This is a genomic window from Flavobacterium quisquiliarum, from assembly GCF_019308285.1.
Taxonomy (GTDB): domain Bacteria; phylum Bacteroidota; class Bacteroidia; order Flavobacteriales; family Flavobacteriaceae; genus Flavobacterium; species Flavobacterium quisquiliarum.
The window spans coordinates 1-57,671 of record NZ_WWEM01000017.1 but is presented as its reverse complement, the minus strand read 5'-3'; the positions used below and the strand labels follow the sequence as shown (position 1 = coordinate 57,671).

At 32.6% G+C, this 57,671-nt stretch carries 51 protein-coding genes (1 of these 51 running past the window's edge); 15 read left to right on the top strand and 36 right to left on the bottom strand.

All coding sequences use genetic code 11. The annotated features are described in order from the left end of the window. Positions 1–1,421, bottom strand: the start of a protein-coding gene (locus tag GSY47_RS06635) for a translocation/assembly module TamB domain-containing protein (protein ID WP_246611276.1). Its footprint begins 3,121 nt before the window's first position; 1,421 of the gene's 4,542 nt are visible here — the first part of the coding sequence; it begins with the start codon at positions 1,419–1,421; its stop codon lies beyond the left edge, outside the window. 194 nt (positions 1,422–1,615) lie between these two features. On the opposite strand from GSY47_RS06635, the gene tsaD reads away from it, so the two are divergent. The 8 genes from tsaD to GSY47_RS06595 all read left to right on the top strand — a co-directional run bounded on the left by tsaD (position 1,616) and on the right by GSY47_RS06595 (position 8,847). Continuing rightward, the gene (gene tsaD / locus GSY47_RS06630; protein ID WP_179004945.1) at positions 1,616–2,638 is read left to right on the top strand and encodes a tRNA (adenosine(37)-N6)-threonylcarbamoyltransferase complex transferase subunit TsaD; all 1,023 of its coding nucleotides are present in this window, start codon (positions 1,616–1,618) and stop codon (positions 2,636–2,638) included. A gap of 2 nt (positions 2,639–2,640) precedes the next feature. Next, positions 2,641–3,354 (top strand): 16S rRNA (uracil(1498)-N(3))-methyltransferase, encoded by a 714-nt coding sequence (locus tag GSY47_RS06625; RefSeq protein ID WP_179004943.1) that lies wholly within the window; start codon positions 2,641–2,643, stop codon positions 3,352–3,354. A 139-nt stretch (positions 3,355–3,493) separates the two neighbouring features. Beyond that, positions 3,494–4,132: a DUF4159 domain-containing protein gene (locus tag GSY47_RS06620; protein WP_179004941.1), complete on the top strand. Its 639-nt coding sequence runs from the start codon at positions 3,494–3,496 to the stop codon at positions 4,130–4,132. Positions 4,133–4,142: 10 nt separating this feature from the next. Continuing rightward, on the top strand, positions 4,143–4,640 hold the full coding sequence (locus GSY47_RS06615) for a TrmH family RNA methyltransferase (protein WP_179004939.1): 498 nt from the start codon (positions 4,143–4,145) through the stop codon (positions 4,638–4,640). Between the two features lie 297 nt (positions 4,641–4,937). Beyond that, a complete protein-coding gene (locus GSY47_RS06610) occupies positions 4,938–5,897 on the top strand; it encodes a zinc metalloprotease (RefSeq protein ID WP_179004938.1) in 960 nt (319 codons plus the stop codon). A gap of 107 nt (positions 5,898–6,004) precedes the next feature. After that, positions 6,005–7,096 carry an AI-2E family transporter gene (locus GSY47_RS06605; RefSeq protein WP_179004937.1) on the top strand — a complete coding sequence of 364 codons (1,092 nt, stop codon included), beginning with the start codon at positions 6,005–6,007 and terminating at the stop codon, positions 7,094–7,096. Between the two features lie 2 nt (positions 7,097–7,098). Continuing rightward, the gene (locus GSY47_RS06600) at positions 7,099–8,277 is read left to right on the top strand and encodes a class I SAM-dependent methyltransferase (RefSeq protein ID WP_179004936.1); all 1,179 of its coding nucleotides are present in this window, start codon (positions 7,099–7,101) and stop codon (positions 8,275–8,277) included. Between the two features lie 3 nt (positions 8,278–8,280). Continuing rightward, positions 8,281–8,847: a hypothetical protein gene (locus tag GSY47_RS06595; protein ID WP_179004935.1), complete on the top strand. Its 567-nt coding sequence runs from the start codon at positions 8,281–8,283 to the stop codon at positions 8,845–8,847. On the opposite strand, the gene GSY47_RS06590 is transcribed toward GSY47_RS06595, so the two are convergent. Then, positions 8,848–9,495: a M15 family metallopeptidase gene (locus tag GSY47_RS06590; RefSeq protein ID WP_179004934.1), complete on the bottom strand. Its 648-nt coding sequence runs from the start codon at positions 9,493–9,495 to the stop codon at positions 8,848–8,850. Positions 9,496–9,700: 205 nt separating this feature from the next. On the opposite strand from GSY47_RS06590, the gene GSY47_RS06585 reads away from it, so the two are divergent. Then, positions 9,701–10,222, top strand: coding sequence for a hypothetical protein (locus GSY47_RS06585; protein ID WP_179004933.1), 522 nt, complete (start codon positions 9,701–9,703; stop codon positions 10,220–10,222). A 155-nt stretch (positions 10,223–10,377) separates the two neighbouring features. On the opposite strand, the gene GSY47_RS06580 is transcribed toward GSY47_RS06585, so the two are convergent. Together GSY47_RS06580 and GSY47_RS06575 are read right to left on the bottom strand one after the other, a co-directional pair. Then, entirely contained in the window at positions 10,378–11,481 is a 1,104-nt protein-coding gene (locus GSY47_RS06580; RefSeq protein WP_219071194.1) for a fatty acid desaturase family protein, read from the bottom strand. A gap of 179 nt (positions 11,482–11,660) precedes the next feature. Then, complete coding sequence (locus GSY47_RS06575) at positions 11,661–11,990, bottom strand: helix-turn-helix domain-containing protein (protein ID WP_179004931.1); 330 nt, start codon at positions 11,988–11,990, stop codon at positions 11,661–11,663. Positions 11,991–12,112: 122 nt separating this feature from the next. Between GSY47_RS06575 and GSY47_RS06570 the strand changes: the two genes are divergently transcribed. Next, a complete protein-coding gene (locus GSY47_RS06570) occupies positions 12,113–12,382 on the top strand; it encodes a hypothetical protein (RefSeq protein ID WP_179004930.1) in 270 nt (89 codons plus the stop codon). 43 nt (positions 12,383–12,425) lie between these two features. Continuing rightward, entirely contained in the window at positions 12,426–12,635 is a 210-nt protein-coding gene (locus GSY47_RS06565) for a hypothetical protein (RefSeq protein WP_179004929.1), read from the top strand. A gap of 100 nt (positions 12,636–12,735) precedes the next feature. Here the strand turns inward: GSY47_RS06565 and GSY47_RS06560 are convergent, their stop codons facing one another. The 27 genes from GSY47_RS06560 to GSY47_RS06430 all read right to left on the bottom strand — a co-directional run bounded on the left by GSY47_RS06560 (position 12,736) and on the right by GSY47_RS06430 (position 40,816). Beyond that, positions 12,736–13,557 (bottom strand): phospholipase A, encoded by an 822-nt coding sequence (locus GSY47_RS06560; protein ID WP_179004927.1) that lies wholly within the window; start codon positions 13,555–13,557, stop codon positions 12,736–12,738. A gap of 89 nt (positions 13,558–13,646) precedes the next feature. Further along, positions 13,647–14,837 (bottom strand): MFS transporter, encoded by a 1,191-nt coding sequence (locus tag GSY47_RS06555; protein ID WP_179004916.1) that lies wholly within the window; start codon positions 14,835–14,837, stop codon positions 13,647–13,649. Positions 14,838–15,073: 236 nt separating this feature from the next. Then, positions 15,074–15,526 carry a hypothetical protein gene (locus GSY47_RS06550; RefSeq protein WP_179004914.1) on the bottom strand — a complete coding sequence of 151 codons (453 nt, stop codon included), beginning with the start codon at positions 15,524–15,526 and terminating at the stop codon, positions 15,074–15,076. Positions 15,527–16,215: 689 nt separating this feature from the next. After that, complete coding sequence (locus GSY47_RS06545; RefSeq protein ID WP_179004912.1) at positions 16,216–16,419, bottom strand: hypothetical protein; 204 nt, start codon at positions 16,417–16,419, stop codon at positions 16,216–16,218. 65 nt (positions 16,420–16,484) lie between these two features. After that, positions 16,485–17,885 (bottom strand): exopolysaccharide biosynthesis polyprenyl glycosylphosphotransferase, encoded by a 1,401-nt coding sequence (locus GSY47_RS06540; RefSeq protein WP_179004910.1) that lies wholly within the window; start codon positions 17,883–17,885, stop codon positions 16,485–16,487. After that, positions 17,869–18,285 (bottom strand): VanZ family protein, encoded by a 417-nt coding sequence (locus GSY47_RS06535; protein ID WP_179004906.1) that lies wholly within the window; start codon positions 18,283–18,285, stop codon positions 17,869–17,871. The genes GSY47_RS06540 and GSY47_RS06535 overlap by 17 nt, the downstream gene beginning before the upstream one ends. Before the next feature lie 39 nt (positions 18,286–18,324). Further along, on the bottom strand, positions 18,325–20,664 hold the full coding sequence (locus GSY47_RS06530) for a GumC family protein (RefSeq protein WP_179004904.1): 2,340 nt from the start codon (positions 20,662–20,664) through the stop codon (positions 18,325–18,327). A 92-nt stretch (positions 20,665–20,756) separates the two neighbouring features. Further along, the gene (locus GSY47_RS06525) at positions 20,757–21,524 is read right to left on the bottom strand and encodes a polysaccharide biosynthesis/export family protein (RefSeq protein ID WP_179004902.1); all 768 of its coding nucleotides are present in this window, start codon (positions 21,522–21,524) and stop codon (positions 20,757–20,759) included. 236 nt (positions 21,525–21,760) lie between these two features. Continuing rightward, positions 21,761–22,507, bottom strand: a complete 747-nt coding sequence (locus GSY47_RS06520) for a glycosyltransferase family 2 protein (RefSeq protein WP_179004900.1) — start codon at positions 22,505–22,507, stop codon at positions 21,761–21,763. 242 nt (positions 22,508–22,749) lie between these two features. Next, on the bottom strand, positions 22,750–23,694 hold the full coding sequence (locus GSY47_RS06515) for a UDP-glucuronic acid decarboxylase family protein (RefSeq protein ID WP_179004898.1): 945 nt from the start codon (positions 23,692–23,694) through the stop codon (positions 22,750–22,752). 47 nt (positions 23,695–23,741) lie between these two features. Beyond that, positions 23,742–24,623, bottom strand: coding sequence for a glycosyltransferase family 8 protein (locus tag GSY47_RS06510; protein ID WP_179004896.1), 882 nt, complete (start codon positions 24,621–24,623; stop codon positions 23,742–23,744). A gap of 50 nt (positions 24,624–24,673) precedes the next feature. Continuing rightward, positions 24,674–25,492 (bottom strand): glycosyltransferase family 2 protein, encoded by an 819-nt coding sequence (locus GSY47_RS06505; RefSeq protein WP_179004894.1) that lies wholly within the window; start codon positions 25,490–25,492, stop codon positions 24,674–24,676. 42 nt (positions 25,493–25,534) lie between these two features. Continuing rightward, positions 25,535–26,074: an LbetaH domain-containing protein gene (locus tag GSY47_RS26345; RefSeq protein WP_317197907.1), complete on the bottom strand. Its 540-nt coding sequence runs from the start codon at positions 26,072–26,074 to the stop codon at positions 25,535–25,537. Between the two features lie 8 nt (positions 26,075–26,082). Then, the gene (locus GSY47_RS06495) at positions 26,083–27,165 is read right to left on the bottom strand and encodes a glycosyltransferase (RefSeq protein WP_179004892.1); all 1,083 of its coding nucleotides are present in this window, start codon (positions 27,163–27,165) and stop codon (positions 26,083–26,085) included. A gap of 28 nt (positions 27,166–27,193) precedes the next feature. Then, positions 27,194–27,859 carry an acyltransferase gene (locus GSY47_RS06490; protein WP_317197906.1) on the bottom strand — a complete coding sequence of 222 codons (666 nt, stop codon included), beginning with the start codon at positions 27,857–27,859 and terminating at the stop codon, positions 27,194–27,196. Then, positions 27,856–29,001 (bottom strand): glycosyltransferase family 4 protein, encoded by a 1,146-nt coding sequence (locus tag GSY47_RS06485; protein WP_179004890.1) that lies wholly within the window; start codon positions 28,999–29,001, stop codon positions 27,856–27,858. The genes GSY47_RS06490 and GSY47_RS06485 overlap by 4 nt, the downstream gene beginning before the upstream one ends. Beyond that, positions 28,998–30,314, bottom strand: coding sequence for a hypothetical protein (locus GSY47_RS06480; protein ID WP_179004888.1), 1,317 nt, complete (start codon positions 30,312–30,314; stop codon positions 28,998–29,000). Before GSY47_RS06480 ends, GSY47_RS06485 begins: the two co-directional genes overlap by 4 nt. A gap of 22 nt (positions 30,315–30,336) precedes the next feature. Further along, positions 30,337–31,587, bottom strand: coding sequence for a glycosyltransferase family 4 protein (locus GSY47_RS06475; protein WP_246611275.1), 1,251 nt, complete (start codon positions 31,585–31,587; stop codon positions 30,337–30,339). Further along, on the bottom strand, positions 31,575–32,165 hold the full coding sequence (locus tag GSY47_RS06470; RefSeq protein WP_179004886.1) for an acyltransferase: 591 nt from the start codon (positions 32,163–32,165) through the stop codon (positions 31,575–31,577). The genes GSY47_RS06475 and GSY47_RS06470 overlap by 13 nt, the downstream gene beginning before the upstream one ends. A gap of 11 nt (positions 32,166–32,176) precedes the next feature. After that, on the bottom strand, positions 32,177–33,289 hold the full coding sequence (locus tag GSY47_RS06465) for a glycosyltransferase family protein (RefSeq protein ID WP_179004884.1): 1,113 nt from the start codon (positions 33,287–33,289) through the stop codon (positions 32,177–32,179). Positions 33,290–33,381: 92 nt separating this feature from the next. After that, positions 33,382–34,293 (bottom strand): glycosyltransferase family 2 protein, encoded by a 912-nt coding sequence (locus GSY47_RS06460; RefSeq protein WP_179004882.1) that lies wholly within the window; start codon positions 34,291–34,293, stop codon positions 33,382–33,384. A 30-nt stretch (positions 34,294–34,323) separates the two neighbouring features. Beyond that, positions 34,324–35,628, bottom strand: a complete 1,305-nt coding sequence (locus tag GSY47_RS06455) for a lipopolysaccharide biosynthesis protein (protein WP_179004880.1) — start codon at positions 35,626–35,628, stop codon at positions 34,324–34,326. Positions 35,629–35,679: 51 nt separating this feature from the next. Beyond that, positions 35,680–37,092, bottom strand: coding sequence for a UDP-glucose 6-dehydrogenase (locus GSY47_RS06450; protein WP_179004878.1), 1,413 nt, complete (start codon positions 37,090–37,092; stop codon positions 35,680–35,682). A 60-nt stretch (positions 37,093–37,152) separates the two neighbouring features. Beyond that, entirely contained in the window at positions 37,153–38,277 is a 1,125-nt protein-coding gene (gene gmd, locus GSY47_RS06445; protein WP_179004876.1) for a GDP-mannose 4,6-dehydratase, read from the bottom strand. 106 nt (positions 38,278–38,383) lie between these two features. Beyond that, positions 38,384–39,334 (bottom strand): GDP-L-fucose synthase family protein, encoded by a 951-nt coding sequence (locus GSY47_RS06440; protein WP_179006288.1) that lies wholly within the window; start codon positions 39,332–39,334, stop codon positions 38,384–38,386. A gap of 56 nt (positions 39,335–39,390) precedes the next feature. Next, on the bottom strand, positions 39,391–40,392 hold the full coding sequence (locus GSY47_RS06435) for a mannose-1-phosphate guanylyltransferase (protein WP_179004874.1): 1,002 nt from the start codon (positions 40,390–40,392) through the stop codon (positions 39,391–39,393). Continuing rightward, entirely contained in the window at positions 40,382–40,816 is a 435-nt protein-coding gene (locus GSY47_RS06430; RefSeq protein WP_091492898.1) for an adenylyltransferase/cytidyltransferase family protein, read from the bottom strand. Before GSY47_RS06430 ends, GSY47_RS06435 begins: the two co-directional genes overlap by 11 nt. Positions 40,817–41,423: 607 nt before the next feature. On the opposite strand from GSY47_RS06430, the gene GSY47_RS06425 reads away from it, so the two are divergent. Further along, complete coding sequence (locus GSY47_RS06425; protein WP_179004872.1) at positions 41,424–41,891, top strand: UpxY family transcription antiterminator; 468 nt, start codon at positions 41,424–41,426, stop codon at positions 41,889–41,891. 93 nt (positions 41,892–41,984) lie between these two features. On the opposite strand, the gene GSY47_RS06420 is transcribed toward GSY47_RS06425, so the two are convergent. The 5 genes from GSY47_RS06420 to GSY47_RS06400 form a co-directional block, all read right to left on the bottom strand. Continuing rightward, positions 41,985–42,188: a helix-turn-helix domain-containing protein gene (locus GSY47_RS06420; protein WP_091492894.1), complete on the bottom strand. Its 204-nt coding sequence runs from the start codon at positions 42,186–42,188 to the stop codon at positions 41,985–41,987. Positions 42,189–42,264: 76 nt separating this feature from the next. Further along, entirely contained in the window at positions 42,265–42,495 is a 231-nt protein-coding gene (locus GSY47_RS06415) for a helix-turn-helix transcriptional regulator (protein ID WP_091492892.1), read from the bottom strand. Positions 42,496–43,005: 510 nt separating this feature from the next. Then, positions 43,006–45,189 (bottom strand): hypothetical protein, encoded by a 2,184-nt coding sequence (locus tag GSY47_RS06410; RefSeq protein ID WP_179004870.1) that lies wholly within the window; start codon positions 45,187–45,189, stop codon positions 43,006–43,008. Further along, positions 45,186–45,914 carry a hypothetical protein gene (locus GSY47_RS06405; RefSeq protein WP_179004868.1) on the bottom strand — a complete coding sequence of 243 codons (729 nt, stop codon included), beginning with the start codon at positions 45,912–45,914 and terminating at the stop codon, positions 45,186–45,188. Before GSY47_RS06405 ends, GSY47_RS06410 begins: the two co-directional genes overlap by 4 nt. Positions 45,915–45,928: 14 nt before the next feature. Next, positions 45,929–46,354, bottom strand: coding sequence for a T9SS type A sorting domain-containing protein (locus tag GSY47_RS06400; RefSeq protein WP_179004866.1), 426 nt, complete (start codon positions 46,352–46,354; stop codon positions 45,929–45,931). 1,016 nt (positions 46,355–47,370) lie between these two features. Here GSY47_RS06400 and GSY47_RS06395 point away from each other — a divergent pair. The 3 genes from GSY47_RS06395 (at position 47,371) to GSY47_RS06385 (ending at position 57,587) form a co-directional block, all read left to right on the top strand. Continuing rightward, entirely contained in the window at positions 47,371–52,716 is a 5,346-nt protein-coding gene (locus GSY47_RS06395; RefSeq protein ID WP_179004864.1) for a polyketide synthase, read from the top strand. An 82-nt stretch (positions 52,717–52,798) separates the two neighbouring features. Then, positions 52,799–56,809 (top strand): non-ribosomal peptide synthetase, encoded by a 4,011-nt coding sequence (locus GSY47_RS06390; RefSeq protein ID WP_179004862.1) that lies wholly within the window; start codon positions 52,799–52,801, stop codon positions 56,807–56,809. Then, a complete protein-coding gene (locus GSY47_RS06385) occupies positions 56,796–57,587 on the top strand; it encodes a 4'-phosphopantetheinyl transferase family protein (protein ID WP_179004860.1) in 792 nt (263 codons plus the stop codon). Before GSY47_RS06390 ends, GSY47_RS06385 begins: the two co-directional genes overlap by 14 nt. Positions 57,588–57,671 lie beyond the last annotated feature (84 nt).

Genomic DNA, 57,671 nt, shown 5'->3' with positions numbered 1-57,671 from the left:
ATTTGTCCTTTATAATATGGCAGTTTAAAATTTCCATTAACTACTATATTATTATAGGTGTATTTGTTATAATCTAATTTTGCAATATCACCTTTAACAATAGTATTCAAATATTTTTCGGTAAAACCAACTCCATCAACATCAAGATTTAAAGTTGTTTTTCCTACATCTTTTCGATTTAAAACAGCTCCGATATCAAAACCATTTAAAATTATATTTCCAGAATAAGAAGCTTTATCAATAAAATCCATATTATTCATATGAAGATCAACCTGACCGTTTCCTATGTCTGTTCCTATTTTAAAATCGGTTTCTAAATCTGTAGTGGAAACTTTTGCTTTTCCGACAATATTAAACTTTCCGATTCTTTTCATTTCCACAGGAAGTTTTTTTCCTAAAACTTCTGGAAGCAGAATTACCAAATCGTCGTAACTAGAAAGCAGTTTATCAAATTTTCCATCCATAGAAAACTTCTGGGTTTTACTGCCTAAAAGATTTCTAAAATTAATTGTTCCGTTAATTTTTGATCCGTTTGTATCACTTAATCTTAATCTAGTAAGTGTCATATCATTCAACGGACCATCTAACTTTGTTTTTAGTTTAAAATGCTGATTTTTCCCTAAACCATCATAAAAATGACGAATATCATTAGTTGCAATAGAAGAAGAATCGATTATTACATTAAACTTCACTTTATCTGTAAAATCAACAAAATCAGAAGGTTTATAATTTAAAATCGCCAAACCGTAAATAGAAGATCTTTTAGTTTTTATGGCCAGATTCTCAACTTTAATCTGTTTTTTGGTATAACTGAATTTTCCAGCAAAATTAGAAACATACAAACCACGGTGATCCATAAAAGAAAAACGATGAATTGTAGTATTTACATCTGGCCCATACAATTTAAAATCACTTATATAGGCGTTAAGTTTAGTAAAATCGAGGAATTTTGGTGTAGTCTTATTTTCATCAACGACAGAAAATCGTCCTTTTTCAATATAACCATTCTTAGCTGTTAACAGAAAATGTTTAGATGATTTTTTCTTTGGCGGTGTATTATCTTCTTCAAAAGCTTGGATAAACTTGTTCATATTGTTTTCGTCCTCACCTTTGTAGGTTTTCAGATTAAAGATCAAACCAGTCAGGCGTAAATCACCAAAAATCAAATCTCCATCCAGTAATCTACTGAAGCTCGCAATATCAGTAGTAATGATATCGGAATAAATTAAAGTGTTTTTGTGATGATCGCGAATCAGCACTTTCTTTAATTTTACTCCTCCAAAAATATTGATAGCTGTTTTTTCAACGTTGATATCAACTTTAAAATCCTCGTTTAAAGTTTTTGTAACATAGTTCGCGATTTGAGTCTGAACTACAGGAAGCGACAATATGATAGCAAGCGCTAACAAAAGTAAAATCAACCCAATTAGGGTTCTGGATATTATTTTCTTTACTTTTTTGATAGCTTCTTTAATTTTAGTTTTCTTTTAAATTTATTAGAACAGACAAAGAGCGGCTGTTTTTGATAAAAATTCTTTAATTTTGGGGCACTGCTTAAATCAAAGAAATTTAATCCTTTGGTTTGTCAAATATAATTCAAAATTTGTGCCTTTATATGCAAAATCCAGAGGTTTTTATTCTAGCCATCGAAAGTTCATGCGATGATACTGCTGCCGCGGTTTTACATAACGACAAAGTATTGTCAAATGTTGTAGCGAATCAATTAATTCACAACCAATACGGAGGTGTTGTTCCTGAATTGGCCTCGCGAGCACATCAGCAGAATATTGTACCTGTAATCGATGCTGCACTTCGTAAAGCAAATGTACAAAAAGAACAGTTAAGCGCAATTGCATTTACACAAGGTCCAGGCTTAATGGGATCATTATTGGTAGGGACTTCTTTCAGTAAATCTTTATCATTAGCGCTAAATATTCCGTTAATAGCTGTAAATCACATGCATGCACATATCTTAGCCCATTTTATTGACGAAGAAGGCTATGATAAACCTGAATTTCCTTTTTTAGCTTTAACCATTAGCGGCGGACATACACAGATTGTGAAAGTGAATAGCTTTTTTGATATGGAAATTATTGGAGAAACTACCGATGATGCTGTAGGTGAAGCTTTTGACAAAAGCGCTAAAATTCTTGGACTTCCTTATCCAGGCGGGCCTTTAATTGATAAATATGCTAAGGAAGGAAATCCAAAAGCCTTTGCTTTTACAAAACCGAAAGTACCAGGATTAGATTTTAGTTTCTCTGGACTTAAAACGGCTATTTTATATTTCATTCAAAAAAATAAGCAGGAAAATCCTAATTTCATCGAAGAAAACCTAAACGATATCTGCGCTTCTATCCAACATACCATTATCGAAATTTTGATGGATAAAATTAAATTGGCCGTAAAAGAAACTGGAATTACACAAATTGCCATTGGAGGTGGTGTTTCTGCCAATTCAGGAATTAGAAATACATTGAAAGAAACAGAAAGCAAATATGGCTGGAAAACTTTTATTCCGAAATTTGAATATACAACCGATAATGCTGCAATGATTGGAATTGTAGGATACCAAAAATACTTATCTAATCGTTTTGAAACTTCTTCTGTGGTTTCTAAAGCAAGAATTGAATTTTAATCATGCAATTATTTTTTAATCCGAATATAGACGAAACCACCGAAAGTTTTTCTTTTGATAAAGAAGAAAGCCGTCATATTATAAAAGTTCTCCGTAAAAAAGATTCTGATATTCTTCATGTTACCAATGGATCTGGATTATTGTTTGAAACCCAGATTACCTTGGCCTCAGATAATAAATGTATTGTTGAAGTGCTTTCTATAACCAATGCTGAAAAACCTAAATTTCATCTTCATCTGGCTGTTGCGCCAACCAAAATGAATGATCGTTTTGAATGGTTTCTAGAAAAAGCAACTGAAATTGGAATTCAAGAAATAACGCCAATTTTTTGTGATCGTTCTGAGCGAAAAGTAATCAACAGAGATCGTTTTGAAAAAATCATTCTTTCAGCGATGAAACAATGTAATGAAACTTTTCTTCCGAAATTAAATGAAGCGATTTCGTTCAAAGAATTTATTAAGCAAAAAAACGAAGGCCTTCAGTTGATTGCGCACTGCGAAGAAACCGATAAAAAATCACTTAAAGAAGTTTTAAAACCGAATGAAAATGTGACAATTTTAATTGGTCCAGAAGGCGATTTTTCTGAAAAAGAAATTGCATTGGCACTAGAAAACAACTATAAACCTGTAATGTTAGGGAATACACGCTTAAGAACCGAAACAGCAGCAGTTGTGGCCTGTCATAGTGTTGTTTTTTTTAATGAGGTTTCTAATTAAAACATTACTAAATCCAATAGCACTAGTTGTCATCTCGAGGAACGAGAGATCACACTAGTAACTCTACAAAGATTGGCGATATACCATAAGAAATCTCTCGTGTGATTTCTCCTTCGTCGAAATGACAAAACATATAATTATGAAAAAAATATTCTTGTTATTTTTATTGATTTCAATCTCTTCTTTTTCACAAGAAATTGCGTTGCTTAAATACAGCGGAGGCGGTGACTGGTATGCCAATCCAACTTCTCTGCCTAATTTAATCAGTTTTTGCAATGCTAATATTTATACCCGCATCAAAAACAAACCTTCGACCGTTGAACCTAGCAATCCCGATTTATTCTCCTATCCTTTCGTACACATGACAGGACACGGAAATGTCGTTTTCAGCGATTCTGATGTCACTAATCTTAGAAATTATCTAACTGCAGGCGGTTTTCTGCATATTGATGATAATTATGGAATGGATCAGTTTATTCGAAAAGAGATCAAGAAAATATTTCCAAATAATAGTTTAGTCGAAATTCCTGCCACCCATCCTATTTTTCAGAAACCATTTACTTTTCCAAACGGATTGCCAAAAATTCATGAACACGATGGAACTCGTCCGCAGGCATTTGGAATTTTCATAGACAATAAACTGGTGCTTCTTTATACCTACGAATGCGATTTGGGCGACGGCTGGGAAGATGCCGAAGTACACAACGATCCTGCAAACGTAAGAGACAAAGCCCTAAAAATGGGTGCCAACATTATCAATTATATTTTTACCAATTAAACTTTAAAAAGTGCAGCTTACTCACGAAGAAAATCAATTTGAAAGAAAAACTTTTCCGATTACTTTAGTTTGTGATCATATTTACTTTCAGCAGAATATTGGTTCTTTGTTCCGAATTTCTGAAGCTTTTGGAGTAGAAAATATTATCTTTTTTGGAAAAGATATTCCGCTGACGCCTCGTAAAATAAACAAAACTTCCCGAAGCACGCATCTTCATGTGCCTCATGTCCTAATTGAAAATTATACTGAACTTCAAACCTATTTAACTGAAAATAGTTTTGAAATAATTGCTTTAGAAATAACTTCAAACAGCAAACCTCTAAAAGAAGTTGTAATTCCTGAAAACAAAAAAATTGCCCTTTTAATTGGAAGCGAAATCAACGGAATTTCCGACGAACTTTTAACTATTTCCAACCAAATTGTTCATATTAATATGTTTGGTAAAAACAGCAGTATGAATGTTGTTCAAGCCGCAAGTATTGCGCTTTACGAACTTACTTCTTTATAAAAAATCAGACTATTAAAGTCTATTTTAAAGCAATATTTTGAATCTTGCTTTAATCTCTTTTGTTTAAATAATCGATTAAATGCAAATAATCACGACAAAATACATTAAAAAAAATAAAAAATAAGTTAAATCTTATTAATATTTTTAGACACATTTTTGTAAGAGTCAGCATTTGTAAGGGGTTGTAAAATTTCTCACAAAATAACTGTTATAAAATTTTTCTGTAATTTAATTTTGTTATAAAATTGCCGTAATGTTTAACTAATCAACATTTTTATAACAAAAACCCAAATTATTATGAAAAAAGTTATTATTACCACATTTGCAGCTTTAATGCTGTTTGCCTGTCAAAATGGAGAATCTGAATCTAGCAATGCAGATGCAACTGTTGCTTCCAGAAGAGGATGTGCAACTCAGGAAGTTTTGGAGGCGCAATTAAAAGAAAATCCTATGTTAGCTATTAGAATGAATGAAATTGAAGCATTTACTGCCAAATACAATCCTTCTAATTTTACCGGCCGTTTAGTAAATGGCAAAATTGAAATTCCTGTTGTCGTTAACGTTCTTTACAGAACTACAGCAGAGAACATTTCAAATGCACAAATTCAATCACAGATTGATGTCTTAAACAAAGATTTTAATGCCTTAAACTCTGACTACAATAATGTTCCTGCATTATTCTCAGGAGTTAAAGCTAACATCGGTATTACATTTGTTTTAGATCAAGTTATCAGAAAATCTACAACCAAAACTTCTTGGGGAACAAATGATGCCATGAAAAAAACTGCTCAAGGCGGACTTGCACCTACTTCTCCAACAACTAAACTAAATATGTGGTCTTGCAACATTGGTGGCGGTATCTTAGGTTATGCGCAATTTCCTGGTGGGGCTTCGTCTACAGACGGAGTTGTAATCGATTCTCGTTATTTTGGTTTATCAGGATCTGCAAACGCTCCTTTTAACCTAGGAAGAACTGCTACACACGAAGTAGGACACTGGATGAATTTACGTCATATCTGGGGAGATGCAACTTGCGGAAGCGATCTTGTTGCTGATACTCCTACTCATAATACTGCAAACTATGGAGTTCCTGCATACCCACACTACAGTACTTGTTCTGGTACACCTGTAGAAATGACAATGAATTACATGGATTATGTGGATGATGCGGCTATGTACATGTTCTCAAATGGACAAAAAAGCAGAATTTCTGCAATCTTCACAACTGGAGGTGCAAGAGCTTCATTTGCTCAATAATTGCTGACAAAATATTAGGGAAAGCGAGATCTAACAGGTCTCGCTTTTTTTATTTAAACTCAAATTTTAAAATGCTTTTTCCTATATTTATAGTCTAAATTTTAAACATGATCACATCCAAAACTATTTCGAACGGAATTTTGAGAGCATTAGCTACCATCTTAATAATTGGTATCGTTTTATATTTTTTATATGAAATTCAAACTGTTATTGTTTATTTATGTATTTCATTAATACTATGTCTCATTGCAAATCCGTTAGTCTTATTTTTAAAAAATAAACTGAAATTCAGTAATTCGATGGCCGCTTCGACAACGATTGTCTTTTTTATTTTTCTCATTGTAGGCTTTATCCTTTTGTTTGTTCCTTTGATTATCTCTCAGGCCAATAATTTGTCTCTTTTGGATACAGCGCATCTTCAAACTCAGTTCATGGAAACAGAAAAACATCTTGAAGAATATTTTAATATCCAGCATATCGATTTAAATAAAGTCATAAAAGACTCTAAACTTACTTCTGTATTAGACTTTAGTTATTTTACAGGATTTATCAATTCTATCATCAACTTTATGGCCGATATGGGAATGGGACTGGTATCTGTTTTTTTTATCACTTTCTTCTTTATAAAAGATCAGGATATTTTTAAAGACCAAGCCAGAAGAGTACTTCCAGACTCCAATGAAGACAAAATTTTAAATTCTATTACTAAAATAAATCATCTTTTAACCCGATACTTTATTGGTTTATTATTGCAGCTTATTGTTGTATTCATTCTTTATTTAATTGTACTTCTGATTTTTGGAAATAAAAACGCCTTTGTAATTGCCTTTTTATGTGCCATTCTAAATATAATTCCTTATTTAGGACCAATTATCGGAACAACTTTAGCGGGAATTTTAACTATGATCAGCATGATTGGACAAGATTTTCAATCGGAAATTCTGCCAAAAACTATTTATGTAATTATAGGTTTCTTATTGGTTCAGGCAATTGACAATAATGTCAGTCAGCCGATAATTTCATCAAAAAGTGTAAATTCGCACCCGTTAGAAATATTCTTAATCATCTTGATCAGCGGTATTACTTTTGGAATTGTCGGTATGATTATCGCAGTTCCTGCTTTTACAATGATTAAAGTAATTTTAAAAGAATTTTTTCCTAACAATAAAATTGTCTCCGTATTAACCGAAAGAATTTAGCTTTGAACAATCCTATTTTGCACTCCGATATTCAAGAATTTATCATTCAGAACACGAGTGCAGATTTAACAAAATTAGCGCTTCAGAAAAACCCCTTTCCAGAAATGGATTGGATTTCAATTTTAAATCAAATTGAAGCACGAACAAAAGCAAAAGACAAACTTCCAACTTGGTTTTCGGCACAAAATATAATTTATCCGAGTAAAGTTTCGGTTGAACAGACTTCTTCAGAAAAAACAGCCGCTTATAAAACAAACTTAATTTCCGGCAAAACTTTAATTGATCTTACTGGAGGATTTGGTGTTGATGATTATTATTTTTCTAAGAAATTTGAATCCATTACACATTGTGAAATCAATGAGGATTTATCTGAAATAGTAAAACACAATTTTCAACAACTGCAAGTCGAAAATTGTACTTTTCATTCTGGAGATTCCATTCATTTATTAGAAGAATCAAATCAGAAATACGATTGGATTTATATTGATCCTTCACGAAGAAATGATGCAAAAGGCAAAGTTTTTATGCTGAAAGACTGTCTGCCCAATGTACCTGAATTATTGGATTTTTATTTCGAAAAAGCTGATTCGATTTTAATCAAAACAGCTCCATTATTAGATATTTCTGCTGGATTATCGGAACTTAAAAATGTCAAAAACATTCATATTATTGCTCTTGAAAATGAAGTAAAAGAATTGCTTTTTGAAATTCATAAAAATTATTTGGGCGAAATAACGATAAAAACAGCTAATCTTTTAAAAGATAAAACCGAGACTTTTGATTTTGTTTTGGGAGAAATACTATATCCTTCATACGGTTTACCACTGAAATATATTTACGAACCCAATTCGGCTATAATGAAATCAGGAGGTTTTGATGAAATCAGTACTATATTTCAAATTAACAAATTGCACAAACATTCCCATTTATATACTTCTGAAAATTTAATTGATTTCCCAGGACGTAGATTTGAGGTTCAAAAAGTCATTTCATATAACAAAAATGAGATGAAAAATGAGCTTGTAAATCAGCAGGCCAATATTACAACTCGTAATTTTCCAGAGACAGTAGAAAACATTAGAAAAAAGTGGAAAATAAAAAATGGTGGAAATTTGTATTGTTTTTTTACAACCGATGTAAAAGATAACAAAATAGTTTTAATTTGCAGCAAAATAATCTAAACAATGAAACAACTATTTACACTAACTCTTTTTTTATTAACGATTACCGCATTTGCACAAAAACCATGTGAATACAGTGTAAATGTAAATGACTCTATCGGATCTTATAAAGTAACAAACGAGTACTTAATGAGTGAGAAATATTTTGGAGGAAGCTTTAACTACATTTTTTTCTCTCTTGCTCAAACTGACGGTTTGCCAACGCTAAATTTGCAATCTATTCAAAAAAGCAAAGATTTTATTAAGGCAAATTGTTTTGATAAAAATTCAAAAATCTTTTTACAGTTAGAAAACGGAAAAATAGTAACCTTAATGCACATCGACCAAGAGAGCTGCGGGACGCTGGTACGTGATGATAAAGGTTATGACAACCGTGTGAATACAGGAATTTTCATGTTTATGAAAGATAATTATGAAGAACTTAAAAAGTCTCCAATCTCTATTATGAGAATAAAATATCTTACCAATATAGAAGACTATATCGTAAAAAGAGAATTAAAATCTGAACTTACAGGAAAGGTTACCAATCCAAACACCTATTTCATGGAAAACATCAGATGCGTTGAGTAATTAATCGCATTTCCATTTCTGATTGGCGACTTTGTCTTTTAAACCCGCTTTTAAATTATAATGCCACCATTCAGAGTCGAATGAGTTAAAGCCATTCTTAATCATAACTTTTTTCAAGTAAGTTCTTTTGGAAAGAATTTCTTTTGAAAGCTGTTTAAAATTATGACTGGCCTGAATTCCAAAAAAATCAAAAGAAGTTCCCATATCGACTTCTTTACCATTTATATCAACCAAAGAAATATCTACGGCTCCTCCTCTGTTATGGATGGAGCCTTTTTTTGGATCAGCCACATATTCTGGATTCGATACAATCTCCCACATTTTTTTCTGAATATCCAGCGGTCTGTAACAGTCAAACAATTTGATTCTATATCCTTTTTTCAAAAACTCATTATTGGCTGCAATTAAGGCTTTTACAGTTTTTAAACGCAGCATACATTCGGCACAATCGTATACTTTTGCTTTCAAAAAATTATCCTCGGTTGCATACTTCATATCATAAATAAAATTGTTGCTGTAATCTCTCAGATTTACAAAAGTGGTGTCTGAAATCTTTGAATCTTGCTCGTTTTCATAGGCTTCATGCTGCGCTTGTAAAGATGAAACACAAAATAGAAAACCTAATATTAATTTTGAAAAACACTTCATTGCTTGATAATTTTAAAAATTGAAGTTAAGCAAAAAAACTCAAATCTGCATCGCTTATCACTTCTTCTTAAAATCTAAAATTCAATTTTTGAGAGATTATAAACGTCTTAATTTACTTTCAAAAGAAATATTATTTTAATATCTTTATAAAAATCAGCCCCTTATGACTTTATAAATTCTATTATTAATTCTAAAATCAGTTATTATGAATTGCAGCACCAAGTACATTTCTATAGTCTTATTGAGCAGTATTCTATTTATATCCTGCAAAAAGGAAATTATAAAAAGCGTTCCTACAACAGATTCAACTTCTATAAAAACAGAAGCTTTAAAAACAGATAGTTCTGTTATAAATCCAACAGATTCTCTGTATACTTTAGTCGATAAAAGTGTTATTGGAACTCAGTTTTTAACCAAAAGCAATCTGGCTCCAAGATTGAAAAAATTAATGGGTGCTGATTACGACCAAATGGTAAAATACTGGAATACTGAAACACCTTTTGAAAAACAAGAAAACATACTTCACGCTTGGGGCTGTAAACAGCATGACTGCAGTACTTATTCGTATGACCTTTATATTGATGTGAAAAACAATAAAATAAATGTTTACAAATTCGCCGAATCAAAACTTACCATTTTCAAAGAAGATAATTTTGATATTGAAATCAAAGACAATTTATTGAAAGATTTAAATATTAAGAAGGAGAATGTGAAAGTTAAGAGTTAAGTGTAATGGGTTAGACGTTAAGGGTTATACGTTAAGAGTTAGGGGTTAGGGGTTAGACGCAAAAACTCATAACTCATAACTCATAACTCATAACTCATAACTCATAACTCATAACTCATAACTCATAACTAAAAAAGCGGTTATAAAACCGTTTTTTAGATTTCTCCTACCATTAAAATGTTTTCTTTTACACCTTTATTCTTCAGCATTCTAAAATGCGAACGCACGGCATGATAAAAAGGATAAGACGTGTAAGGCAAATTGTACTCTTCAGCATAACGCCTTATAATGGGCGTGATATAAGGATAATAAGTATGCCCGACACCCGGAAAAAGATGATGTGCTACGTGATGTGTAAATCCGCCGTATAAAAAATTCGCCAATTTACTCTCTGTACTAAAATCTTTGGTTACGACCATTTGATGTACAGCCCATGTATCTGAAAGATTTCCTTCTTCATCAGTATTTGGAAAATGAGCATCTTCGTCTACATGAGTCGAAACCAAAGCGACAACTCCTAGCGCACTGCCACACATGTGCATGGAAAGCCACGCAAAAAACACTATATACCAAGGCTGATTTAGAAGCATCATCGGGATAAAAAGGATATAAATCAAATTGATAATTTTGGCTGCAAACAAACGATAAACTTCTTCTTTCGGAATCTTCTCTACTATTTTTTTGACATAATTATTTTTAGTACCAAAAAAATCTTTAAAGTCCCTGATATAAATCCAGTTCAAACTATAAAGCGGATAAATAAACCACATATAAATATGCTGATATTTATGATAATTAAATAATGGACTGTTGGGAAATATTCGAATGATATCGCTCTGTTTAATATCAATATCCCAATCGGGAACATTTGGGTATGCGTGATGTAGACCAATATGACGACGCATCCAAAGCCAGTGATTACTGCCAAATAACTCTAAAACATACAAAAACCATTCATTATGCTTTGGTTTCTTGAACAAAGCTCCATGCGCAGCATCATGAAAAGCATTGATAAATAAAACAATCATTGTAATTCCAGACAAAATGTAAAAGAGAAAAAGTAAAGGAGTCAGGTTTCCAAAAATTAAAGTACAGCCGTAGCATAAAAAGAAAACGGCTAAAAGCCCTAAAGACTTGACAACGTTTAATCGATACAATGATGAATTATTTAAGACCGTTTCATTCACTTCTAAACGCATCTTTTTAAAAAAATCATCAGTTCCTGGTTTAACATAAACCGGTCGTTTTAATTTTTCCATGTGGTTGTTGGCTAGAAATTGTTCTATCAAATTTAATAAAAAAAAACTTAACCAATTACAATACAACTACTTAAACATACGCTTTTAATTCATAAAAAAACCACTCTTTATGAGTGGTTTTTTAAATCTTTTGGTTAAAATCTGTAAGTGTTAGATATTTTTCGGAAAACTATTTAGAACTATTCCTCAAATTTTTTCTCTGCCAGCCGCAGTCTAATATTATGAATACGCCCTTCGATTTCTTCTAAGTCATTCAGCATATTTTGCTTTTCATAAACTGCTCCTGTTTCATTAACCATGTTTTGCCCATCTTCTGGTGCAAAAAGATCATTTAAATCTACATCGGGAAAGTTTTTACTTAAACTAAGAATAAATTCAGAGCCAATATTAGCCGTGCCATGTAAATATCTCCCAATCATTGCCGGGCTGAATCCTAAAATTTCCCCCACCTCTTTTTGCTTTAATCCTTTAGCCTTAAAGAATCTGCTTAATTTCTCGTTATACATCATTATTTAAAATCAAAAAAAAATATAGTCAAAATATATTTTTTAACATTAAAAAGGATAAATAATATAATATTATTCCTACTTTTACCCTTTTATAAAAACACCAATTAATAATTAGCAAATATATGTCAAAATTAATCAAAAATAGCAATTTTAAAGAAGATAATTCTCACAATGAAAAAGCTTATGAATTTATTAACAAGCATTTACCTGTAACCTATGTTGAGCTCACTATTTCCTGTATTATCAAAAAAGGGCAACCTGCTCCGAGCAAAGCTTTAATTAGAAACGTGAGAAACAAAACTATTGTACGAAATGATATCTTATTGGCGTTAGTAGAAGTAGCTTATGAAAATAAAGAGGCTATTGAAAGAATTAAACTTCTAACTTCTTAAAGTAAGGTTATACAAAAATTCTTTTCATTTAAACATAGCAATTATGACGGACCAAAACAAAAACGATAAAAAACAGAAACAAAAAACCAAATCTATTAAAGAGCAATTTAAAATTACAGCGATAAATCAGACAGCTTTATCAAATATCCCTTATTTATATGGTATGACTTTAGAAGAGTATGAAGAAGGTTCTGCAATACATTCTAAATGCTTTGATCAGCTTAAAACGATTAAAGCTGTGGCTCATAATTAAACTAACTCCATCTCGAATAGAGGTCTTTTTAACTATATCACACAACGTATGGGTTAGATTAGAAGTTGTTAGCAAAGAAAATATAATTTATAGAACCTGTTTAAAAAATCCCCATGTTTTCCGGCTTAATTGTAAATCCTATTCTGAGCATACTTTTGTGTTCCTGATAATCAATTAAACTTTCTGTATATCCTACAAACCATTGTAAAGTGAGGTAATAGTTTTCGTTTTTATATGGTTTCCAATTGACTTGTGTCTGCAATGATCCATAATTGAGAAGACCGCTTCCTTTTCTAAAAAGCACATCGGCACTCCATCTTCCGGGTTTTATTTGATAAGTGGCGCTTGCTTCTCCATAACCAACATATTTAGTCAATCCCGGATTGTCATCTTTATCTACAAAAGGAATCCAGCCTCGTATTCCTACCGTCCATCTTGGCGAAATTTGTGATTTTAATGAAAATGCGAGCATATTCCAAGTTCTTGAATAAATAGAATCTCTTCCGTTTGATTCGTGTTCAAATGAAATAGTTCCATAAGTCAGCCTGCCTCCTTTTATGTAAAACGGGCGAACAATGGCTACTCCTGGATTAAAATTGATTTCAGAGAATGGTTTTGAACTGGCGTAAATATCCCAAAAAGCTTTCTGAGTGTACATTAAATACGGGAAGAATCCGCCAACCCAAGGCTTTCCTGTTAAACGCTGTTTGAAACTGATCTGATATTTTACATCAGCAGAATTTCTAGTGATGGGTTCATTTAGTGGTACTCCCGTTAGAAAATAATTATCTCTATGAACAGAAAAACTATGTTCTTTTAAAAGTGAATCTGCAGCACGAAAATCTTTATCGTGTTCTAAAAGTTGAGAATAGGCTTGAATTGAAAAGAAAAGGAAACAAAATAATAGACTTTTTACGTACATTTTTCCAGTATAAAATGGGATTAATTTTAGCTTTTATACTAATGTACGCATTTAAACCGAATTGAAATATTCGAATTAGATGTCGATTTTTATATAATTTCTATATTCTTTTTCCTGCGGTTTTCTTTTTTCCAATACAAAAGATAAAAAATTCCCATTACAAACAAGAGAATATCAATTTTAAAAATTTGAGGAATACGTTCTATAATATCACTGTAATAACTTCCTCCCAATAAAGCCCCGCATCCAATTCCGATTTCCATCGAGATGTACATTGTCGCAATTGCTTTTCCACGGTGCTGCGGGTCACTTAAATCAATAGTCCATGCATTTATTGCCGGAGACAAAATTCCTGTTCCCATTCCGTAAACGGCTGCGCCCGTTAAAAGCATATTGACTGTCGTTCCTTCGCTTATGACAAATAATGCGATAGACGTTATAATCAATCCAACGAGAATAACATTCGTTCTTCCGTATCTATCAGAAACTTTTCCTGCTCCAAACCTCATCATAACAGATGCTACAGTAAAAGCAGTAAAAAAGATTCCTTTATTAGCTGCTCCCAAATGCTGGCTCCAATCTGGAATTAAAGTCAATATCAATCCGAAAGCGGTATAAGAAAAGAAAGTTATAATTCCTGCTGGAAGTGCTCCACGGTCAATAATATCTTTTTTTCCAATAAAAAACATTGATTTGTGTAGTTTTTCTTTTGCTTCTAAAGTCTCTTTCATATTAGCCACAATTACGATAGATAAAAAAGCTAGAAACGAAGAACTGTAAAACATTACATCGATTCCATAGGCATTTACAACCCATCCACCTAAAGCTGGTCCTAAAGCTCCACCGATACTAAAACACAATCCATGCATTCCTAAAGCTTCTCCCCAACGTTCCTGCGGAATAATATCTGCCACATAAGCAGAAGTCGCCGTAGGTTTAAATCCTGTGGAAAAACCATGTACCAATCGTAAAAACAGAAAACCTGAAACTGAACTTAAAACTGGATATAAAAATCCGCAGATTAAACATACTACAGAACCTACAGCCATTACAGGAACACGTCCCCATTTATCAGTCAATTTTCCACTAAAAGGTCTTGAGATTCCTGCGGTAAGCGTAAAAAGCGAGATAATAAGTCCTTTATACTCGGCTCCTCCTAAACTCGTTAAATAACTTGGCAGTTCTGGAATAATCATATTAAAACTTGATGAGAATAACAGAGAACTCAGGCAAAGTAAAATGAACTGAAGCGTATAAATAGATTTGTTTTTTTGTGACATTATCAGGCTATTGAAATAATTGCTGCGAAAAGAAGAAGGTCGTAAATCGCAGGTTGCAAAGATACTTTTCTATTCTGATAAAGTTTCTAAAATTATTAGCGAATTTATTCAGTGTTCCAAAAGAAAAAGCCACTCAATTGAGTGGTTTTGGCGAACGCAGAAGGATTCGAACCTTCGACCGTCCCAATATTAAAATTGGGGACTCTATCCAGCTGAGCTATGCATTCGGTTATTTTTCACATCATAAAATACAATGCTCTCTGCAGTACTTCTAACTGCTTCTTAGGCATTTTTGATTTTGAAAAACCTTTGTTAGAGAACTTCGGAATTATGTTAGAAGAGTTTTGGAAACAGGTTTTTAAATCTTCGAAAATTTCCGTTTTAGTTTTTGAAGCATCTATTAAAATCAGATCTTTAATTTCTTCTATTCGAGATAAACTATTATAAAGGTGTTTACTAAACAGACACACCATAAAGTTTGAATTTATGCCATCTAACTCAAAAAAATCTAACAGCTCAGAATACTCATATACTACAAATACAGAATGATCATAACCTGTTGATTTATTTTCATTTTGAAGCAAAAAAGAATCCTCAGAAAATTCAAACTCACCTTTAAATTTTCTTTTAAACATTTTTAAAAAGATTCCTTTATTGTCACGAACTAAAACTTTTTCTTTTTTAATCATCTCTTAAGAATTAGCATTTATCTTTTTTTATAATAGATTACACTTCACAAACACAGAACATTTTTTTTTACGCAAGAAAATCCCTTAACTAGAAGTACAGGGACTCTTTAATAGAAGCAATAGCATTTCATATCCAATATTCATTCTTTGATTTCAGATAATTTCTAAATAAAAATCATCCTTCAAGAATCAATGCAGACAAGAAAATAAACAGTAGACCAAAAAAATGGTCTTAAATTAAGATTTGGGAAATCTTACAAAACTGTAAGAAGGTTATATGTTTATTATTAATTATAAAATGAATAAACATTTAGAGATAAAGGGGGGTAAAAGAAATTATAATTCACCAACAGGTAGTAAGTAAGTAAATTGAAGATTTGGGGTTTCAAGTTTTATATGATTCAAGAAATGAAGTTCATATAAAACTAAGGATTGCAACTGTTCTCATTTAGTGTAACACTATGAAAAACAGAACAATCAAAAAAGGGTTAAGCCCGATATAGTATCGAGCTCATTATAATCAAATTCAATTATAAATTATCTGTATTTTTATTTCTTTTTCTACGAGATCAAAATGTCTTAGAGTAAAAGAAAAATCCAAGCAATGTTATACTTTGTCATAAAACAGTCAGCTCATTTGATTTAGTAATCGATAAGCACCTGAGTAAAACTAAAATTTGAAAATAATCTTAAACGCCAACATTCATATTTGATGTTTCTGCTGGGCTGTAACTTTTCAGTTTTTTAATTTTATCGTTCAATTTCAGAACTCGATCTAATTGTTTCTGTTGGATAGTGTATTTAGTATAATATTTATACCATTCTTTTCCAATGAAAAAGGTTGTCACTGAAACTCCAGTAAGTAAACCTATAAGGTAATTAGTAATGTCCATGATTATTATTTATTAGTTTATTTTTAAGTTTAATCTTGAGTTTGTTTTTTGAGTTTGTTTTTATATTAAAAAGCATTTTTATCTCCTTTAAGAGTTACAATAACCGTTAAGAAGCAAATCTTAATATCTTTTATAAGACTCCAGCGTTGTACATATTCTATGTCGGTTGTAACACGTCGCCTCATATCAGACACTTTTTTGGTTTCTCCTCTAAGACCCGAAACCTGAGCCAGACCCGTAATACCTGGTTTAACAAAATGACGCACCATAAAATTGTTAATGTGGTCATTATAGTCAGATGTATGTTTAATCATGTGAGGGCGCGGTCCTACGACACTCATATTTCCAATCAAAACATTAAAGAACTGCGGCATTTCGTCTAAACTGGTACGGCGTATAAATTTTCCTATTGGTGTTACCCTGCTGTCTCCTTTTTGAGCCTGCTGTGTTTCGTCACCCACATTTACATACATACTTCGAAATTTGTAGCACCAAAACTCCTGATTCTTTTTTCCTGTTCGCATCTGTTTGTATAATACTGGTCCTTTGCTTTGTTTTTTAATTATAAAAGCCAACAAAGGGTAAAGCCAGGACAATACGAAAACAATTACCAAAATGCTGAATGTAAGATCAAATATTCTCTTTGCTAATCTGTTATAAGCATTTTGCAAGGGCTCAAAACGAGGCTTAATGACATGAAAATTATTTAAATGGCTTGAGTTAAAGTGTTTTTTTGATATGGATGAAAAATCGGGAACAAATTTCAAACGCATACAATGTTTATCACCCAGCTCAAAGAAATAATTCAAGTCTGAAATAAAGTCTGGTTTAGATACAATATACAATTCGTTGATGTCATTTTTTGAAGCATCATTAATGGCTTCTGACAGTGCAAAAGTAAATTCCTTATTACTTGTATATTCTATAGATGAATTTTCGTTAAGAATACCCAAAAAATTAATGAAAAAGGAATTACTTTCTAAATGAGAAGCCAACTCGATACTTGTTTTATTAAACCCCCAAATGGCAACTGTATATTGTTTAAAAACCCAGCCTTTTATTTTTCCGATTACCACTGTAAATAATATTCTGGATAACAGAAAATAAGACAATAAAAAACTTAGCTGAAATAAATTTGCCTTGCTTCCAAAGTTGTAGAGCACATCATCTTGAAAAATAAAAATGTAACTGTGCCATAATACTCTTTGTGTGAAGAATGATCTCCAGCTATTGCGGAAAAATTCATCTAAACTAAAAAGAACGTCTACTCTGTACAACTGAAAATAAGTAACTGAAAACAGCCAGCCTAAAATTGTAATCGGAATCATTTTATTGAGAAACAAACCGTTCCAACCAATATTTTCTTCAGTCGCAAAATTCAAAAAAATCATCGTGCCCACTACCATTGCAATCATGTCGGCAATAGCGCAACACATTATGAAAGTAAATTTATGTCTGTTTCGCATTTTTTATTTTTTTCAATAAATTATAACCTAATGCTCCTATTAAACTTCCAACAATTCCATAAAAAATATCCATTAAATCCGGGCTTCTTCTCTGAATTAAAAACTGCCCACCTTCAGCTACACTAACAATGATCGCCGCAATAATTAGGTTTTGTATGAAATTTAAATTTTTGTTATTATTTACTTCATTTATATTATTCTGTTCTGTATATAATTCTAATAGAAAACCTACAGCTACGAAAGGAACAGCGGTACGTAAATTATAATAATGATTACTCCAATTTAAAAGCCATCCTGGCAGATAACTTTCACTAGATAAACTAGGATCTGATAACCAGGAAAAATAAAAAACCGCACCAATGACCAAGAACAATAGTAACAGAACTATTTTATGAAACATTTTATATTATTTAATTTTAGTAAATACACCTTCTACTCCTTAAGCCTCTTTTACGGTAAGACTTCTTTTATACCAAGGTTTCTTTACTTTTGCTTCCTGATACTGGTAACCATAACTTACGCCATAACCATAGCCGTATGCCGTTTTCATGTTTACACCGTTTATAACAATTCCAACGTTTTTAAGCTGTTCTTTTTTGATAAAATTACCAGCATGAACTAAATTACTTTTATCTGTATAATCATATTTTACTACAAAAACGGTGACATCTGCCAGATAACTGAAATTAAGCGTATCGGATACTATCTGTACTGGAGCGGTATCTAATATGATATAATCGTAAATTGTTTTGGCTTCTTCTATTAATGATTCGAAATTAGAATTGGTTATTAACTGAGAAGGATTTGGAGGAGCTTCTCCCGCAAACAAAACATCCAGATTTTTAGAAAACTTATCGTCTTTCTGAAGGAATTTTTTCCAGTCATCATCTTTATTAGCTAAGAAATCAGAAAGTCCAGATACATTTCTTTTTACGCTGAAATAGTCATGTAATTGAGGGTTTCTTAAATCGACACCAATAAGCAATACTTTTTTATTAAGATTACTAACTGTAATTGCATTATGAAAAGCGCAAAATGATTTTCCTTCTCCTTGAATCGATGATGTGTAAAGTATTACACTTCCTTTGTTGTCTTTCTTCCTTGGCATCAAATAAGAAATATTAGAAACCAAGGCTCGTGATGCTTCGGCAATCAAAGAACGAGAAGTTGCTGTATTGTCTAATTTATCATTAAGACTAATTTTTGGAATATGTCCTAAAATTGGAATATCCTTAATTACCTTTTGAATATCTTCTTCATTATGAATCTTGGTATCCAAGAATAAACGCATATAGGTAACTCCGAAAGGAAGCAGCAAACCAAACATAAACGCTCCTAACATAAAAGCTTTAGGCTGTGGAAAAATTGCCGAATAATTCGTTTCAGGTGCATTCAGCGTTTTCAAATTAGATTCTAAGATTGCACCATTTAAAACTGCTTCTTCTTTCTTTTGCAATAAGGCCACATAGGTTTCTTCCTTCATGTTAAGATTACTGTTGATGTTCCCCAGCACCTTATCTTTTGTTGGAATACTTTTTACTTTTGCTTCGGCAATACTCTGCTCTGTTTTATTGGCTTTATTGTTTTGATTCAGAAAATTTAAATATCCTGCAAGAGTATTTATTATTTCTTGTTTCTGAACCTTTAATTGCGTCATTAAAGAAATATAAGCAGGGTTATTGCTTGATGCTCTCTGCAATATTAACTGGCTGTCCATAAGCTTGGTATTGTAATTTACAAGCATTTGGTTTACGATAGGAGATTCTAAATTATAATCGGTTCCTAAAGTCTGCGTTGCACCAGATTGTTTGATATCGTTTAAAGCAAAACTGGCAAGTGATATTTGTCTTTCATTAAGCATAGAACTCTCTTTTTTCTGACTTCTATCTGCCGTTTTTTCGGTAATGTAATTCTCCATTACCCCAATATCGTTATTTTGTAAATACTGTTCTTTTACGCTCTCGATTGAATCTTTTTCTTTACTAAAACTTTTTATTCTTTGATTTAAATAGGAAACTGTATTTCTAAATACTTTTTGTTTGTTAACTACAATACTTTTGTCAAGCTCCACAATTATTTCGCTTAATATTTTTCTGGAACGGTCTGGACTTGAGCCTGTATGTTTTAATTCGATTACACCTTTTGCATTTTCGTCGGCCATAACCACAAGAGCTGACTTCAAACTTTTTAAAGCTTCGCCTGTTGGCACGATGTTTACTTTATATTCATTATCAAAATAAAAAGATGGATTTTTCTTTGCCTTAGCAGATAATTGAATTTTAAAAGGCAGGCCTGGAACTGCTTCTTTTCCGTCATATCCTTTTGCAGTATACGTTTTTTCTGTTTCAGGATTTGTTAAGGTAAAACCTCCTTTATCCACTTTAATTTCATAAGAAACATGTGGCAATGAATCTCTTGAAACCGTAGGCATTAAAACAAAAGGAACTTCATTTACATAATTATTTTGTACTGTAAATACTTTTTCGAAGTAGTCAAAATTTAGATTTAGATTTTTTACTACATCCAATAAAAATTCATTTGAAGTGATCAATCTTATTTCATCTTCTAGGTTTTCTTCACCGCTTTTTTTATCTGTACTAATCCTGATTATTTTTGTTTCATCTTCCTGCTTTTTGTCAATAAAAATCATAGCCGAAGATTCGTATGTTGGCGGTACTATTTTGATAAAAATATAGGCTGCTCCCATAAATACAATCAAGCTAAGTAAAAACCAAGGCCAATACTGAAAATACTTTAAAAATTCTTTTTTCAAATCCATAACTATTCAATTAATAAGACACAGTCGCATTAATAACCGTGAGTATGTTTTTAAATCTAATTCTGAAATACTCTTTTATATTCCGTCTATTTTTATTTTACAATAACTATTATCAGAGCCGCTAAAGAAGCTGTGATTCCAAGCAATTGTATTGGGTCTTTAATTAATCCTCCACTATTGGCTTTTAGTTTATTTGGTGTTACAACAATTACATCACCTTGTCTAATACGAAAATTTGGGTTAGACATCCAAGAAGCCGAGGTCAAGTCTACGTGATAAACTAGACGTTTTCCATCTATTTCTCTAATTAGTTTTATATCTTTTCGAATTGCTGAATACGTTAAATCTCCAGCCATTCCTAGTGCATCCAAAAAACTAATTGACTCTTCTGTAAAAGATTTTACTCCAGGAGCATTAACTTCTCCCAAAATGGTGAATTTATTATTGAGAACTCTAACCTGTACGGTTGGATTTACTAAATAATTCTCGTTTATAAGACGTTCTTTTATCTTAATTTCTGCATTGGCAGGTGTTAAACCTCCTACTTTAACTTCATTTAAAATCGGCATCATTATGCTTCCCTGTGGATTAACTAGGTACCCTGATAATTTCATCATATCTACAGAAGTTTGTGTGCCAATATTTCCATTACTGATATTAAAAGGTGCCGCTACTAGCGGATTAAGATCGCCCACTTCTACTTTTAAGATGTCGTTAGGCTGTATTTTTGGCGAAGTATAATTTATCGTCGAATTTGCATACTTATCTAAATCTTGTAGATACAACATTTGTTTTCTGGTAGTGCAAGATTCAAGCATCAATAAAGGCAATAAGATTATCGAAAGGAAAATTTTCTTCATGTTAATTGTGGTATATATTAGTATTCTTTGATTACTCTTAATTGAATTGAAATAAAATGAAAACTATTCAGCGCTCAATAAACCCTTTATGATATGTGTCTTAAACTAAACCTGCATTCACTTTTTTCTATTTATAATGACTTGTCTTAAATGATTACCTTCTGATAAATGTCTTCGCAACCTTTTAAATTATGCTTTATATTTTCTAAAAAAACTAAAGCTAGTTGCATTGTTTTTTACTGAACTATATATTGTTTTAGCGCAATAGTTTTTTTAAGAAATACTGTTTCCATTGCGGCTAAACCATGATATTTATAAATTTTATAGTCTTCTTGTAAAACTTCAAAAGCTCTTTTAAAACTGGTGCTCATACCTCCCATTCTCATTTTTACAATATAAGAATCGATGTAACTCATATTGATTCTATACTTGTATAAATAGCGAAGTAAGAATTCTGTATCCGAAGCAATTTTAAAGTCAAGGTTATATAAACCATGTTTTTCAATTACACTTTTCTTTAAATAAACCGTCGGATGCAATGGCAACCAGCCTTCTTTCACTTTCTTTATGTTAAAAACACCTCCAATTCGATCTCTGATCAGACGTTCGTCTTCATCGTTTGAAACATAAACTCCATCACCATAAACTCCGTCTATATTTGCCTCTTTTTCAAAACGGGCAGCAATTCTTGAAATAGCCTTTCTGTCAAAAAACTCATCATCAGAGTGCATTAACCCAATCACGTCTCCTGTGGCTAATTTTAATCCTTTGTTTATCGCATCATACATTCCTTTATCAGGTTCTGAAATGTATTGGCTTATTCTATCTTTATAGGACTCAATAATTTCTTTTGTTCCATCTTTAGAATTGCCGTCTATAATAATATATTCGATATTATTATAATTTTGTTCCAATACACTTTTGATTGCTTTTTCAATCGTGTTTTTGCGATTGTAACATACTGTGATTATAGTAACTCTCATAATAATTATTTTTTCATTTATAAATATTCTTGTGTAGTTAACTGCTTTTTCACATTTTCAAGTTAAAATTAAAACAAAGGTATTTTACTAAAAAAAGTTCTCGATGAAGCACCTCAAAACTCGTTAAAAGCACAAAAAAGCCAGCTTGAAAATAAAGTGTAGCAGAATCTGTTTCCTTAATAAGGAAATTGAGAAAAAGAGCAGTTAAAAAAATTAGGGTATTTTGTTAGAGTAAAAGCCTTTTATTGATTCAATAAAAGTTTGTCAAAATAGTTTATCGTAGCTATTAAACCTTCACGCAATTGAATTTTAGGTTCCCAGCCGTTAAGTTTGTCTTTTGCCAGAGAAATATCAGGCTGTCTTTGTTTTGGATCGTCTTGTGGCAGATCCAAATGAATAATTTTTGATTTTGATCCTGTCAATTCAATAATAGCATCGGCCAATTCCAGCATTGTAAACTCATTAGGGTTTCCAAGATTTACTGGTCCAAGGAAAACAGGGTCTGAATTCATCATTCTGATCATCCCTTCTACTAAATCATCAACATATTGAAACGAACGAGTTTGCAAACCATCTCCAAAAATCGTAATATCTTTTCCCTGTAAAGCCTGTACAATAAAATTGGAAACTACTCTTCCGTCTGCCGGATTCATATTGGGACCATAGGTATTAAAAATTCTGATGATTTTAATGGCTACTTTATTTTGATTGTGGTAATCCATAAATAAAGTTTCGGCGCAGCGTTTTCCTTCATCATAACAAGAGCGAATACCTATCGGATTAACATGTCCCCAATAATTTTCAGTTTGCGGGTGTACAAGAGGATCACCATAAACTTCACTTGTACTTGCCTGCAATACTTTGGCATTCACACGTTTTGCTAATCCTAAAACATTAATGGCTCCCATAACCGAAGTCTTAATTGTTTTTATTGGATTGTATTGATAATGTACGGGAGAGGCAGGACATGCTAGGTTATAAATTTCGTCAACCTCAGCATAATAAGGTTCTGTAATATCATGTCGAACCATCTCGAAATAAGGGTTATCTAATAATTCGATTATATTAGATTTAGCTCCTGTAAAATAATTGTCCAGACAAATTACCTCATTTCCTTCATTTAATAATCTTTTACATAAATGTGAACCTACAAATCCAGCGCCGCCGGTTATCAGTATTTTTTTCATTAGAATCTGTTTAAAGCATATATAAAATTCCTATTTCCAAACCTTTTTTAATTTTTTGATTTCATTTTTAAGAGTAACAATCTAGCGTATGATCTTCTGATATGCCAAGCTCGTAAAAATTCACCTTGATTATAATGGTAATAGGCTTTTTCCCAATCGGCATTTAAATAACTTTTCCAAACTGAAAATCCTCTGTGAACATATTTTCCAAGTACATCCCAAGGTTTTGGAGATCCAACAAAATGAAGAATAACTTTTTTAGCTTCTGGTCTTTTATTCTGTGCAAACCAAGGCATGTTAAATTCTAAAGGAAGAAAGGCAAAATTTCCGGCAAAAAAAGCATTCAATATAGTTTGATCATGAGATCTTAATTTAGTTCCGTATTTTTTTCCAAAGGCTAAACATTGATTTTTAATATCTTTCTCGCGCCAATATTTTAGGTTAAACAAAATTATACCTGCGTTAAATACAGTCAGATCCATACCTAGTCCAATCTCATTGCATAAAAACGGATGATCCAGTGCATCTCTCATTTTTCCTCCATCTACGGCTGCGATTCCTTTTCCTTGAAAATCAAATCCTTCTAATGATAAAACATCTAACTCTACAACTAAATCGGCATCCAGATACAAAACAGAATCTTCTTTTACATAATCCTGTAACAACAATCTTCCGTATGTTGTCAAATCTCCCTGCAAAGAACTGAAAGTTCCAAAATGCTCATTTACGTCAAAGTCAATCAACTTAACCTCATTTAAACCATAGCTTAAAAGCAATTTGTGAATATTTGATTTGTCCTCTATATTTAAATCTGAACATAATATATAAATATTGATTTTACTAGGATCAGAACAGTTCTCTAATAAAGATTTCAAGGTTACGCCAAGACCAATCATTGCTAATCGATTAACATTAAATGCTATATTCATCTTTAATTTTTTAATTATTTATTCTTTTTTGTTTGCTCTTAAAAACTTTATTAGTTATTCCATTCTGATTCGAATTTTTTCAGAATAATAAATTGCTCATAAATACTTTTCATTACACAGAATTTAAACCCAACTTTACCATCCAAAAAACCCAGCTTGAGTATGTACATATAGAAAAATTTGAATAAAGGGCGTAATGGCATTTTATAACTTAAAGCTTTTAAAACCCTTCTTTTTTCATGAGATTCTCCAGAAATCAATTTTCCAAAAGGTATTTCTTTAAGACTTACGTTTTTTTCATTTTCTGCCTCTTCAGCCGCGTATCGTAAATGTTTAACAAACCATTGATTTACGCCTTTACTGAAAAAATAATGTTCGTATGAGTTTTCCAATTTTCCCAAACCTCTTTTAAGATCACATTCTCTTTGACCATGACCATACTGTTCAAAGCGGGCATCGCTTAGTTTATGAAAACGCATTTGATAAACGGTTCCTGCAGCATGTTTTAGCCAAGTGCCCCAAAGGATTTCTTTGGCAGGCACTAAAAATGCTCCGTAATGGTAACTTTCTATGGCTTTGTTGCATTCTGCTCTCAAAGCATCGGTAAAGTGTTCGTCTGCGTCGAGGTGAAATACCCATTCATGTTTAAAGTCAACGGTATCATTAGCAAAATTGCGCTGTTGAGCAAAATCGGTAAATTTATTTTGAAAAACTCTTGCGCCATTTTCTTTTGCAATTGTAACAGTTGCGTCACTGCTAAAACTATCGATAACAACAATATCATCGCACCATTTAATCGAATCCAAACAGCCTCCTAGCGTATCTTCTTCATTGTAGGCTAGAATGACAATACTAAATTTATTTTCCAAAGCTTATATTATTGAGGTTATATTTTTAAAAGAAAATCTTGATTATTCAACAGTTCGAAGTTTGATTAATGTGGCAGGATTGCCTCCCATTACTGCATTTTTTTCAACCTTTTTATTGACAACCGATCTTGCCGCAATGATCGCGTTATCTTCAATGGAAACTCCAGGCCCAATAAATGCATCTGCCGCAACCCAAACACCATTTCCAATAGTTATAGGTTTTAAGATTAGTGGAAAATCAGTTTTTGTATAATCGTGAGAAGATGCACATAAATAGGTTTTTTGTGAGATAACCGTATTAGCGCCAATTGTTATATTACCTTGATTGTAGCAATCTACGTTTGGTCCTAAACTAGAATTAGCTCCCATCTGCAGATTCCATGGAGCCCATATTTTAACAGAAGCATAAATATGAGTAGACCATTCTATTTTTGCGCCAAAACATTTGAGTACAAAAACCCTCCATTTTTTAAATAATCGAGAAACAAATGGGCGAAACAGAATTATAGAAACACAATTCCAAATCAATCTTGAAATTTTGTTTTTTAAACTAAAAGAATGATTATAAGTAGATAAGTCCAATTTGTTTTTTATTTAATTATAATTTTTTTGTATAAATCGACGATGTGATTGGTTACAGCTTTTATTTCATATTTTTCTTTAACCAGCTTTCTGCCCTGCCATCCCATTTGTTCCAACACAGGAGTTGGTGTTTCCAAAGCTTCTTTTATTGTTTTTTCTAAATTCGAAACCGATAGATCGATCCACCAGCCACATTTATGAATTTCCAGATCTTCCCAAGGAGTTCCTTTTGTTGTAATTACTGGAACGCCACTCGCAAGAGCTTCGGCAACAACGATTCCAAAATTTTCACTGTGAGTAGGCAGTACCATTACATCGGCAGATCGTATAAATTCCCACTTTTCATTTCCATAAAGTGCTCCAACAAAACGTACATTTTCTAAATCTTGGGCACTTTGTATTAAAGTGTGAAGATAATTTTCGTCGCCATTGCCAGCTATTTCAAGAGTCCAATCTTCAGTGTTGCTGTTTCTCCAAGCTTCCAGTAGTAATTCAATACCTTTCTTAGGATGTATTCGCGATAGAAAAATCATTCTTTTGGTTCCGTAATTGATTTTAATATCTTTTACATCGCTCAAATCAATACCATTGGGAATAATGCAGATCTTATTTGTGAAACCTAAAGCCTTAATATTTGCCGATTCCATACTCGCTGTTGCATGAATATAATTTGCTTTTCTAAGCGCTTTTTTTTGGTACAGAAATAAACCTATTTTTTTCTTCCAAGAATTATTACACATAATCCAGGGTTCCAACATACCGTGAGGTGAAACTATTACTTTGATTCCTAATCTCTGAGCTGCTTTTTGGAAACCCCAGTTTTGAGGACTCCATATTCCGTTAACGTGAACTATGTCTGGTTTTTCTGTTTTTAAGAATTGATAAAACTCATTCACCACAGCAAACCATCGCGTAATACTAGTATCAAAAAATTTAACCCTTACTCCCTCCAATTCAATAGGGAAAGAAGAAAATCTTGTAGCAACGATAAGCTCAATGTGGTTTTTCAATTCAGAACTTAGCAATCTCATAAATTCTGTAGTGCCTCCTTCCGTTTTATCGATACCAGCTATAAAGTGGATTACTTTCATTTTAAAACTATTTGTTTTTCTTATTTCTTTAATAAACAAAACCCGTTTCTCTATTAAAGTATTTGAAGTCTTGTGACAATTCTTTTATTTCTTTTGCCGGGTTCCCACCGTACAAGCGATAAGGAACTGTAAAAGATTTATTCAATAATGAATTTGCTCCTAATACACAGTAAGGAGGCAATGATGCTCCACCCAAAATTGTAGACGCAGTTCCGACAAAACAATAATCTCCGATTGTAATAGGATGACTGTCCTGAATATTTAATTCGATATTAATCGAATGTGTCAGTAATTGACTTGCATAACCCGCGACGGTTACAAAATTTCCTATCTGAATAATATTCGTACAATCGATATGATGATTTTTTGTAATGGCAGAATGTTCGCCGATAATCAGGTTTGAATGTCTGTCTTTTTGATGCGCAAAATGCTTCGAATCTGTATTAGTAGGAAATCCAGTAATCCAATTTCCTCTTGCTATGCTGGAATGTTTTCCAATTTTCATTAAATCCAAATGTACTGCTACATTAAAATTTCCGATATTGGAATTAGCATCCATAATAAGCTTTTTAGGATAAATCCATGAAAGTCCAATTCTTGCCGAAGGATCAATTTTATATTTAAAAAACTGAATGAGAATGAATCTTTTAATTGGCCAAGGCATTAAAACGGCTAAAATTTTTAATACTATCACGCTTCGTTTTTTATTAATTGAACATATTGATTTACGGTATTATTAAAATCAAATCGTTTGGCATTTTCATAGCCCTTTATGACTATTTCGTTTCTAAATCTTTTATTTCTTATTTTTTGAAACTGATCTAAAAAAGAACTTGGATTGTCTGGGTCGGCATAAAGCGCAGCGGTACCACCAACTTCATTCATCATTGGAGCTTTGTTGCTTGTAATTACAGGTGCTCCACAAGCCTGTGCTTCAATTATTGGCCATCCAAATCCTTCTGAATAAGATGGAAAAATCATGGCTTGGCATATCGAATACAATGCTATAATTTCATTATTTGTCGGATTGTGTATTTGTACAATTCGATCGGAAACCTTTAATTCCTGAATTAAGTTTAATAATTCTGAGTTTAACGGTTCACCTGCCAGAACTAATACCCCATTCCAATCATTCTTCAGTTCTGCAATCATGTGGATTAATAGTTTCCTGTTCTTTCGTTCCAGATCTGAACCAACATGCAGTATAATCTCTTTATTTTTTAACTGCTGAAATTTATCAAGGATTTTATGAACCTCATCTTCAGACGAGGGGGCAAATTTTTCAGAAATAGCGTTGTGAATTGTAATCCAGTTTTTCGTTATTCGAGGTTTGTTATCAATTTCAATCAATTGATTCAAAGTGAAATCAGATACAGTCGCTAATTTTCTAGCTCCAGATAATGCATTCAGAATTATTTTCTGCAATACCTGTCCCGATTTTGTTGCATGGCAATAAGTGCCCGAAAATCCTAATCCTGCCCGTATTGCCAGAACATCATGACAAGTTATTATCGTTTTGTTTTTAGGTAAAAAATAAAGATAAAACGCATTTGAATGATCACAAATATGATAATTAACTGATTTGAATAAAATGAAATTTTTAAACCTCAGCAATAAAAGTTTGGCAGGAAATAAAACGAATTTATCTATATAAGCCAGCCATTTTATTAAACTGTTTTTGTTGAAGGCTAATTTTCTTAAAATCTCATCAGGACGAATGGTACTGACATTAAATTTTGATTTTCTATATCCTTCAGCCATCAATACTTCAAAAATCTGCATGCTGTACTGCTTATCAGGCACGTAATTACCAACTAAGATTATTTCTTTAATCATAATGTGCTATTTTCTAAAGGAGTATCAACTTTATTTAAAGCCGCCATCACTAAGCCGACCATTATAACAGCAAAGCCCAATACCGATGGCTGTGCCCATTGTCCTTGAAATAATGCTGGGCAGGCAGCACCACAAAGAGTGAAAGGAAGAAGTTTTTCATCTTTTGGCAGTTTCCACGATTTTACTGTAATTCTCAAAGCTAATATCAGACGTATAAAGATGACACCTCCTCCGAAAATGATTCCTTGCTCACCAACCAAACGGCCAAACTCTGTTTCTGATACCAGAAAAACAGCTTTCCCTGTCAGCATTTGAGCACCAGCATTGGTCCCCATTCCCAAATTACCTTCGAACATTGGGTGACTAAAAAGATCAATAAATGGTCCTAAAAAATCGGCTACAATTCGCATAAGGATAGATTCTTTTAATCCTCCGCCTGCACCTGTAGATCTATTTGCACTATCAACACGATCCATAAAAACTTCTGTTCCTAAACTGAATATTGTCACGTAGTTTTGTAAAACTAAAAAAGCAACAACAAAAACAACAGCTGTAAATACCAGCTTACCTAACATTTTTGCACTTGTTACCGATGCCATAATAGCAAAAAGTCCTACTATCAGTACTGCTACTACTGCACCTCGGCTTATCGTCAGCGGCAAAGCAATAACTAAAGCAATGGTACTGGCGTACAATAAAATTTTTGAACAATAGTCTTTAGAAAGCCAAAAATAATAGACAAAAACGGATACCGCAGTGTAAAAAATAGATAATCCTGTAGTAAAAGAAAATGTTCCCGGCGGTCTGCTGTATCCCATCGCTCCTGAAAATCCAGCACTACCTTCTCCTCCGATACCAATATTTATGAAAGCACTTTGCGGACTGCTAAATTGAAAATATACCATGATGGTCATAAATATATTCAGTACTAAAAGAACGCGTCCTAATTTGATTATGTCTTCTTTTGTAAAAACTTTTCCGATGATAAAAATGAGAGGAAAATGAAGTAACATAATTCTTGCTCCATAAATACCAACAAATAAATTTCCATGACCAAACGTCAATGTAATGGCTAAACTTAGTAAGGTAAAAATAAAACTAAAGACAATATAGGGTGTCATAAATTTCACATTCAGGTATATCGCTCTAACCAATATGTAAATAGCAATTGGGTCGCGAACTACCAACAATGGAGTAGCCAGACTTGGTAAGATCCATTTGCGTAAAGCTCCTTCAAAAATCCATAGAAAAAAATAGAGCCAAATGGCAATTTTTAAGGATTTATAATTCGGAATTACTTCTTGTTCATTCATTGTTATTCTTAAATGATATTATCTAAAAAGTTTTTAATAAGGAAATTTCATTGGCCATTTCTTGACCATAAACCGACCAAGGTCTGTTCTGTGCTTTTGTCTGTGCTGCTAATCCTAATTGTTTGAGTAATTGTGGTTTTTCAAGTATCTCGTTTAGTACTTCTTTAATTGCCACTGAAGATCCTGCCGGAACAATCCATCCGTCATTTCCGTGATCAATCAGGTCGGGACCTGCAGTACGATCTGTTGTTATAACAGGAACTCCCTGCGACATTGCTTCTGTAATTACCAAACCGAAGCCTTCAAAAAGTGATGGAAAAACAAATACATCATGTTCTCTCATGCAAGCCAAAATCTGATCGTGAGACAGTGACGGAATCCAAGTATGTTGTTCTAAAGCCTGATTAAGAGCTTTGCAATTTGGAACTGCTTTATGTCCTACAACTGTTAAATCAATCTTGTCCTGTAAGCCTTCTACAGCTTCAAACAAATACGAAAGTCCTTTTCTTTGCGATAAGCCACCTACAAATAGGATTTTAAGTTTTCTATTGACAAGCTGTAAATATTCTTTTTTACTTTTCACATCGGGAAAACCGTATGGAATGACTTTTATTTCAGGTAATTTTCCAGAGTATTCTTCTAAAGTTTTTTTAGTAAATGTGCTTGCTACAAAAATGACATCAGCCAAAGCCAGTTCTTGATCTTTTTTATTTAACTTTTCAGTCGAATCGTTGAAACCTGTAAGTGTCTCTGCCCAATTAGGATTAATTTCAAACTCTCTCTGCATTAATAAACGGGCACTTTTCCAATAGCCAATCGGCAAATCATATATACAATAAAGTCCTGTTTTTTTTGCTTTTAAAAAAGTAGCCAATGCTCCGTCTTCATAAGCATAAACTCCAAAAACTCCTTTTCTTTTTGCTTTAGCCAAATTATCGGCTACCCATTTATCTTGTTTATGATATACATTATCAATACAGAAGACTCCTTTTTCGTGTTTAACTAAATAGTCCAAACGCAGTTTTGAAGCAATCAAACGTCCAAATTCAAAAAAAGATTTGGAAACCGTAAAATCTTTCCAGTTTGCATCTAAACGTCTTCTTTTTAAATCTTTCAGTTTAGGATTTTCTCCGAGTTTAAAAAACAACTGCCCCTGAAAAATAGCGATGCAAGTATATAGTTTATATAATATGTTATTTTTGAGCAGACCACTGATTAATGCTTTAGAATTTGCATTTAATGTTGGATGTGAAAACAAAATCATTTTAGCCATGCGTTATTTGTTGCTAGAAATTCACAAGGATTATATTTTAAAACCTCTGTTCTCTTTTTTTCTATTTCTTTTGCTGGATTTCCAATTACTATTGTATAATCTTTGACATCTTTACTGACTACCGCTCCTGCTCCAACAACTGCTCCTTTACCAATATTTACACCTGGTAATATAATTGCATTTGTTGCAATCCATGCATAATCTCCAATTGAAATTGGTGCTTTTTTATGTCTCCACAAAGGATCTGAAACATCGTGAGATGCGCTTAAAATAATTACACCATCATTTATGCATACATATTTTCCAATGCTTACTTTATCATGTAAAGCAATTTCTACCTTGCCTAAAGTGCTAAAATCATCTATTGATAAATTTTCTTTTCTACCGTTAATATTAACAATTCCAATCTCTGCCGTTTCGGCTATATTGGCACCGTTATTAATAAGTTTTTTTCTTCTTCTGTTATTCTTAACTAATTCTGGAAAAGTCAATAAACGTTTTGCCCAGCTAATAAAAAAAGCTTTGCTGAACGGACGGTATTTGATTCGGTTTCTCCATAAATATCTTAGGCTGGCCATATCTTAAAAACTTAGTTTAAACCACTTAGAAATTTTGTTGCTACAAACTCTAAATTATTGTCATTTAAAACAGTGAATTTTCTATCCAAAAAACTATTAATCGTTTTATGATTTTCGTATTTCATTAAATTTGAAGATACTTTTGGTTTAAATCCTCTTACGTCCCATTTTCTGGCCACACATAAAACAGCCAATTCATGATCAAACATAGAAGCTAGACTACCACTTTTTTGATTTAACAGATAAGGCGTTGTTGAAATTCCGTATTGACAGCTAGATAAAATTTCGCTTATCTCAAAATCATTTACAAATCCTGTCTCTTCAAATCTAATTTCGTTTGCCTTCAAAACTTTCTTCCATTCTTCAATTTCAGCACCACAGTTTCCAATAAAAACAAACTTTAATGTTCTAATTTCTTTAGAAATAGATAAAACAAGTTTTAAATCGTAAATAAATTGTTCTACTGGAGCTCCGTAATGAATATTACCAAAAACACAGAATCTTAAGTCAGAATGGTACACCATTCCTTTATGTTCAGCTTCATTACTTTTGGCTATGTTACTAAACAAAGGCAGTATTTGCGCATTGTAGCCTAATTTTGATATTTTAGACTTGTATAAATCGGTTTGCGTATGAATGACTACTTTCTCTTTGGTTTTCAAAATTTTTGAAATTAGCGTCTTTTGCATCAAGCCAATACACTTACTTTTAATTGTGGCATCCAAATCCATTCCTATCCACAATTCGTGAAACATAATGTGCAGCTTATGATTTCCTTTTAAATTCTTTAAAAAAGAAGGCAACCAAAACGGCAACCCTTTTGGGTTAAAACTGTAAGGAACAAATTGTAAACTGATCCAATCAGGCTGAAAATCATTTACTATCTGCTTTGTCCATGTAAATCTTTGTTTAACATCTGTAGCGGCAGGTATGCGATAAACCGTAACCTGATCTTTTCCAATTAACTGACTTTCAGTTACAAAAAAATTGGATTGATTATCACATAGTGCTAATATTCTAACGTCATGTTTTCTATGTAATAATTCAGCACATAAACGGCGAGTGTAATCACCAACACCATCTTTTCCAGCTTCAGCGGAGCCACAAACAAATAAAATGTCCATAATTTGTGCTTGTATTAAAAAGTTTTTGAAGTTTTGAAGATTTTAAAGTTCTTTTACAACTTTATTCTAGTCTAAATTTAGATCTGATAGGCTTAGTTTTTAAGCCACATGTTGTATAGGAGACTTATAAAATTAACAACGTATATTTTAAATAATTTTCTTTTGACAATACAGAGATACAAACCATTTAATCTGCTTCTGCCTATCATTTGTCGAATAAAAGCTTCTTTGTTTTCTTTTTCAAATTTCTTAAATGCCACAGTAAGCGGTTGAAAAGTTTTTTTTGAACTGTTTAAATATTTTTCCAGCCAGTTCTCCATTCCAATAATGGCAATTCTTTTTAGTTCTAAACTACTAGTACTTGTAATATTGGATTGATGTTTTCTGTAAAAAAACACGGGACTTGACGTATATGCTATTCCTTTGTTTCCGGATGCAATAAAAGCCGAGATATAATCTGAGGACCAAGCCAATGGTAATTTGTAAAAACCTCCGTTACTTACTAATGTACTTTTTCTGTAAACAAAATCAGAGATAAATTGCTCACTCCTTCCTTCTAAACAATTCAATATATAATTATCGGTATCTTCATATTCAGGACAAATCGTACTCAATTCTATCTCTTCAGAATTTTCATTTATGATTCTTATTCTGCAATGAAAAACATCTAAATCAGGGTATTTATCAATTAGTTTATCAAACTCTCTCAAATAATCTGGCGCAAGTTTATCATCGTCTCCCATTAATACAAAAAAATCGCCTTGCGCAAAACTCAAGCATTTATTCCAATTATCAATAACATTTTCGGCACCTATATTGACCTCATTTTCGTAGTAATTAATTCGAGGATCTTTAAACCCTTTAACTATTTCATGTATTCCATCTGGAGAGCAATCGTTAACTACAATTAGCTCAAAATCTTTAAATGTTTGCGACAATATACTGTCGATGCAATCATTAAGATAGCGTCCTTTAAATGCAGGAATTCCAATGGAATATTTCATTTGACATTTATTTGATTTCAGTAAAATCTTCTAACTATCATTATTCTTATTTAATTCTAAAATTTTATAATATCCATAAGAAACATGAAATACCATCTGTACCAATGCAACAAGAATATTTAAATATAGAATGCCTTTTAAAGTTGATACATCAAAAATAAAACAGCTCAGTACGATTGGAAGCAAACTTCCTGAAATAGAAATGTAATATTTTAAAACCCAGCCCCTGCTTAAATAAAGTCCCAATGCCGCTGCCATGATGGTTGTAATTGCAGTTCCAATCATTAACAAAACTAATTCGCTATTTAGTTTTTTATAATTACTTCCTAAAATCCATAAAATCTGATCGGAAAATAAATAGGTACAAGCCACTATAAATAAAAGAAGTATTGTCATACCAACTAATATTTTGGTATAGTGTCGTAATAATTTTTGCGGCTGATTTTGTATTCTAGCAAATCTTGGAACAATTAATATTGAAAAAACGACCATCAGCAGCGTTATGATTGAACTTATTCTTCCAAGCGCCCCAATTTGTGCAATCGATGCTGGGTTTCCAAAAATTGAAATGATCCAAGTTGAAATTTGTCCCGAAAAACAATAGTAAATAAGTCCTGGTAAACTTTTTTTAACAATTACAGAAATTTCTTTTTTTATTACTGGATCTTCCGTTTCTGATGTATCAGCGAAAACATTGGTATGTTTTTTTAAACGAATATTTCCATATATTCTTGCTATTCCGCTCGTTAGAATTGACAGATAAGCAAAAGGAAATAGGAATATAGTTGAAGCTACCATTAACAATCTGCCGAAACTTACAATAACTTGATTTCTTTGGAGTGGCAAAATACTTTGATTTAGCTTTAAAGGAATCTCTAATAAAGAATCAGACAAAGTAGCATAAAAAGCTGGAATTATAGATAATATAATCAAGATAGAGGTCATCCAGCCTGCACCATTGTGAAGCAATAAGTAAAGTAAAATCGGAAGGGATATAAACAGGCTTATTACTGCAAATTTTTTACGCATTTCCAATCCTGTAACCAGTACCTTTCCTAATTCCTTTTTGTTTTCCCACACCTTTCCGCCTTGTGCCAGTACGCCTGTAGAAATTCCCCCGTCAGATAATACCGACATGGCGCCAAGCATTGTATTTGCTAAGGTATAGAAAGCATATTCTTGAACAGAAAGTAATCGAATAATTAAAATACCAGAAACAAAACCAACTCCCTGTACAATGACCTGCGCGCTTCCTGTTATAGAAATTAATTTTCCCCAGCTTACAATCGCATCGTATTTTGGATGGTCTTTAAGTTTTATCAAAATATCTTTCAAGAAATGAAATTAAAATAGTTAAAAATAGATTCTCTTTTACAATTGAAAATTTCAGCCTTTTCCAATTCCTTTAACTCTAAAACCAATGTCTGTTAATTTTGCTGCATCTAGAATATTTCTTCCATCAAAAACAAAAGCTGGTTTATACATTTTGATAAATATATTTTCCCAGTCATACGTTTTAAATTCATCCCACTCTGTTAGTACTGCAACTGCATGAGCCTGATCTAGCGCCTCTTTTGGATCATTATAAACATAAATCTGATTTAACTTTGCCTCTATTTTTTGCTCTGTAAATCCTTTTAATTCCCATAAATAACGCATATCAGCCTTAATCTTTGCTTCAGGAACTTTTGGATCATAAACATGTATCTGTGCACCATCTTCAATAAGATGTTCCGCAACATAAATTGCAGCCGATTCTCGGGTATCATTAGTATCCTTTTTAAAAGCCCAGCCTAAAAAAGTAATTTTTTTATCGCTAACCGTATTAAACAAAGAGCTTATAATTTTTTTAGCAAATCGATACTTCTGATAATCATTTAAAATAATCACCTGCTCCCAGTAATCAGCAACTTCAGGTAGATTAAAAAAACGACATAAATACACTAGATTTAAAATGTCCTTTTGAAAACAAGATCCTCCAAATCCTACAGAAGCTTTAAGGAATTTAGGACCAATTCTACTATCTGTTCCTATTGCATTTGCTACCTCATCAACATTTGCTTCTGTCACTTCACATAGGGCAGAAAGTGCATTAATAGAAGAGATTCGTTGTGCTAAAAAAGAATTTGCCGTTAATTTTGACAATTCAGATGACCAGACATTGGTAGTCAAAATTTGTTCTGGCTTCAGCCAATGTGCATAAATATCAACTAATGATTGAATTGCTTCTTTTCCCTCAGGAGTTTGCTGACCTCCGATCAATACTCGATCTGCGTTGAACAAATCTTCTATTGCGGTTCCTTCCGCTAAAAACTCTGGATTAGATAAAACTTCAAATTTCACTCCATTACCCGTACTGTCCAAAATGGTTTGCAATGTTTCGGCAGTACGAACAGGCAGAGTAGATTTCTCCACAATAATTTTATCATTTTTAGCTATTCGGGCAATTTGTCTTGCACATAACTCAACAAACTTTAAATCAGCTGCCATTCCTTTTCCCTCACCATAGGTTTTAGTTGGAGTATTAACGGCAATGAAAATCATATCTGCAGCATCAATAGCAGTATCTACATCTGTAGAGAAAAAAAGATTGCGTCCTCTAGCCTCACCCACTACCTCTGCAAGTCTTGGTTCGTAAACAGGTAAACTATCTAAATTTTCATCGTTCCAGGCCGCAATACGGCTTTCATTTAAATCAACAACAGTAACTTTAATTTCTGGACATTTTAATGCGATAACCGACATTGTAGGACCGCCCACATAACCAGCACCCAAACAACAAATATTTTTGATTTTCATTTAAATATGTTTTTTTGAAGGCAAAAATGTTTATTAACTTTATTCGAATTTCCTAATTTCTTATTCGTAGTAATTCATTATTGTAAAGCCACATTCTCTAAGAAGCTGTTCTTTTCTCATCAATTTTAAATCGGACTGCATCATTTCCTGCACTAATTCTTCCAGTTCATATTGACATTGCCAGCCAAGTTTAGTCTTAGCTTTGGTTGGATCACCTATCAATAAATCTACTTCTGTAGGTCTAAAATAATTCGGGTCAACAGCTAATACTTCTGTACCAACTGGAATTTGATAATCAGGATTACTGCATGATGCTACAAAACCTTTTTCATTAACACCTTGTCCTATAAACTCTAATTCTATGCCTACTTCTGCAAAACTCATTCTCACAAATTCACGAACTGGAGTAGTTTTTCCTGTAGCAATAACCCAGTCTTCCGGTTCTTCAGCTTGTAAAATCATCCACATCATTCTAACATAATCTTTAGCGTGTCCCCAATCGCGTTGAGCATCTAGATTACCCAAATAAACTTTATCTTGTAATCCTAAAGCTATTCTTGCAGTTGCTCTTGTAATTTTACGGGTCACAAAAGTTTCTCCACGAATAGGTGATTCGTGATTAAACAAGATACCGTTACAAGCATACATTCCATAAGCCTCTCTGTAGTTTACTGTAATCCAAAAGGCATACATTTTTGCTACTGCGTAAGGGGATCTTGGATAAAAAGGAGTTTTTTCAGTTTGCGGTACTTCTTGTACTTTACCATATAACTCTGAAGTAGAAGCCTGATAAATTCTTGTCTTTTTTTCTAATCCGAGTAAACGTACTGCATCAAGAATTCTTAATGTTCCTAATGCATCAACATTTCCGGTATATTCAGGAGTTTCAAAGGAAACTGCTACATGACTCATCGCTGCCAAATTATAAATCTCGTCAGGCTGTATTTCCTGAATTAAGCGAGTTAAATTTGTACTGTCGGTCATGTCTCCATAATGTAATATAAAATCCCTATGTTCTATGTGAGGATCTTGATATAAATGGTCTATTCGATCTGTATTAAACATCGAAGTACGTCTTTTTAATCCGTGTACGATATAGCCCTTTTCTAATAAAAATTCACTTAAATAGGCTCCGTCTTGTCCTGTCACTCCCGTAATGAACGCTGTTTTTTTTAATAGAGTCATAATGTTATTATAAGGCACAAAGGCATTTGTATTGCAATGTTGCAAAGTTTATAAAGTATTAACTGTAAGTTTTTTGTAGATTTTCTAGAATAAAAAGAGGCCGTTATTAATAGCTCTTTTGTTTTAGGTTTTTAATGTTTTCTAGAAACCAATTGTAAGTTTTTTGTATTCCTTCTTCTAAGTTTACTTGGTGTTTCCAGCCAATGTTATGCATTTTAGAAACATCCATTAATTTTCGAGGTGTACCGTCAGGTTTGCTTTCGTCCCAGATGATATCCCCAGTATGCCCAACAACTTTTTGAATCGCAGCTGCCAATTCCTTAATTGTCAAATCTTCTCCTGTTCCAATGTTGTATAAATGTTCCGGAAGTTCATTTTCTAATGCAAAAACAACAGCTTCGGCCATATCATCTACAAATAAAAATTCTCTCATCGGACTTCCTGTTCCCCAGAGTATCACTGGCGCATTGTTACTTTCTTTAGCTTCATGAAATTTACGAATCATAGCTGGCAGAACGTGAGAGCTTGTTAAATCAAAATTGTCATGTGTACCGTATAGATTTGTAGGCATCAAACTCACAAAATCTTTTCCAAATTGTTCACGAATGGCTTCACATAATTTTACACCCGTAATTTTAGCCAAAGCATACCATTCATTCGTCTTTTCTAAAGAGGCAGTAAGCAGATATTCCTCTTTTAATGGCTGCGGTGCCAATTTGGGATAAATACAGGAACTGCCTAAAAAGATAAATTTTTCTACATCGGCATTATGAGCTTCATTTATAAGATTATTTTGAATCTGCATGTTTTCCATTAAAAATTGAAATGGAAAATCATTGTTGGCCAAAATCCCGCCTACTTTTGCGGCTGCATCTATAATAACATCTGGTTTAACTTTTTGAATGAAATCTCGAACTGCATCTTGTTCTCTTAAATCTAATTCGCTGCTAGATGCCCCAATAAGATTATTATAACCTTTTGCCGTTAAAGATCTCCAAATGGCGCTTCCAACCATTCCTTTGTGTCCTGCGATATATATTATAGAATTTTTATCCATCATGTTAGTCGCTTTTTATTTTATAAAGACTCCTGATTTTTTTGAGTTTTCCTATTTTACAATAATGGAGACGCAATAGACTCCAATTGCTGATAAACCTGTTTTACTTCTTGCGAGTTCTCTTTTTGCAATACCATTAAAGCATCAATAGTATAGATCAATATACAATTTTTTACTCCAATAAATGTAGTGTGCATTGAGGTTCCTATAACAATATTTCGATTCGCATCTATTGGATGACCTTTATGAACTAAATAATCATAAACCGATTCGAAAGAGCCGAGGTCTGACCATTCAAATTGAGCTGGAACAACTTTTATGTCGTCACTTCGCTCCATTACTGCATAATCGATACTTATAGAAGGAATTTTTAAAGACAATTCATAATCCAGAAAACCATCTATATTTGCTTCCCAAGCTGTTTTGGAGTTCCAATATACTTCTGGTTCCTGTTTTTCTAACTCTGCTAGAAAAGTACCTGCTTTAAAACAAAAGAGACCACTGTTCCAGAAATAGTTTCCGTTTTCCAAATAAATCTTTGCTGTTTCTAGATTAGGTTTCTCATGAAATGCAATCACATCTTCATTTTCGAACTCTATATAGCCGTAGCCCGTTTCTGGTTTAGTTGGTTTTATTCCAAAAGTGACCAAATAATTCTGGCTGGCTAATACAATAGCTTTTTGCAAAGCATCATTGTAACTGTCTTCTCCATCTATAATATGATCTGATGGTGTAATCAGCAAAATATCTTCTGGATTTGATGCAAATGCAGCAAACGCAATCGCGGCTGCTGTATTCCTGGGAACAGCTTCTACTATATGAGTGAAAGGTTTGTTGAACTTTTCCATAATAGTATTGCTCATTTTATAATTCTCAATATTTCCTACTACTATCATATTAGAGGAGACATTTTCATTACGAGCGACCGTTTTCTCAAAGAGCGATTCCCCATCAAAAAGCTCAAGATATTGTTTTGGAAGTGTTTTTCTGGAAAGAGGCCATAATCTGCTGCCAATTCCTCCAGTTAAAACTACATGAGTGACTGTACTAATTGCCATTTGAATGCATTAAAACTTCTTTCTGATAAACCTCATGACGCAGATTAGTGCTCGAAAAACGGTGATCTCTAGTATTAAAGTACAACTCAATTCCTTTTTCTTCGCAATATTTTCTTCCAGTAAAATCTCTGTCTTTGTATTCGTCACCTAAAATGCGTACATCAATAGTGAAAGCTTTCAAGATATCTTCTAAATCCTGCTCTGTCGCATAAGGAACAATTTCATCAACAAACTTACACGCTTTTAACTGTATGTAACGTTCCACTACAGTTTGTGTGGGTTTATTTTTTGTTGGGCGATCTAATGTTGGGTCTGTTTGTAAACCAACAATTAAAAAATCACAATGTTGTTTTGCTTCTTCAAGCATCTTAACGTGCCCCGCATGTAACAAATCAAAAGCACTAAATGTTATTCCAGTTCTCATCTGCTTAATGTTTTAAATTAAAAATATGTTTGTTAATGTAGTATGATTTTCAAAAATTATAATCAACCATTTTACTGGGGTTCCGAAGCTTTTTCATTAATTTTTGAATAAGGGTTCCCCGTGAATAGTTACATTTTAACTACTCAAAAAAGAAAAATAAAATGGTGAAAATTTTAAAAAATTACTGCTGGTTACTGCTTTAAAAATGATCCAATTTTTGATTCGTAAAACATAAAATTTAGACCAATAATAACAATATAACTATTGCAATAATTTAAGATAAAATTAGAATAATACGACTGATGAGAAATTTCATTTTTGTTGCTAAATGTCCTTAATAAGGAAATTTTACTATAAAAAGCATCCATAATTTTCGAGTGTCAGAATTAAATTTACTCCTTAGTTTATAGATAAAAAGTCTGATAGCTTTAAAGACGTTTTTTTCAATCTCTATTTCTAATTTGACTTGAAAAAGCTTTCTTAAACAAGAGGCAAAATTGTACTATGAGTTATCTCTTATCAATGAATTAAAAAGAATGTTTATCTAAACAAAGAGCTTTACTTTTTTAAACAACTATTTTAAAATACAATTAATACAGTAACAATTATGAAATGGTATGTAGTATACACCAAACCTAAATGGGAAAAAAGAGCCGCAGAACAATTAAGCAAGTTTAATATAAACTGTTATTGCCCTGTTATAAAAAAAGTCCAGCAAAGATCAGATAGGAAAGTGAAGGTGGAAGTACCATTGTTTAATCATTACATATTTGTTCAATTAGCCGAAAAAGATAGAAATCTTGTATTTCATTCTCCTGGAGTTGTTCGCTTTTTATTTTGGCTCGGAAGACATGCTGTAGTTAAAGACCAAGAAATTGAAACTATTAAAGAGTGGTTGAATACTGGAGATACAGCTTCAGAAATATCTGTTATGCAATATCAAATTGGAGATAAAGTACATTTAAATTCTGGTCCGTTTTGCGATCAAAATGCGGTTGTAAAGGATATTACAAAAACGCACTATGTATTAATTTTGGAATCTTTAGGATATGTTTTAAAGGTAAAACATAAATAATAATTAATGAAAAAAAAGAGTTTTTCAAGAAATTACACCTTACTTGAAACTCTTCTTTTTCATGAAGAAAGCAGATGATAATTGGAAAAAATATTAATTTTCCAATTGGAAGATTTGGCTTTTTTTGATGCCTAGAATTTTTACTAATCGATCCAATTTAGATAGTTTAAGATCTATCATTCCATTTTCGATTTTCTCATATGTTTTTACGCTCATTTCCATTTGAATAGCTACATATTCTGGAGTATGATTATTTTGTAACCGATACTCTTTTATCTTTAAGTAGTAATTTTCCATGATCTTAATTTTTTATTACTTTTTTAAACTTTTAAAGTTTGTTTTTATAATATTTAACAAATTATAGGAAGAGATTCTATCTGGTCTCACTAAAGAAAATTGAAACGTCGAATTTAAAGATGAACTCTATTGAAACCTCCAAAACTTTTGAAATTTCAATCAGTTTGGAAACTGTCAAATCAACATCACCTCTTTCAATCTTACCATAACCGCTTGTACTCATTTTTAGTTCGGCTGCTACGTATTCCCTAGTCAAATTTTTTAATTCTCTTATCTTTCTAATATTTTCGTATACACTATATTTCATAAAAAATAAAAAATATAAATAATTCGTATTTTGGAGGTATCGTCACAATTCATTATAAAATTATCTGCAAGGCATTTCAATTTATTTTACAAAAAAATCAACTTAGAACACCAACCATTCAATTATTAATAAGATTTAAAGCTAAATGACTATTTTTCTTTATCATTCATTTTAAATTTCGATCAAAAATATATAATGTTTCGAGTTTATAATAATAAATCTGTTCAACGGATTTTAAAATCCGATAAAATACAACATGACGAGTTTTAAGGCTCTTAGTTAAGTCTAATATTGATATAAAAACCTTATGATGTAAGAAAATAATCGCGTAGTTTTACCCGTCGCACAACTTAATTACAGTAGCTTTCTCAGTAAAAAATAAAAAAGAGGCTGAGAATTAGATTAACTAATTTCAACCTCTTTTTATAAGTGTTTTTTGTAGATATTATATCAGATTATTTTTCAAACTCAAAGAATATAAAAAATAATTAAAATCTTTACGCAATCTTTCTATTGTGTCACTAAAAGCTGTGGGTAAGGATTTGGTGTTTCATTTATCAATATAATGGGCACATTATCTTTCATATTTACTAACAGCTTACTAAAAGCAGTATTGGATTGTAAATTACTATTTACATATACCCCTTGAGTCATTCCGTAAGTTCTTGTAACAGTTCCTTTAATGGTTGAATTAAGTATATAGTTGCTCATTTGATAATGTACAGTCGAAGAAAACACTGGAATATTATCCTGCAGCGTACAACCTTCCATAAAACTTCCTTGTCCTCTAATTATAGCGTCTGTGCTTGCATTATTATAGAAATTACAGCTGTATAACGACAAAGGAGCATCTCGTATAATATGAGGTCCTTTATGATTCGTAAAATCGCAATTAGCCGCTATAGGAAAATTATGTCCGGAAATATCAAACGCTAAACTATTTCCATCAAACTTACAATTGACCCATGCATTTAGATTATCGGCTCTTGTTGCTTTCATAGATACTGCCGTTCCGCAGTTTAAAAACTGTCCGTTGTAGAAAACAACTTTATCCACATATCCCGCTTCTTTAATCGTATATACAGGATTCGGATCTTGGAAGAATCCTATGTTACAATTTACAAAACTTAAACTATCAAAAAAGCAGTTGTCTAATCCAAAAATTCGATACAAATGAATACCATAGTTTTGATTTCTAAATACAACATATTTTAAATTTGTAAAAGCAATCAAATCCATTTCATCAGGAGCATATACTCCAACGCTTCCACCTTGTAATGTTAAATGAGAAAGCACGAAATTATTATCACCTGTTGCAGATTCAGAAAGTGTTATTAAAGGGAAATCGTCTTTTAGACCAACAATTACTGTTTTTCCTGTTCCTGCTCCAATAATACCTTTTGTTCCGTCTACGGGCATTTTTAAAGTTGAACTAATATAAAAAGTACCTTCAGGAAGTTCTGCAATACCTTTAGTATTTATTAAATTCTGAATATAACTAGTATTATCTGTTTTTCCCGATCTATCAGACGCCCAATTCGGGCCTAAAGGATCTGGCAATGTTTCCCACGTTGTACGGCTGAATGGTGTATATTTTGTACCTACAATAGCTGTAGAAATAGCAGATGAACCTGAAATAGCAGCGTTCTGAGATGTTCCATTCAAAGTAACCTCTTTATCCAGTCCTATTCCTCGGATATGCGCTTTTAAGTCAAATCCTGTAACAGGCGAAGTACTTCTTTTATAAGTATCATGTTCTCCAACAAAATAAAGCACATTAGTTTTTCCTGATACAGATGGAGCACCGCTTGTTCCTTCTCCTTGAATAAGTTTATTAAAGAAGAATAAATTATTGGCCGTAATATCAAAAGTTGGAGTTTGAACAGTAGAATATCCGTTTCCTCCTCCAAAATCTGTAATCTTTACATTCCCCATGTTCTGCATATACAACATAGGTTTAGTACCTGTACCACTGAAATTCCAAGCTTCACTATCTAGTCCAACAAAAGTCATCGACTGAAGATTATTAATATCTGTAGCATCTCCCGCTGGTGTTAAGAAGTTAGAATGTAAATGTACATTTCCGTAACTAGGGGTTGTGCTGTTTCCTTTCATTACAAGCTGATTGGACGTGCCATGTACCTGATGCTTTATGATTTTATTATTTCTAAAATATCCTGATGCACTACAATCAAATTGTATGGCACTCATTACATTAATAAATAAATTGTTTTCTATTTGAGCATTGGTTGCTTTTACAGTGGCCCATTTGATTGACTTTAGCGTGCAATTAGAAATAACACCCCCAGCTTGAAAAGTTATCGTTTTACCATTTGGCAATAAATCCTGCAAAAGCACATTAGTACTTCCTGCTGCAATTGTAATATTGGATACTGGACTTAAAGTAGAATGTCCATATAATCGCTGATTACTTTTCATTACAATATCAACTCCCGTATAATCACCTTTTTCTAATCGTACAGAACCATACTTATCTAAGGCAGCTTGAATAGTTGCTTTTTGAGTAACTGGTAACAAATAAGCATTAAAATAATCAATTTCTTCTTTTTGGTTATTTACGCCTGGAGTTACTACTGGAGGAGTAGTTTTCACTGGAGCTTCATCTATTGCATAATGATAGTTCTGAGAAAAAACTGCAGTTGAAAAGAGTAAAAAATAAATTAAATGCTTCATTGTCCTGAAATAATATAGGAATTTGTGCCTGTTTTTCTAAGAAATCCAAACCTTACGTTTCCAGCTGTGCTTGTAAATTTCCCACTTCCGCCAGCGGTATAATTAAGAGCAACACCAGAAGCTGCCTGAATTGTAAGCACTGCACCGTTATGAGCTTCCAAATTGATAGTTTCACCCACCGCCATACTTCCAAAATCAGAAGTTAGAGTTAATGTGGAGGATGTTGTACATTCTATTGTATTGTTGATATCTGCAACAGCAATATTTCTCGAAGAAGTAAATGAAACAATTACAGCTCTGCTCGCAGCTGCAGTTGTCGAACCCGCTGTTTTTGCATACAATGCGTACGGAACGCTTAAAAGCTGTGTAACTCCTGTAATGTTATAATTAGTCCCTCCTTTTACATCGACTTGTGTTTCTATGAAATAAGGTCCTTTATCCCAAGCAATTTGACTAAAATTACCAGTAACAATTGTTCCAGTTCCTATTTCAAGAGAAACCAAACCATTACCATTTGTATTTACAGAATGAGTTTCCTGATAAACATTAGTTCCAGTAGCAGTACCTTGATGTACAATAATTTTAAGACTAATTCTTGAGTTAACAACCAAACTATTATCCTGTGCTCGAATAATTGCCTGATAACTCATTTTTTCAGGTGATTGTGCAAATACCTTAAACGTAACAGTCACAAATAATAATAAAAGGGTATGTGCAAGTTTCATTAGATCTATATTTTTTAATTTTTAATTATTTTAAATGATTTCAGAATTTGGCTGTCATTATATACTACCAATATATAAATAGACGGACTAAGATAACTGAGGCTTACTTGAGCTTCGGTCTGATTAATTAAATTTTGCTTCAAAAGCCTTCCTTGTATATCATAAAGTCTATAATATTTCTGTCCTTCAAGCTCTAATCCGGTCATACTAATGTTTACAAAATCTATTGCTGGATTTGGGAAAGCAACTATTTGCGTTGTAGGTTTTTCTATATCTGGGATATCTAATGAAGTGCCAGCTTCTTGGTGTTGTATACCTTGCGCTACATTATAAACAGATTCTACACCAATATAAGTATAAAATACTTGTCCAATAGAATAAGTTACCGTTCCAGAACTACCACTTGCACTGCTTCCAGAAGCAATAATGGTTTCCATCATTTCATTTGAATTCGGGGACGTCGTTTGGCTAATTCCTACAAAAGGAATCAATAACATTATTACTAATAGTAGGTTGATATTTATCGATTTCAGATACTTCACAATTGCGTATAATTCTCTTGTTTATTTATACTGCAAAAATATTTAATTTCAAAAAATAATCGATAAAAATAATAATAATTCCGATTAAATACCTAAAATGTAGTATTTTAATGACTATTTACTTACATTGAAAAAGTTAAATTTTTCTTTTTCTTGGATGGTCAATTGTAAAAAAAGACTTTTAATATAGTATTACTTTAAAGATGTATTTGAAATATTTTTGGCTTAAATCTAAATAGGTTAGTACTACTAAAATTAACGCCGTTTTATTTCATAAATTACATCTATAGATGCTTTTTATTTAATCCTCAAAATACCTAGCTATATTATTTGTATTTCATAATTATCACTTAATGTAACGATTAATCTATGCATTTAATTAACGCATTTGTATCTAATTACAAATCAAAAAGATAGGTATCGCAAAAATAAATATTTATTCCATATTTTATATACTTAAAATATCTTTTTTGAGAAAAAGCAACAATTCATACTACAAAAAGCCCTCTTTATAACCTCAAAAATTGATAAAAAAAGGCATTTAGAAGCAAAAAATCCCTCCAAAATCTCCTTACAATTTTTAATAAAATTTGCCTTATACAATTTAAAACATGCTATTCATCGAGAATAATAGCTTTATATGGAAAATGCAAGATTTACTGAAAAAAAATTCCTTTTTTTGATCAACTTATTAAAGAATAAGTGAAAAATACCATTTTAATACAGAGCCAAAATAAAAGCCAGAACCAATTAAAATTCTTACATCTATTTATTGACAAAGCTGCTAATTGTAATTAAAACTACAATTATATATCGCTAAAAAACTAAATAACAAGGTTTTAACCAAGTTTCATTTTTAGTAACGCCGATTTTATCATATTATTTTGCTCAATTTTAATTTTAATATCATTAAAATGAAAAGATCTAATAACAATAGTTTTGACAAAGAGGTAAATTGGAAAAAAATGAGTTATCCTCAAAATGCATTGCATGAGCTTTTTATAAAGCAAGCCGAGGCAACTCCAAATTCAACAGCACTTGAATTTGACAATCAAAAAATTACCTATAAAGAATTAGCAAAAACCATAAATCAAATGGCTAACTATTTTTTAGCCCAAGGTTTATGTCCTGGACAGTTTGTAGCTGTATCTATGGAAAGAAATCCTAATTTAATTGCTTCTCTATTGGCAATTCTGCAATGTGGAGCAGCCTATTTACCATTAGATCCAAAATTTCCAGCCGAACGCCTAGAATTTATGCTGGAAGATTCAGAAGCTAGTTTTTTACTAACTACCAAACTGCTATCGGCTTCATTACCAAAAAATTCCAAAAACATACTAATAGAAGAGGTATTGTCTTCACTTGATCAATATCCAGATTTATCACTAACTATTTCAGTTCCTAATAAATCAGTGGCCTATATAATGTATACTTCTGGATCAACTGGAAAACCAAAAGGAGTAACTGTAACACATAAGAACTTAGTAAACTTTCTTTACAGTATGGCAATTGAGCCTGGTATTCAACCAGAAGACAAACTGCTTTCTATTACTACCATTTCCTTTGACATTGCAGGTTTAGAATTATTTTTACCTTTAATTACAGGTGCTTCAGTAGTTTTTGCCGATTATGAAACTACTCGAGACGGGCATCTTTTACTAAATCATTTACAAAAAAAGGAAATTACAATATTACAAGCTACTCCAACGACATGGCAGATGTTGCTTGATGCGGGCTGGGAAAATCCATTACCATTAAAAGCTTTATGCGGCGGTGAAGCGATGCCTTTGAATCTAGCTCGTAAACTTACTGAAAGATGTGAATCTCTTTGGAATATGTATGGACCTACTGAAACTACGGTTTGGTCTGCAGTAAAACAAATTAAATCTGATGATGAATTAATTACGATTGGACTTCCAATTGCAAATACTCAAATTTATTTGTTAGATGAAAAAGGTAAAATGGTTGAATCAGGAGAAATTGGGGAAATCGTTATTGGTGGAGACGGAGTCGCAGAAGGTTACTGGAAACGTCCAGAACTTACAGCCGAAAAATTTATTCCCGACTCAGTTAGAGCAACACCTAATTCCGTTCTATATCGCACAGGAGATTTAGGAAAATTACTCCCAAATGGAGAGTTCCAATGTTTAGGACGTATAGATCATCAGGTAAAAATAAGAGGCCATCGAATTGAACTTGGCGAAATTGAAGCTACTTTAAATACGCTGTCAGGTATTAAACAATCTGCAGTTATTGTAAGCCGTCATCTTGGAAACGAAGATAAACTTATAGCTTATCTAAAATCTGATGATCAATTACAAGATGAAAAACAAATTCACGAGTCACTTTCTAAAGTACTGCCAGAAATATTATTGCCTTCAAAATATATTTGGGTCGATGAATTTCCAATAACACCAAACGGAAAAATTGACAAAAAAAACTTACCAGTTCCTGAATATAATAGACCTGATTCGGCACCACTTTTCAAAAAACCAAATACGCAGCTGGAAAAAGATATTGCAAAAATCTGGAGCGAAGAACTAAAAATAACAAGCATTGGTATCGACGATGACTTTTTTGATATGGGAGGAAGTTCGGTGCTTGCACAAAAAGTAACAACCTTAATGAGACAGCAACTATCGAAAGATCTACCAGTTTCAAAAATTTATATTCATCCTACAATTAGAGAATTAGCAGTTATTTTAGAAGAAAACAACAATGAGAATAATAAAGAAGACATCTTTACATTCAAAAGCACAAATAACAAAACAGACTCGCAAGACATTGCTATTATTGGTATGGCCGGAAGATTTCCAGGTTCAGACACTATAGACGAGTTATGGGAAAATCTTAGAGACGGAAAAGAAACGATTTCTTTATTTACTAAAGAAGAATTAGACAGCAGTTTACCAGAAAGTCTTCGCAATGATCCGCTTTATATTGGAGCAAGAGGAATTTTGCCTTCAGCCAAAACATTTGATTCTGCTTTCTTTGGCTTAAATCCGCAGCTTGCCGCCGCAATGGATCCTCAAATCAGAATATTTTTGGAGATTTCATACGAAGCACTAGAACAAGCTGGACATTTACCAAAACATTACAAAGGAAGTATTGCAGTATATTCAGGCAGTGAAATCAATTCTTACTATGAAAATAATATCTTTTCAAACAAAGAATTAAAAAGTGCTATAGGCGATTTACAAATCTATACCGTTAATGGAAAAGATTTTATTGCTCCCCGTACTTCGTACCATTTAAATCTTAAAGGTCCATCTGTAAGCGTTCACTCTGCCTGCTCTACTTCATTATTAGCAATTGCCGAAGCTGTAAAAGCAATAAGAACCGGCATGTGCGATATTGCCCTTGCAGGAGGATCAAGCGTAACGGCACCAATAAACAGTGGACACCTTTATGATGACGGTTTTATTAAAAGTCCAGACGGTTCTACCCGATCTTTTGACGCTTCTGGAAAAGGAACTGTTTTTAGTGACGGAGCCGGAGTAGTTGTTCTTAAAAGACTCCAAGAAGCTGAAAAAGATGGAGATATTATCTATGGCGTAATTAAAGGTGTTGGTGTAAATAACGACGGAGGTGATAAAGGAAGCTTTATGGCTCCAAGTCCAAAAGGACAAGCGGGTGCTATAATTAATGCTTTTAATGATGCACAAGTATCACCTTCTACAATTAGTTACATGGAAGCGCATGGTACCGCAACTCCTATTGGCGATCCAATAGAAATTGAAGGTCTTAAAATAGCTTATGGCAAACAAGAAAAAAATAATTATTGTGCATTAGGTTCTATCAAAAGTAACATGGGACATACCACAGCCGCCGCTGGTGTAGCAGGAGTAATTAAGGTATTATTGGCAATGCGACATAAAAAAATACCTCCAATGGTAAATTTTGTAAAACCAAATCCAAATATTGACTTTGATAATAGTCCGTTTTATGTCAACAACACTTTAATTGATTGGAATGCGGATGGTAAAAGAAGAGCCGGTGTAAGTTCATTTGGTATTGGAAGTACAAATGTTCACACTATCCTAGAAGAATATGATAAAACGCCTGTTCCTTCTTCAGCTTCGCGTCCTTTACAACTCTTAATGTGGTCTGCAAAAAATCAAAACAGTTTACTGGGCTACGAAAATGCTTTAGGTCATTTTATTGATAAATCAAGAGAAATACCGCTGGCAGATATTGCTTATTCATTAAATATGACTAGAGATGATTTCAATCATAGAAGTTTTTTGATCTCTAATTCTACAGCTGATGCTGCTGAAAAATTACTTTGTCTAAAAGCCAAAACCACTAAATCTTCAGTTTTAAAAAGTGCACCATCAGAAATAGGCTTTCTATTTCCTGGACAAGGATCTCAATATGTCCAGATGGGTAAAACGCTTTATGATAACGAAAAAGTATATCGTGAAGCTGTAGATAAATGTGCCGAATTATTGATGGATGAGTTAAAACTTGATATTCGACATATAATATACCCAAAAGACGATTGTCCTGAAGCCGAAGAGCAGTTAAAAAACACTCGATTAACACAACCTTCTCTATTTGTCACAGAATATGCATTAGCACAATTGTGGATGAGCTGGGGAATAAAACCAACTTTTCTATGTGGTCATAGTATTGGTGAATTTGCTGCCGCACATCTGGCTGGAATTCTCAGTTTAAAAGATGCATTACATATCGTTACGGTTAGAGGGAAATTAATCAGTGGACTGCCTGGCGGATCAATGTTAATTGTACGTGTTCCTATTGATCAATTAAACCAATTGATTCCTAACACACTTTCGATTGCGGCAATAAATTCAACTCAATTCTGTGTTGTTTCTGGAAGAAAAGAAGATATCGCCGCTTTCAATCAAGAACTAGATGCTAAAGAAATTCCAAACAAACTTTTGAACACAAGTCATGCTTTTCATTCTTTTATGATGGAACCTATTTTAGATGACTTCAAAAATGAATTAGAAAAAGTAAAACTTAACATTCCAAGATTACCAATTATTTCTACTGCATCTGGAACATGGCTTACAGATACTGAAGCAACAAGTACAACATATTGGGTAAACCAACTAAAAAACACTGTCCGATTTGCAGACGCAATGGATACCGCTTTTGAGTTAGATGATTTTATACTGTTGGAAGTTGGTCCTGGACAAACGTTAACGACCTTAGCTCGTCAACAAGCCGCTGGAAAAATCATTCCTGTTTTCCCAAGTTTAAATTTCCCAAAAGACGAACAGGATAATGAATATTCTACCCTGTTAAATGCTTTAGGCGATTTATGGGCAAGAGGAGTAAATCCAGACTGGAAAGCTTTTTATAGCACACAGCAAAGACAAAAAATTGAACTGCCAAGTTATGTTTTTGACCGTAAACCTTGCTGGATTGAACCGCTAGGAGTTATTGAAACTATAGTGGTTCAAAAACCTGTTAGTATTGATACATCTCATATTGAGACTCAAAACAACGACATCATAAATACTAAAACAACTAATTCTAGAAAAGATTCGGTATTGATTAAGATATCAGAAATCATAAAAAATGCTTCTGGAATAACGTATGAATCTGAAGCTGTAGACAATACTTTCTTAGAATTAGGTTTAGATTCGTTATCACTTACACAACTATCAGGAAAACTGAAAAAAGAGTTCGATTTACCAATTACATTTAGACAACTCAACGAAGCATATTCAACACCATCACTTTTAGCTGAATATATAGAATCAAACCTTCCTGAAGAACAACTGAATATTCCAATTACAGAGATTGAAATACCTGCTGTTCAAACTATTGATTCAACAGCTTTATCAACTAGTATACAATTATCATCCAGTCAAAATCAGATTTCATTGGAGCAAATTGTTCAACAGATTCATCTTTTAAGCCAAAAAGTAGATCAATTACAAAATTACCAGACTACTTCAGTTAATGGGAATGGTTCCTTTACAAATTTAAAAGCAGAACATTTTGATTCTGTTAAATTTAGTAATGAAAACATAACGGAAACAAATGGGACTAACGGACATATTAATGGAGCTAATGGTTTTCTAAAAAAAGAAAAAATACTTGATCATTCAAAAGTTAATGGCCAACCACTTTCTGAAAGCAATAGTTCAGAAAAAAAATACACGATAAAAGCAACTGAACCTCCGGTACAAGGCAGCAAACTAGGTCGGGACGAAAATGGAAATCCTGCATGGTTTATTCCAGATCCCAATCAAAATGGAAGTTTGATAAAAATCAAACTTTAAAAATCAGATAAGGACAAGAGATAACTAATATTTTAAATTGTCAATTTAAAAACTGTTCAATTACATTTAAAATAGAAAAACAATGAAAAATCAACCTCAAATACAAACAGAAATGGAAACTGAAACTTTAATTCAATTTAATCCATTTTCGCCTGAAATCGAACGAGTAATTTATACCACCAATTCGCAGCAGGAAATTTGGTCAGATTGCATTTTTGGAGGCAGTGATGCAAACAAGGCTTATAACCTATCTGTATCTATTAAATTTAAAGGTAACTTGTCAGTAGATATTTTCGAAAAGGCTCTAAATACTTTGGTGGAGCGACACGAAGGTTTGCGAGCTGTATTTAGTCCAGACGGTCGTTTTATGTGCATCTACAGTAATTATACTATCGAAATTTCGCATAATGATTTTTCTAATCTTCCTGTTGCTGAAAAAGAACCTGCAACAAATGCCTTAATTAAAGAAGAGGTTAACAAACTTTTTGATCTTGTAAGTGGTCCCTTATTTAGAGTTAATCTGCTTAAAGTCGATGATTTTGAACATCTTGCCACTTTAACAATTCATCATATTATTGGAGACGGATTAAGTATTGATATTATCTTAGAAGAGCTTGGCACACTTTATTCTGCTTATTTCGAAAATAAAAAACCTCACTTACCAACTCCAGAACGTTTTAGTGAATTTGCCGAAAGAATTAATTCATTTATGGAAAGCCATGAATACAAATCCCTTGAAGACTTTTGGATCAATATCTATAAAGAATCAGTTCCAACTATTGAATTACCATTAGATTTTACGAGACCTGCTTTACGAACTTATAATAGTGATCGAATTGATTTTCCTTTAGATGATACCATCATAAATGAACTAAAAAATATAGGCATAAATTCAGGATGCAGTTTAGTTACTACTTTGTTAGCCGCTTTTGAAATTTTCTTATGCAAAACTACAGGTCAAAATGATTTAGTGGTTGGATTTCCTTCCTCAGGAAATACATTGTACGATATGAGACAATTGGTTGGCGATTGTGTTAACCTGCTTCCCTTACGCAGTAAAATTACTCCTGATATTAGTTTTGCAGAATATTTAAAACAGCGAAATTCTGAATTGTTTGATGCATACGAACATCAGCAAGTAAGTTTTGGCCATCTTTTAAAAAGTTTTGCTATAGCAAGAGATCCTTCTAGAATTCCTCTTGTACCAGTTATATTAACAGTTGATTTAGCACGAACTATTGAAAATGAATTTTCATATACAGGTCTTACGCATAGTTTTAACGCAAACCCAAGACAATATGGAACTTTTGAAATTCAGCTTCATATTTTTAGAGCTAAAGAAGGACCTTCATTTCAATGGACATACAACACAACACTCTTTAAACCAGAAACGATAAGCCAAATGATGACTTCGTATGAAGAAATAATCAAAGAGGTAATAGCTAACGCAAACAATCCGCTATCTGATTTAATTGGAGGTAATTATTTAACCGATTACACAGAGTTAAATAATACCGAAATGCCTTATCCAAACGTTACCTTAACTGAATTATTTAAAGTACAGGCAGAAAAAACACCAGAAAATATTGCATTAGAATTTCATGATTCAAAAATGAGCTATTTTGAAGTGCAAGAAAAAGTAAATCAATTTGCACATTATTTAAAGGCACAAGGCATCCAATCTGGTGATTTTATAGCTGTTTCATTTCCAAGAAGCCCAGAACTGCTTTATACATTGTTAGCCATTATGCAATGTGGAGCTGCATATTTACCATTAGACCCAGAATATCCTAAAGAACGTTTAGAATTAATGCTAAACGATTCAGGCGCAAAAGTCTTGTTAACTAGTAAAGAAGTCTTTGCATCGTTACCTTCATGGTCACAAATGCTTTTTATAGAAGATATCATAGATTCATTGAATCAATATTCGACAGTACCACTTTCTTTTACTCTTAGCGCCGAAAACACTGCATATATACTTTATACATCAGGATCAACAGGAAATCCAAAAGGAGTACCGATCACTCATAAAAATTTAGTTAACTTTCTTTGGAGTATGGCTTTGGAGCCTGGTATAAAGCAAGATGACAGACTGCTTTCTATCACTACAATTTCGTTTGACATTGCAGGATTAGAATTATATCTGCCTTTAATAAAAGGAGCAACATTAATTTTAGCCGATCATGAAACTGCGAGAGATGGAAGACTTTTACTTGATTTAGTAAAAAAAGAAAAAATAAATTTCTTACAGGCTACACCAACAACTTGGTCAATGCTTTTAGATTCAGGATGGTCTGAAAAGCTTCCAATTAAAGCACTATGCGGTGGTGAGGCAATGCCAGTTGACCTTGCTAAAGAGCTTTTAAATAAATGTGATACTCTTTGGAATGTTTACGGTCCAACAGAAACAACAATATGGTCTTCTTTAAAACAAATAAATGCCGATGATAAAATAATTACTATAGGTAAACCAATTGGAAATACACAAATTTACATAGTGGACGAACAAGGCCAGCTTGTTGCACCTGGAAATATTGGAGAAATTACAATTGGAGGCGATGGAGTTGCAAAAGGTTACTGGAACAGGCCAGAACTAACAGCTGAAAAATTCATTAAAAACAAGTTCTCCGACGATGAAAAAGAAATATTTTATCGAACAGGAGATTTAGGAAAGTTACTTCCTAATAATGAAATAGAATGTTTAGGTCGTTTAGACCAGCAAGTTAAAATTAGAGGGCATCGCATTGAGCCAGGTGAAGTTGAACAGGCACTTCTTTCTCTTGATGGCATAAAATCAGCTGTAGTATTGGCTGATGAAAATTTCCTAATTGCTCATATTGTACCTGATTCAGGAATAGAAGAAGCACAAACTAAAATTCCTGTATGGCGTGAAAGTTTAACTGCAAAATTACCAGCGCAACTAATTCCACATGATTTCAATTTGTTAGAAAAGATACCAACAACTCTTAACGGAAAAATAGATCGTAAAGCATTATCACAATACAAAGTCAGCAAAAAAATAACCTATACTGCACCGCGTACTGAAGAAGAAAATATAGTTGCAACTATTTGGAAAGAAAGCTTAAATATTGAAAATATCGATATTTTTAGCGATTTCTTTGAAATGGGCGGTCATTCAATCAAAGGTGTAAAAGTTATGATTGAAATAGAAAAACATACTGGTAAACGAATTCCATTATCAGCATTGTTCAAATATTCAACTGTCGAAAAATTTGCAAAATTATTAAATACAGGTACCGAAATTTATTCCGATTGTTTAGTTCCGATAAAACCAACGGGAAACAAACCGCCACTTTTTATCGTTCATGGTGCAGGACTCAATGTATTAAATTTCATAAATCTGAGTAAACACTTCGACGAAGATCAGCCGGTTTATGGTATCCAAGGTACTAAACCAAAAGGTTTTGATGGATGGTATGAATCAATAGAAGCAATGGCAGCACATTATATAGATGCTATTATCAAAGTAAATCCAAAAGGACCTTACGCGTTGGCAGGTTTTTCTTTTGGCGGAATTGTAGCTTTTGAAATGACACGCCAGCTAAAAGCACAAGGCAAAATAGTAAGTTTAACAGCATTACTAGATTCTTACGTAGATTCTTCATACTATTATGGAAATTATCGACGTAAACAACTTGTTCGCTATATGGATGTTACCTACAGAAGACTAGATTTCCTAAAAGAAATGTTATTAAGTTGGAAAGCCTTCAAAATGCGAATCAACGGCAAAAAAGAATACATCTTGCAAAGACATTTTGGAAAGAAAAAAATAATGTCCGAACAAGAAGAACTGGCCCTACAACAATTTATAGAAGCTGACAAGATGGTTAAAAAAATTGTAGACCTTTATCATCTTAAACCACAAAGTTTTCAAGTTGATTTATTTCGATCAAAAGACGATGATAATTACAAATTAGACCCAACACATTTAGGCTGGAAAAAAGCAGCATTAGGAGGAGTTACTATACATAATATCTCTGGTAATCACTTGAATATTGTAGCTCCACCAAATGATAAAGTATTAGCGAGATTAATTCAAGATATTTTAGATGAGAAACATGAAAACATCTAAGCTCTCTATTTCTTTTTCAGATGTAAAAAGTGCAGAATCGATCCCTGATAAAAAGTTTTTTTTAGACAGTAATGATATTATAATATATACCATTTATCTACCCAATTTTACCGATTTAAAAACTGAGCTTTCTAAATACCTAAGTGACAAAGAAATAAAAAAATCTAAACGCTATTACAAAGAATCAGACACTAATCGTTTTATTATTTATAGATCAATTTTAAAGTTTATTTTAGCCGCATACAGTAAATTACGTATAAAAGATATTTACTTTGATTATAATTTTAATAAGAAGCCGTATTTAATCTCTCATCCTTGGTTGCATTTTAATGTTTCTCATTCTGAGGAATTTGCGGCCATAGCAATTTCTCGAAAAAAAGTTGGATTAGATATTGAATATATGTCTAATGATTTCAAATTTACAACTCTTCTTCCCGATGTTTTTGAAGACAATGAGGTATTACAGATTCAAAATTCATCTGATATAAAACATGCCTTTTATACATCGTGGACTCGTAAAGAGGCCTTTGTAAAAGCATTGGGAAAAGGAATTGATGAAGATTTTAAAAACCTTCCTAGTTTAGATGGACAATACCATATTGATTCAACACTTTTACAAAACTCTCAAAATTGGCAGGTTTATAGTTTTGATTTTGCCGAAAATTATTTGGGAGCAGTAGCTTTTGAGGATATACCAGCAATTTCCAAAAACATCTCGCTATATAAAATTCCAAACAACATGGATGAGCTTCTCGAAATACTTCCAAAAAAGGATTAATAATTATTAATTTGGATAATTTATATCGTCTTCCTGCTGTCCGGGCTGTCTGCTGTATCTTTTGTTTTTTAAAGAAAAAAACAA

Excerpts from the sequence above, each read along its gene's own strand:
- tsaD (WP_179004945.1), top strand. The coding sequence starts at position 1,616 with ATGCAAAATCCAGAGGTTTTTATTCTAGCCATCGAAAGTTCATGCGAT.
- GSY47_RS06625 (WP_179004943.1), top strand. The coding sequence starts at position 2,641 with ATGCAATTATTTTTTAATCCGAATATAGACGAAACCACCGAAAGTTTT.
- GSY47_RS06620 (WP_179004941.1), top strand. The coding sequence starts at position 3,494 with ATGAAAAAAATATTCTTGTTATTTTTATTGATTTCAATCTCTTCTTTT.
- GSY47_RS06610 (WP_179004938.1), top strand. The coding sequence starts at position 4,938 with ATGAAAAAAGTTATTATTACCACATTTGCAGCTTTAATGCTGTTTGCC.
- GSY47_RS06605 (WP_179004937.1), top strand. The coding sequence starts at position 6,005 with ATGATCACATCCAAAACTATTTCGAACGGAATTTTGAGAGCATTAGCT.
- GSY47_RS06595 (WP_179004935.1), top strand. The coding sequence starts at position 8,281 with ATGAAACAACTATTTACACTAACTCTTTTTTTATTAACGATTACCGCA.
- GSY47_RS06590 (WP_179004934.1), bottom strand. The coding sequence starts at position 9,495 with ATGAAGTGTTTTTCAAAATTAATATTAGGTTTTCTATTTTGTGTTTCA.
- GSY47_RS06585 (WP_179004933.1), top strand. The coding sequence starts at position 9,701 with ATGAATTGCAGCACCAAGTACATTTCTATAGTCTTATTGAGCAGTATT.
- GSY47_RS06580 (WP_219071194.1), bottom strand. The coding sequence starts at position 11,481 with ATGGAAAAATTAAAACGACCGGTTTATGTTAAACCAGGAACTGATGAT.
- GSY47_RS06575 (WP_179004931.1), bottom strand. The coding sequence starts at position 11,990 with ATGATGTATAACGAGAAATTAAGCAGATTCTTTAAGGCTAAAGGATTA.
- GSY47_RS06570 (WP_179004930.1), top strand. The coding sequence starts at position 12,113 with ATGTCAAAATTAATCAAAAATAGCAATTTTAAAGAAGATAATTCTCAC.
- GSY47_RS06565 (WP_179004929.1), top strand. The coding sequence starts at position 12,426 with ATGACGGACCAAAACAAAAACGATAAAAAACAGAAACAAAAAACCAAA.
- GSY47_RS06560 (WP_179004927.1), bottom strand. The coding sequence starts at position 13,557 with ATGTACGTAAAAAGTCTATTATTTTGTTTCCTTTTCTTTTCAATTCAA.
- GSY47_RS06555 (WP_179004916.1), bottom strand. The coding sequence starts at position 14,837 with ATGTCACAAAAAAACAAATCTATTTATACGCTTCAGTTCATTTTACTT.
- GSY47_RS06550 (WP_179004914.1), bottom strand. The coding sequence starts at position 15,526 with ATGATTAAAAAAGAAAAAGTTTTAGTTCGTGACAATAAAGGAATCTTT.
- GSY47_RS06545 (WP_179004912.1), bottom strand. The coding sequence starts at position 16,419 with ATGGACATTACTAATTACCTTATAGGTTTACTTACTGGAGTTTCAGTG.
- GSY47_RS06540 (WP_179004910.1), bottom strand. The coding sequence starts at position 17,885 with ATGCGAAACAGACATAAATTTACTTTCATAATGTGTTGCGCTATTGCC.
- GSY47_RS06535 (WP_179004906.1), bottom strand. The coding sequence starts at position 18,285 with ATGTTTCATAAAATAGTTCTGTTACTATTGTTCTTGGTCATTGGTGCG.
- GSY47_RS06530 (WP_179004904.1), bottom strand. The coding sequence starts at position 20,664 with ATGGATTTGAAAAAAGAATTTTTAAAGTATTTTCAGTATTGGCCTTGG.
- GSY47_RS06525 (WP_179004902.1), bottom strand. The coding sequence starts at position 21,524 with ATGAAGAAAATTTTCCTTTCGATAATCTTATTGCCTTTATTGATGCTT.
- GSY47_RS06520 (WP_179004900.1), bottom strand. The coding sequence starts at position 22,507 with ATGAGAGTTACTATAATCACAGTATGTTACAATCGCAAAAACACGATT.
- GSY47_RS06515 (WP_179004898.1), bottom strand. The coding sequence starts at position 23,694 with ATGAAAAAAATACTGATAACCGGCGGCGCTGGATTTGTAGGTTCACAT.
- GSY47_RS06510 (WP_179004896.1), bottom strand. The coding sequence starts at position 24,623 with ATGAATATAGCATTTAATGTTAATCGATTAGCAATGATTGGTCTTGGC.
- GSY47_RS06495 (WP_179004892.1), bottom strand. The coding sequence starts at position 27,165 with ATGAAAGTAATCCACTTTATAGCTGGTATCGATAAAACGGAAGGAGGC.
- GSY47_RS06485 (WP_179004890.1), bottom strand. The coding sequence starts at position 29,001 with ATGATTAAAGAAATAATCTTAGTTGGTAATTACGTGCCTGATAAGCAG.
- GSY47_RS06480 (WP_179004888.1), bottom strand. The coding sequence starts at position 30,314 with ATGAATGAACAAGAAGTAATTCCGAATTATAAATCCTTAAAAATTGCC.
- GSY47_RS06475 (WP_246611275.1), bottom strand. The coding sequence starts at position 31,587 with ATGGCTAAAATGATTTTGTTTTCACATCCAACATTAAATGCAAATTCT.
- GSY47_RS06470 (WP_179004886.1), bottom strand. The coding sequence starts at position 32,165 with ATGGCCAGCCTAAGATATTTATGGAGAAACCGAATCAAATACCGTCCG.
- GSY47_RS06465 (WP_179004884.1), bottom strand. The coding sequence starts at position 33,289 with ATGGACATTTTATTTGTTTGTGGCTCCGCTGAAGCTGGAAAAGATGGT.
- GSY47_RS06460 (WP_179004882.1), bottom strand. The coding sequence starts at position 34,293 with ATGAAATATTCCATTGGAATTCCTGCATTTAAAGGACGCTATCTTAAT.
- GSY47_RS06450 (WP_179004878.1), bottom strand. The coding sequence starts at position 37,092 with ATGAAAATCAAAAATATTTGTTGTTTGGGTGCTGGTTATGTGGGCGGT.
- gmd (WP_179004876.1), bottom strand. The coding sequence starts at position 38,277 with ATGACTCTATTAAAAAAAACAGCGTTCATTACGGGAGTGACAGGACAA.
- GSY47_RS06440 (WP_179006288.1), bottom strand. The coding sequence starts at position 39,334 with ATGGATAAAAATTCTATAATATATATCGCAGGACACAAAGGAATGGTT.
- GSY47_RS06435 (WP_179004874.1), bottom strand. The coding sequence starts at position 40,392 with ATGGCAATTAGTACAGTCACTCATGTAGTTTTAACTGGAGGAATTGGC.
- GSY47_RS06430 (WP_091492898.1), bottom strand. The coding sequence starts at position 40,816 with ATGAGAACTGGAATAACATTTAGTGCTTTTGATTTGTTACATGCGGGG.
- GSY47_RS06425 (WP_179004872.1), top strand. The coding sequence starts at position 41,424 with ATGAAATGGTATGTAGTATACACCAAACCTAAATGGGAAAAAAGAGCC.
- GSY47_RS06420 (WP_091492894.1), bottom strand. The coding sequence starts at position 42,188 with ATGGAAAATTACTACTTAAAGATAAAAGAGTATCGGTTACAAAATAAT.
- GSY47_RS06415 (WP_091492892.1), bottom strand. The coding sequence starts at position 42,495 with ATGAAATATAGTGTATACGAAAATATTAGAAAGATAAGAGAATTAAAA.
- GSY47_RS06410 (WP_179004870.1), bottom strand. The coding sequence starts at position 45,189 with ATGAAGCATTTAATTTATTTTTTACTCTTTTCAACTGCAGTTTTTTCT.
- GSY47_RS06405 (WP_179004868.1), bottom strand. The coding sequence starts at position 45,914 with ATGAAACTTGCACATACCCTTTTATTATTATTTGTGACTGTTACGTTT.
- GSY47_RS06400 (WP_179004866.1), bottom strand. The coding sequence starts at position 46,354 with ATGATGGAAACCATTATTGCTTCTGGAAGCAGTGCAAGTGGTAGTTCT.
- GSY47_RS06395 (WP_179004864.1), top strand. The coding sequence starts at position 47,371 with ATGAAAAGATCTAATAACAATAGTTTTGACAAAGAGGTAAATTGGAAA.
- GSY47_RS06390 (WP_179004862.1), top strand. The coding sequence starts at position 52,799 with ATGAAAAATCAACCTCAAATACAAACAGAAATGGAAACTGAAACTTTA.
- GSY47_RS06385 (WP_179004860.1), top strand. The coding sequence starts at position 56,796 with ATGAAAACATCTAAGCTCTCTATTTCTTTTTCAGATGTAAAAAGTGCA.